The sequence below is a fragment of the Burkholderia cepacia genome (assembly GCF_001039005.1).
Taxonomy (GTDB): Bacteria; Pseudomonadota; Gammaproteobacteria; order Burkholderiales; family Burkholderiaceae; genus Burkholderia; species Burkholderia theae.
Genome location: NZ_LDWR01000011.1, coordinates 1 through 57671, shown reverse-complemented (window position 1 = coordinate 57671; position 57671 = coordinate 1). Strand labels below are relative to the sequence as shown.

At 69.5% G+C, this 57671-nt stretch carries 50 protein-coding genes and 3 riboswitches (1 of these 53 running past the window's edge); of the genes, 33 read left to right on the top strand and 17 right to left on the bottom strand.

Annotated elements, in window-relative coordinates; genetic code table 11:
* The 9 genes from VL15_RS05340 to VL15_RS05300 all read left to right on the top strand — a co-directional run.
* Positions 1-2216 carry the 3' portion of a non-ribosomal peptide synthetase gene (locus tag VL15_RS05340; RefSeq protein WP_048243749.1) on the top strand. Its footprint begins 7471 nt before the window's first position, so the window shows 2216 of its 9687 coding nt (coding positions 7472-9687); its start codon lies beyond the left edge, outside the window; the stop codon is at positions 2214-2216.
* 9 nt (positions 2217-2225) lie between these two features.
* Entirely contained in the window at positions 2226-7205 is a 4980-nt protein-coding gene (locus VL15_RS05335; RefSeq protein ID WP_048243747.1) for a non-ribosomal peptide synthetase, read from the top strand.
* Positions 7195-8208 (top strand): GNAT family N-acetyltransferase, encoded by a 1014-nt coding sequence (locus VL15_RS05330; RefSeq protein WP_048243745.1) that lies wholly within the window; start codon positions 7195-7197, stop codon positions 8206-8208. Before VL15_RS05335 ends, VL15_RS05330 begins: the two co-directional genes overlap by 11 nt.
* A 32-nt stretch (positions 8209-8240) precedes the next feature.
* Entirely contained in the window at positions 8241-9605 is a 1365-nt protein-coding gene (locus VL15_RS05325) for a lysine N(6)-hydroxylase/L-ornithine N(5)-oxygenase family protein (RefSeq protein WP_048243743.1), read from the top strand.
* A gap of 22 nt (positions 9606-9627) precedes the next feature.
* The gene (locus VL15_RS05320; RefSeq protein WP_048243741.1) at positions 9628-11901 is read left to right on the top strand and encodes a TonB-dependent siderophore receptor; all 2274 of its coding nucleotides are present in this window, start codon (positions 9628-9630) and stop codon (positions 11899-11901) included.
* Between the two features lie 88 nt (positions 11902-11989).
* Positions 11990-12829 carry a formyltransferase family protein gene (locus tag VL15_RS05315; RefSeq protein ID WP_048243739.1) on the top strand — a complete coding sequence of 280 codons (840 nt, stop codon included), beginning with the start codon at positions 11990-11992 and terminating at the stop codon, positions 12827-12829.
* On the top strand, positions 12829-13845 hold the full coding sequence (locus tag VL15_RS05310; protein ID WP_048243737.1) for a GNAT family N-acetyltransferase: 1017 nt from the start codon (positions 12829-12831) through the stop codon (positions 13843-13845). The genes VL15_RS05315 and VL15_RS05310 overlap by 1 nt, the downstream gene beginning before the upstream one ends.
* Before the next feature lie 240 nt (positions 13846-14085).
* On the top strand, positions 14086-14349 hold the full coding sequence (vapB, locus tag VL15_RS05305) for a type II toxin-antitoxin system VapB family antitoxin (RefSeq protein WP_048243734.1): 264 nt from the start codon (positions 14086-14088) through the stop codon (positions 14347-14349).
* Complete coding sequence (locus VL15_RS05300; protein ID WP_027787436.1) at positions 14346-14762, top strand: PIN domain-containing protein; 417 nt, start codon at positions 14346-14348, stop codon at positions 14760-14762. Before vapB ends, VL15_RS05300 begins: the two co-directional genes overlap by 4 nt.
* 48 nt (positions 14763-14810) lie before the next feature.
* On the opposite strand, the gene VL15_RS05295 is transcribed toward VL15_RS05300, so the two are convergent.
* A complete protein-coding gene (locus VL15_RS05295) occupies positions 14811-15716 on the bottom strand; it encodes a nucleotidyl transferase AbiEii/AbiGii toxin family protein (RefSeq protein ID WP_048243732.1) in 906 nt (301 codons plus the stop codon).
* Positions 15685-16758, bottom strand: coding sequence for a type IV toxin-antitoxin system AbiEi family antitoxin (locus VL15_RS05290; protein ID WP_048243730.1), 1074 nt, complete (start codon positions 16756-16758; stop codon positions 15685-15687). Before VL15_RS05290 ends, VL15_RS05295 begins: the two co-directional genes overlap by 32 nt.
* Positions 16759-17089: 331 nt before the next feature.
* Between VL15_RS05290 and VL15_RS05285 the strand changes: the two genes are divergently transcribed.
* The 4 genes from VL15_RS05285 to VL15_RS05270 all read left to right on the top strand — a co-directional run bounded on the left by VL15_RS05285 (position 17090) and on the right by VL15_RS05270 (position 19622).
* Positions 17090-18253, top strand: a complete 1164-nt coding sequence (locus tag VL15_RS05285; RefSeq protein WP_048243728.1) for a M20 aminoacylase family protein — start codon at positions 17090-17092, stop codon at positions 18251-18253.
* Positions 18254-18427: 174 nt separating this feature from the next.
* Positions 18428-18967 carry an outer membrane protein assembly factor BamE domain-containing protein gene (gene bamE, locus VL15_RS05280; RefSeq protein ID WP_048244354.1) on the top strand — a complete coding sequence of 180 codons (540 nt, stop codon included), beginning with the start codon at positions 18428-18430 and terminating at the stop codon, positions 18965-18967.
* A 120-nt stretch (positions 18968-19087) separates the two neighbouring features.
* The gene (locus VL15_RS05275) at positions 19088-19333 is read left to right on the top strand and encodes a type II toxin-antitoxin system ParD family antitoxin (RefSeq protein WP_048243726.1); all 246 of its coding nucleotides are present in this window, start codon (positions 19088-19090) and stop codon (positions 19331-19333) included.
* Positions 19323-19622, top strand: a complete 300-nt coding sequence (locus VL15_RS05270; RefSeq protein ID WP_048243725.1) for a type II toxin-antitoxin system RelE/ParE family toxin — start codon at positions 19323-19325, stop codon at positions 19620-19622. Before VL15_RS05275 ends, VL15_RS05270 begins: the two co-directional genes overlap by 11 nt.
* A 91-nt stretch (positions 19623-19713) precedes the next feature.
* Here VL15_RS05270 and VL15_RS05265 read toward each other — a convergent pair whose 3' ends face one another.
* Genes VL15_RS05265 through cobA form a run of 4 tightly spaced genes read right to left on the bottom strand, consistent with a single transcriptional unit; the run spans position 19714 to position 22841 of the window.
* Entirely contained in the window at positions 19714-21018 is a 1305-nt protein-coding gene (locus VL15_RS05265; RefSeq protein ID WP_048244352.1) for a cobyrinate a,c-diamide synthase, read from the bottom strand.
* 2 nt (positions 21019-21020) lie between these two features.
* Positions 21021-21623, bottom strand: coding sequence for a cob(I)yrinic acid a,c-diamide adenosyltransferase (gene cobO, locus VL15_RS05260; protein WP_048243723.1), 603 nt, complete (start codon positions 21621-21623; stop codon positions 21021-21023).
* 34 nt (positions 21624-21657) lie between these two features.
* Positions 21658-22035, bottom strand: a complete 378-nt coding sequence (locus VL15_RS05255; RefSeq protein WP_048243721.1) for a cobalamin biosynthesis protein — start codon at positions 22033-22035, stop codon at positions 21658-21660.
* The gene (gene cobA / locus VL15_RS05250) at positions 22032-22841 is read right to left on the bottom strand and encodes a uroporphyrinogen-III C-methyltransferase (RefSeq protein ID WP_196319543.1); all 810 of its coding nucleotides are present in this window, start codon (positions 22839-22841) and stop codon (positions 22032-22034) included. Before cobA ends, VL15_RS05255 begins: the two co-directional genes overlap by 4 nt.
* Positions 22842-22950: 109 nt before the next feature.
* Positions 22951-23187, bottom strand: a riboswitch (cobalamin riboswitch).
* Between the two features lie 114 nt (positions 23188-23301).
* Positions 23302-23567: riboswitch (cobalamin riboswitch) on the top strand.
* A 187-nt stretch (positions 23568-23754) separates the two neighbouring features.
* Between cobA and VL15_RS05245 the strand changes: the two genes are divergently transcribed.
* From VL15_RS05245 to VL15_RS05210, 8 genes are all read left to right on the top strand, one after another.
* Complete coding sequence (locus VL15_RS05245; RefSeq protein ID WP_048243717.1) at positions 23755-24813, top strand: HoxN/HupN/NixA family nickel/cobalt transporter; 1059 nt, start codon at positions 23755-23757, stop codon at positions 24811-24813.
* Positions 24814-24838: 25 nt separating this feature from the next.
* Positions 24839-25918: a cobalamin biosynthesis protein CobW gene (cobW, locus tag VL15_RS05240; protein ID WP_048243715.1), complete on the top strand. Its 1080-nt coding sequence runs from the start codon at positions 24839-24841 to the stop codon at positions 25916-25918.
* Between the two features lie 6 nt (positions 25919-25924).
* Positions 25925-29734 (top strand): cobaltochelatase subunit CobN, encoded by a 3810-nt coding sequence (cobN, locus tag VL15_RS05235; protein ID WP_048243713.1) that lies wholly within the window; start codon positions 25925-25927, stop codon positions 29732-29734.
* Positions 29731-30807: an ATP-binding protein gene (locus VL15_RS05230; RefSeq protein WP_048243711.1), complete on the top strand. Its 1077-nt coding sequence runs from the start codon at positions 29731-29733 to the stop codon at positions 30805-30807. Before cobN ends, VL15_RS05230 begins: the two co-directional genes overlap by 4 nt.
* A 68-nt stretch (positions 30808-30875) precedes the next feature.
* Positions 30876-31484, top strand: a complete 609-nt coding sequence (locus VL15_RS05225) for a vWA domain-containing protein (protein WP_048243709.1) — start codon at positions 30876-30878, stop codon at positions 31482-31484.
* 58 nt (positions 31485-31542) lie between these two features.
* Entirely contained in the window at positions 31543-31995 is a 453-nt protein-coding gene (locus VL15_RS05220) for a YaiI/YqxD family protein (RefSeq protein WP_048243707.1), read from the top strand.
* Between the two features lie 172 nt (positions 31996-32167).
* Positions 32168-32740, top strand: coding sequence for a DUF1993 domain-containing protein (locus tag VL15_RS05215; RefSeq protein WP_048243705.1), 573 nt, complete (start codon positions 32168-32170; stop codon positions 32738-32740).
* Positions 32741-32765: 25 nt separating this feature from the next.
* A complete protein-coding gene (locus VL15_RS05210) occupies positions 32766-33092 on the top strand; it encodes a low molecular weight protein tyrosine phosphatase family protein (RefSeq protein WP_048243703.1) in 327 nt (108 codons plus the stop codon).
* Between the two features lie 21 nt (positions 33093-33113).
* Here the strand turns inward: VL15_RS05210 and VL15_RS05205 are convergent, their stop codons facing one another.
* Both VL15_RS05205 and VL15_RS05200 read right to left on the bottom strand, forming a co-directional pair.
* A complete protein-coding gene (locus VL15_RS05205) occupies positions 33114-33536 on the bottom strand; it encodes an NUDIX hydrolase (RefSeq protein ID WP_048243702.1) in 423 nt (140 codons plus the stop codon).
* Positions 33537-33686: 150 nt separating this feature from the next.
* Positions 33687-33923, bottom strand: a complete 237-nt coding sequence (locus VL15_RS05200; RefSeq protein ID WP_048243700.1) for a hypothetical protein — start codon at positions 33921-33923, stop codon at positions 33687-33689.
* A 276-nt stretch (positions 33924-34199) separates the two neighbouring features.
* Here VL15_RS05200 and VL15_RS05195 point away from each other — a divergent pair, with 276 nt between their 5' ends.
* The 4 genes from VL15_RS05195 to VL15_RS05180 all read left to right on the top strand — a co-directional run bounded on the left by VL15_RS05195 (position 34200) and on the right by VL15_RS05180 (position 38778).
* The gene (locus VL15_RS05195; protein ID WP_048243698.1) at positions 34200-35360 is read left to right on the top strand and encodes a CaiB/BaiF CoA transferase family protein; all 1161 of its coding nucleotides are present in this window, start codon (positions 34200-34202) and stop codon (positions 35358-35360) included.
* A gap of 116 nt (positions 35361-35476) precedes the next feature.
* Positions 35477-36778 (top strand): CitMHS family transporter, encoded by a 1302-nt coding sequence (locus VL15_RS05190; protein ID WP_048243696.1) that lies wholly within the window; start codon positions 35477-35479, stop codon positions 36776-36778.
* Between the two features lie 37 nt (positions 36779-36815).
* On the top strand, positions 36816-37982 hold the full coding sequence (locus VL15_RS05185) for an acyl-CoA dehydrogenase family protein (RefSeq protein ID WP_048243694.1): 1167 nt from the start codon (positions 36816-36818) through the stop codon (positions 37980-37982).
* 52 nt (positions 37983-38034) lie between these two features.
* Positions 38035-38778 carry an IclR family transcriptional regulator gene (locus VL15_RS05180; RefSeq protein ID WP_048243692.1) on the top strand — a complete coding sequence of 248 codons (744 nt, stop codon included), beginning with the start codon at positions 38035-38037 and terminating at the stop codon, positions 38776-38778.
* Between the two features lie 83 nt (positions 38779-38861).
* Here the strand turns inward: VL15_RS05180 and VL15_RS05175 are convergent, their stop codons facing one another.
* A complete protein-coding gene (locus VL15_RS05175; protein ID WP_048243690.1) occupies positions 38862-40217 on the bottom strand; it encodes a chitinase in 1356 nt (451 codons plus the stop codon).
* A gap of 390 nt (positions 40218-40607) precedes the next feature.
* On the opposite strand from VL15_RS05175, the gene VL15_RS05170 reads away from it, so the two are divergent.
* Positions 40608-40931 (top strand): H-type lectin domain-containing protein, encoded by a 324-nt coding sequence (locus VL15_RS05170; RefSeq protein WP_048243688.1) that lies wholly within the window; start codon positions 40608-40610, stop codon positions 40929-40931.
* A 51-nt stretch (positions 40932-40982) separates the two neighbouring features.
* Here the strand turns inward: VL15_RS05170 and VL15_RS41740 are convergent, their stop codons facing one another.
* Positions 40983-41279 (bottom strand): hypothetical protein, encoded by a 297-nt coding sequence (locus VL15_RS41740; RefSeq protein WP_155420127.1) that lies wholly within the window; start codon positions 41277-41279, stop codon positions 40983-40985.
* 153 nt (positions 41280-41432) lie between these two features.
* Between VL15_RS41740 and VL15_RS05165 the strand changes: the two genes are divergently transcribed.
* Positions 41433-43688, top strand: a complete 2256-nt coding sequence (locus VL15_RS05165; protein WP_080970730.1) for an Ig domain-containing protein — start codon at positions 41433-41435, stop codon at positions 43686-43688.
* 194 nt (positions 43689-43882) lie between these two features.
* Here VL15_RS05165 and VL15_RS05160 read toward each other — a convergent pair whose 3' ends face one another.
* Complete coding sequence (locus VL15_RS05160) at positions 43883-44785, bottom strand: LysR substrate-binding domain-containing protein (protein WP_048243686.1); 903 nt, start codon at positions 44783-44785, stop codon at positions 43883-43885.
* A gap of 94 nt (positions 44786-44879) precedes the next feature.
* Between VL15_RS05160 and VL15_RS05155 the strand changes: the two genes are divergently transcribed.
* A complete protein-coding gene (locus tag VL15_RS05155) occupies positions 44880-46082 on the top strand; it encodes an MFS transporter (protein ID WP_048243684.1) in 1203 nt (400 codons plus the stop codon).
* Between the two features lie 6 nt (positions 46083-46088).
* On the opposite strand, the gene cobJ is transcribed toward VL15_RS05155, so the two are convergent.
* The 4 genes from cobJ to cobG are packed head-to-tail and all read right to left on the bottom strand — an operon-like array spanning position 46089 to position 50506.
* The gene (gene cobJ / locus VL15_RS05150; RefSeq protein WP_048243683.1) at positions 46089-47804 is read right to left on the bottom strand and encodes a precorrin-3B C(17)-methyltransferase; all 1716 of its coding nucleotides are present in this window, start codon (positions 47802-47804) and stop codon (positions 46089-46091) included.
* Positions 47801-48535: a precorrin-2 C(20)-methyltransferase gene (locus VL15_RS05145; protein WP_048243680.1), complete on the bottom strand. Its 735-nt coding sequence runs from the start codon at positions 48533-48535 to the stop codon at positions 47801-47803. The genes cobJ and VL15_RS05145 overlap by 4 nt, the downstream gene beginning before the upstream one ends.
* Positions 48532-49158, bottom strand: a complete 627-nt coding sequence (locus VL15_RS05140) for a precorrin-8X methylmutase (protein WP_048243678.1) — start codon at positions 49156-49158, stop codon at positions 48532-48534. The genes VL15_RS05145 and VL15_RS05140 overlap by 4 nt, the downstream gene beginning before the upstream one ends.
* The gene (gene cobG / locus VL15_RS05135; RefSeq protein ID WP_329955931.1) at positions 49151-50506 is read right to left on the bottom strand and encodes a precorrin-3B synthase; all 1356 of its coding nucleotides are present in this window, start codon (positions 50504-50506) and stop codon (positions 49151-49153) included. The genes VL15_RS05140 and cobG overlap by 8 nt, the downstream gene beginning before the upstream one ends.
* Before the next feature lie 133 nt (positions 50507-50639).
* A riboswitch (cobalamin riboswitch) is annotated at positions 50640-50831 on the bottom strand.
* 202 nt (positions 50832-51033) lie between these two features.
* Here cobG and VL15_RS05130 point away from each other — a divergent pair.
* From VL15_RS05130 to cobM, 4 genes are read left to right on the top strand one after another with little or no spacing between them, the layout of a single operon-like run.
* Entirely contained in the window at positions 51034-52296 is a 1263-nt protein-coding gene (locus VL15_RS05130; RefSeq protein WP_048243674.1) for a bifunctional cobalt-precorrin-7 (C(5))-methyltransferase/cobalt-precorrin-6B (C(15))-methyltransferase, read from the top strand.
* On the top strand, positions 52296-53384 hold the full coding sequence (locus VL15_RS05125; RefSeq protein WP_048243672.1) for a cobalt-precorrin-5B (C(1))-methyltransferase: 1089 nt from the start codon (positions 52296-52298) through the stop codon (positions 53382-53384). Before VL15_RS05130 ends, VL15_RS05125 begins: the two co-directional genes overlap by 1 nt.
* Complete coding sequence (locus VL15_RS05120) at positions 53381-54112, top strand: cobalt-precorrin-6A reductase (RefSeq protein WP_048243670.1); 732 nt, start codon at positions 53381-53383, stop codon at positions 54110-54112. Before VL15_RS05125 ends, VL15_RS05120 begins: the two co-directional genes overlap by 4 nt.
* 43 nt (positions 54113-54155) lie before the next feature.
* On the top strand, positions 54156-54884 hold the full coding sequence (gene cobM / locus VL15_RS05115; protein WP_048243668.1) for a precorrin-4 C(11)-methyltransferase: 729 nt from the start codon (positions 54156-54158) through the stop codon (positions 54882-54884).
* On the opposite strand, the gene VL15_RS39625 is transcribed toward cobM, so the two are convergent.
* Positions 54885-55790 (bottom strand): DMT family transporter, encoded by a 906-nt coding sequence (locus VL15_RS39625; protein ID WP_048243665.1) that lies wholly within the window; start codon positions 55788-55790, stop codon positions 54885-54887.
* Between the two features lie 141 nt (positions 55791-55931).
* Between VL15_RS39625 and VL15_RS41735 the strand changes: the two genes are divergently transcribed.
* A complete protein-coding gene (locus VL15_RS41735) occupies positions 55932-56468 on the top strand; it encodes a MarR family winged helix-turn-helix transcriptional regulator (RefSeq protein WP_048243663.1) in 537 nt (178 codons plus the stop codon).
* A 33-nt stretch (positions 56469-56501) separates the two neighbouring features.
* On the opposite strand, the gene VL15_RS05100 is transcribed toward VL15_RS41735, so the two are convergent.
* On the bottom strand, positions 56502-57671 hold a 1170-nt coding region (locus tag VL15_RS05100; protein WP_048244348.1), incomplete at its 5' end, for an MFS transporter.

The following is a 57671-nucleotide window of genomic DNA, read 5'->3' as shown; positions in this document are numbered from 1 at the left end:
CCGGCGGTGCGCTGTTCGACACGCTGGTCGTGTTCGAGAACTACCCGGTCGACGACACGGTGCGCGACGCCGATCCGCGCGCACTCGCGTTGAGCGGCGTGCGCAGCATCGAAGCCACCGATTTCGCGCTGACGCTCGTGATCGAAAGCGGCGCCGAGCTGACGATCGACTACGGCTACGACACCGCACGCGTCGATGCGCGGCAGGTCGAGACCTGGCACCGCGCGTTCGCCTGCGCGCTCGACGCACTGGCCCGCACGCCGGACGCGCTGCTCGGCACGCTGTCGATCGCCGACGACGCGACACGCGCCGCACTGGCGCTGGCACAGGACACCGCGCGTGCATGGCCGGATTCGCAACGGCAGCCGCTGCACCTGCAATTCGCCGCTGCGGCACAGGCGATGCCGGACGCGATCGCGCTCGAATACGCGGATGTTCACGGCGGCGTGCATCGCGCGACCTATCGCGAACTCGACGCCGGCACGTCGCGCATCGCGGCCGCGCTGCGCCGGCGCGGCGTGCGGCCCGACACGCCGGTCGCACTGTGCGTCGAGCGTTCGTTCGACATGGTCATGGCGCTCGTCGGCGTGCTGAAGGCCGGCGCGGCGTACCTGCCGGTCGATCCCGACTATCCGGCCGAGCGCATTGCGTACCTGCTGCGCGACGCGCGACCGGCCGTCGCGATCACGCAGGCCCACCTGCGCGAGCAGGTCGAGGCCGCGCTGGGCGACGGCGCCGCGACGCAGTTGCTGACGGTGGCGGACCTGCTTGCCGATGAAGCGGCGGACGCATCCGCCGACACGACCGCCGACACGACCGCCGAGGTCGACGACGCGCAGCTCGCCTACCTGATCTACACGTCGGGTTCGACCGGCAAGCCGAAGGGCGCCGGCAACACGCACGGCGCGCTCGCGAACCGGATCGCGTGGATGCAGCACGCATATCGGCTGACGCGCGACGACGTCGTGCTGCACAAGACGCCGTTCGGCTTCGACGTATCGGTATGGGAATTCGTATGGCCGCTGGCGATCGGCGCGAAGCTCGCGATCGCCGCGCCCGGCGATCATCGCGATCCGGCACGCCTGGCGGCCGCGATCCATGCGCACGGCGTGACGGTGCTGCATTTCGTGCCGTCGATGCTCGCCGCGTTCGCCGCCTATCTCGACGATTTCTCGGCCGCCGCGCAATGCGACAGCGTGCGCCTGATCGTCGCGAGTGGCGAGGCGCTCGCGCCCGAACTCGTCGCGAAGATGGCACGGCTGCTGCCGAACGCGACGCTCGTGAACCTGTACGGGCCGACCGAGGCCGCGATCGACGTGTCGCACTGGACTTGCGGCCCCGACGACGCGAACGCGGTCGCGGTGCCGATCGGCCATCCGATCGCGAACCTGCAGCTGCACGTGCTCGATGCCGCATGGCAGCCGGTGCCGGCCGGCGCGACCGGCGAGTTGTACCTCGCGGGCGCGGGCCTGGCGCGCGGTTATCTCGGCCGTCCGGCGCTGACCGCCGATCGCTTCGTGCCCGATCCGTTCGTGCCGGGCGCGCGCATGTACCGGACCGGCGACCTCGCGCGGCGCCGCGCCGACGGCGCGCTCGACTACCTCGGCCGCGTCGACACGCAGGTGAAGCTGCGCGGCCAGCGGATCGAGCCGGGCGAGATCGAGGCGTTGCTGCGCGCGGCGCCCGGCGTGAACGATGCGGTCGTGATCGTGCGCGACGAGCAGCTGGTCGGTTATGTCGCACGCGGCGACGCGGGTCCGCTCGACCGCGCGGCGCTGCTCGACGCGTTGCGCGCGCAACTGCCGGCCTACATGGTGCCGTCGCAACTGATCGAACTCGATGCGCTGCCTGTCACGCCGAACGGCAAGTGCGACCGCCATGCGCTGCCAGCGCCGGTGCGCGAAGCGGCCGAAACCGTCGAGCTCGCGACCGACACCGAACGCGCGCTCGCGGACATCTGGCAACGCGTGCTGCACGTGGACGCGATCGGTCGCGACGGCGATTTCTTCCTGCTCGGCGGCCATTCGCTGCTCGCGACGCAGGCTCACGCGCAGGCGAACCTGCACTGGGGGCTCGCGCTGCCGCTGCGCACGCTGTTCGACACGCGCACGCTCGCGCGCTGCGCGGAAGCGATCGACGCGGCCTGCGCGGCGCGCGGCGCGACCGATGCGGCGAGCGCGATCGACGCGCTGCTCGGCGAACTGGAAACCCAATAAGGACGACGGATGACGAAGGTGCAACCCGACTGGCTGGCGCTCGCGACGCGTTTCGCGCAACTGCCCGACGCGCAGCGCGCGGTCTTCATCGACAAGCTCGGCGCGGCCGGCATCGACTTTCGCGTGCTGCCGATCCCGCCGCGCACGCCGCGCAGCGACCGCGTGCCGGCATCGTTCGCGCAGACGCGGCTGTGGCTGCATGCACGGTTGATCGACGCGCCCGACGCGTATCACATCACCGAGCGCCTGGCGCTGACGGGCCCGCTCGACGTGCATGCGCTGCGTCTGGCGTGCGACGCGCTGATCGCACGCCACGAGGCGCTGCGTACCACGTTCGACGAGGCGCCGGACGGCGTCGCGCAGACGATCCACGCGCCGCTGCGCTGCCCGTGGCGCGAAACCGATCTCGAAGCGCTGCCGGACGCGCAGCGTGACGCGCGCGCGGAGGCCGTCGCAACGGCCGACGAAGCCGAACCGTTCGATCTCGGCGCGGCGCCGCTCGTGCGCGCGCACCTGGTGCGCTTCGACGCGACGCATCACTGGCTCGCGCTGACGGTGCATCACATCGTGTCGGACGGCTGGTCGTCGGGCGTGATGCTGGAAGAACTCGCGGCGTTCTATCGCGCGTATGCGTCCGACCGGCCGGTGCCGCTCGCGCCGCTGCCGATCCAGTATGCCGACTACGCGCTGTGGCAGCGTCGCTGGCTCGATGCCGGCGAACGCGATCGCCAGCTTGCGTTCTGGCGCGAACGGCTCGATCCGCAGCGCGGCGTGCTGACGCTGCCGGGCGCGACCGCGCGGCCGGCGCGCCGCAGTGCGCGCGGCGCACGCCAGGTGTTTTCGCTCGACGCACGCGTCGGCGCGCAACTGCGCGCGTTCGCGGCCGCATCGGGCGCGACGCCGTTCGCGGTGCTGCTCGCCGCGCTCGATGCGCTGCTGGCGCGCGCGACCGGCGATGCGCGGATCTGCGTCGGCGTGCCGGCCGCGAACCGCGAACGCGCGGAGGTCGCCGGCCTGATCGGCTTCTTCGTCAATACGCTCGCGATCGACGTCGACGTGCCCGCGCACGGCGACTTCTCGTCGCTGGTCGCGCGCACGCAGCGCGCGCTTGTCGACGCGCAGATGCACCAGGACGTGCCGTTCGAGCAGGTGGTCGACGCGCTCGGCGTGCCGCGCAGCGCGAGCCACCATCCGCTGTTCCAGGTGATGGCCGCGTATGGCGAACGCCGCGCGCTGCCTGCGCTCGGCGCGGCCGCGGCCGCGTTGCTGCCGTCCGGCACGCCGTCCGCGAAGTTCGACCTGACGCTGTCGGTCGAGGCGACGCCCGACGGGACGTTCGACGCCGCGTTCATCTACGCGCTCGACCTGTTCGACGCCGACGCGATCGCGCGGCTGGCCGCGCGCTTCGTCACGCTGCTCGGCGATGCGCTCGCGCGCCCCGACATGCCGGTCGGCGATCTCGACTGGCTGCCGGCCGACGAGCGGGCACAGCTGTTTGCGTGGAATGCGCCGGCGGGCGCGACGGATACCGAACCGTTCGTGCCCGTGCATGCGCGCATCGCCGCGCATGCACACGCGCGGCCCGATGCCCGCGGCGTCGCCGATGTCGATCGCGCGCTGACGCGCGGCGAGGTCGATGCACGCGCGGCGTGCCTGGCACGCCATCTGGTGGCGGCCGGCGTGCGGCCGGAGATGCGCGTCGGCGTGGCGCTGCAGCGCTCGGTCGACCTGCTGGTCGCGCTGATCGCCGTGCTGAAGTCGGGCGCCGCGTTCGTGCCGCTCGATCCGGCTCATCCGCGCGAACGGCTTGCGCAGATCGTCGGCGATGCCAACATTGCACACGTGCTGACCGATGGCGCGAGCGCCGCGTCGTTGCCCGAGCTGCCGGACCTGCGCGTATGGCGCGCCGATGAAATCGACTGCCTCGACGAAGCCGCGCACGTCGCGCTGCCGGATGTACTGCCGGGCCATGCGGCCTACGCGATTTACACGTCGGGCTCGACCGGCAAGCCGAAGGGCGTGATCGTCGACCATGCGTCGTTCGCGCTGCATTGCGCGGCGATCGCCGAGCGCTACGGCGCGGGTGAGCAGGACGTGTTCCTGCTGTTCCAGTCGGTCAACTTCGACGGCGCGCACGAAGGCTGGTTTTCGCAATACATGTCGGGCGCCGCCGTGTCGGTGACGGCCGACGTGCTGTGGCCGCCCGCGCAGACCTGCGCGATGATGGTCCGCGACGGCGTGACGATGACCTACGTGCCGCCGGGCTGCGCCGCGCAGCTCGCCGAATGGGCGCTCGCGCACGGCGCGCCGCCGACGCTGCGTTCGCTGACCGTCGGTGGCGAGGCGACGTCGCGCGAGGCGTTCGCGATGCTGCGCCGCGCGCTGCCGAACGTGCGCGTGGTCAACGGTTACGGGCCGACCGAGACGGTCATCACGCCGACGCTGTGGATGTTCCGGCCCGGCGACGATCTCGCGAAGCTCGGCGACGCCGCGTATCTGCCGATCGGCACGCTGGTCGGCGCACGCACCGCGCACGTGCTCGACGAGCGGCTGCATCCGCTGCCGGTGGGCGTGATCGGCGAACTGTATCTGGGCGGCGAGGGGATCGGCGTCGCGCGCGGTTATCTCGATCGCCCGGCGCTGACGGCCGAACGTTTCGTGCCCGATCCGTACGGCGCGCCGGGCGCGCGGCTGTATCGCACGGGCGACCTCGTGCGACGCCGCGCGGACGGTGTGTTCGACTTCATCGGCCGCGTCGATCACCAGGTGAAGCTGCGCGGCTTGCGTATCGAGCTCGGCGAGATCGAGGCGCAGCTTGCCGCGCACGATGCGGTGCGCGAAGCGTGCGCGGTCGTGCACGGGCAGGGCGCGCTCGCGCAACTCGTTGCGTACGTCGAGCTGACCGCCGACGCGCAGGCGGCCGCACAACCCGTCGAAGCCGCGACGCTCGACGCGCACCTGCGCCGCACGCTGCCCGACTACATGGTGCCCGCGCAACTGATCGTGCTCGACGCGCTGCCGCGCAACGCGAACAGCAAGGTCGACCGCGCACGGCTGCCGGCGCCCGTACGGGTCGAACGCACGTATGAAGCGCCGCACGACGGCGACGAAGCCGCGCTCGCGGCGATCTGGTGCGACGTGCTGAATCTCGAGCGGGTCGGCCGCGGCGATCATTTCTTCGATCTCGGCGGCCATTCGCTCGCCGCCGTGCGCGTCGCGACGCGCGTGGCCGAACGGCTCGGTCGCGACGTGCCGGTGCGCGCGCTGTTCGAGGCGCCGGTGCTCGCGCAGTACGCGCTGCAGGTGGCCGACGCGCCGCGCGCCGCGCATGCCGGTGCGGCAGCGCCAGGTGTCGCGATCGCGAAACCCGACGCACACGGCGTGTGGCCGCTGTCGCCCGCGCAGCTCGGCCTGTGGTTCCTGTGGCGCGCGCAGCCGGACAGCGCCGCGTACAACATTCCGGTCGCGCTGCGCGTGCGTGGCCCACTCGACGTCGATGCGCTGCGCGCCGCGTTCGCGGCGACGGCGGCCGTGCATCCGGCGCTGCGCGCGCGGCTCGTCGTTCGCGACGGCGCGTTGCCGGGCCAACGGATCGACGCGGTGGCGACGGTTGCGCTGCCGCTGGTCGACCTGTCGGCGCAGCCCGATGCGCTCGCCCGCGCGGCGGCGCTGACCGACGAGGATGCGCTCGCGCCATTCGACCTCGCGGCCGATGCGTTGCTGTGGCGCGCCCGCGTGCTGCGGCTCGGCACGGACGACCACGTGTTGTCGGTGACGATCCATCACATCGTGTCGGATGGCGAATCGATCGAGCTGTGGCTCGATGCGGTTCGCGCTTGCTATGTCGCTCGTGTGCAGGGCGACGCCGTGCCGGCCGAAGCGGTTGCGCAACTCGTGCTGCCCGCGCCGTGCCATCCGGCCCGCGTCGCGTACTGGCGCGACGCGCTGGCCAATCTGCCGTCGCGCGTGCTGCCACTGCGTGCGGATGCGCCGGCCGTACCGCAATGGCGCGCGGCCCGCATCGCATTCGAATTCGACGCGCCGCTGATCCGCGCCGCGCGCGACGCCGCGTCGGCGGCGCACGCGACGCTGCCGATGTTGCTGCACGCGGCGCTCAATACCGCGCTGTTCCGCGCGACGGGCGCGGCCGACCAGCCGGTCGGCGTACTCGCGTCGACGCGCGAGCTGACCGGCGATGCGGCACGCGATGCGCTCGGCCTGTTCATCAATTCGGTCGTCGTGCGCACGCGAATCGACCCGGCCGTGCGCCGCGCGGACGTGCTCGCACAGGTGCGCGATACGGCGCTCGCCGCGTATGCGCATGCGGACGTGCCGTTCGCCGACGTCGTCGCGGCGCTGCGCGCGCCGCGTGCCGCACAGGCCAATCCGCTGTTCCAGGTGATGTTCAACTACCTGCGCCCGACGGGCGCGGCCGCTCGCGACTGGGCCGGCCTGTCGCTCGCTGTGTTCGACGACGTGCGCCATCGCGTCGTGTTCACGCTCGAGCTGGACGTCGTCGAGCATCCGGACGGCCGCGTGAGCGCCGCGTTCTCGTATGCGGACGAACTGCTCGACCGCGGTTTCGTCGATGCGCTCGTCGATGTCTATCACGACGAAGTCGCGCGCTTCGCCGGTGCGTCGGAAGCGGCGCTCGGCGCGCCCGATACGCGTGCCGTCGCGCAGGCGGCCGGCGTCGCCCATGCAAGCGGCGGCGCACTCGCCGACACGCCGTCCCACACGCCGCACGCGGCTGCCGTGCTCGCGGCGCTGTGGTCGGACACGTTCGCGACGGCCGCGCCCGAGCCCGGCGCGGACCTGTTCGAAGCCGGCGCGACGTCGTTCGACGTCGTGCGTTTCGTCGACGCGGCCGGCCGCGCCGGTCATGCGCTGACGGTCGCCGACGTGTTCGCGTCGCCGACGCTCGCGGCACTCGGCGCGCGGCTCGATGCGCAAGCGGAAACAGGACAGGAGGAACGCCATGCTGGCTGAAGTGCGTCCGGACGGATTCACGATGCCCGATACGTGCCGCCTCGCGTTCGCGGACGGCCTGTTCGCCGCGCGCGACGGCTCGGAGATCCGGGTCGCGCAGGGCGACGGCATCGGCGCGCAGTTGCTGCGCGCGCAACTCGCGGACGACGGCACGTTGCGCCTCGTCGCGTACAACCATCGCGCGGCGCCGGCCGACCAGCGGCGTGGGCTGCTGGCCGCGCTGTCCGCGGCGTTTTCGGACGGTGCGCACCACGCGACGATCCGGCTCGATCCGGCCGCATGGCCGGCGGTGGCGCTCGATGCGCTGCGCGCGAGCGGCGTGCTCGCCGACGGCGGCCGCTGCGTGCGCGACGGCTGGGCACAGCAGGCCGATCTGTGGCTCGTCGGCCCACATCTGCCGTGCGCGACGCTGCCGATGCTGACCGGCGGCCGGCGTCACCCGCGCCGGCCGCCCGCGTCGCGCGGCGAGGTCTACGCGCGTGACCTGCCGGCACTCGGCGTGCGCTTCACGCTGCGCGGCTGGCAGCCGGCCGAGGATGCCGAGCGGGTCGCGCGCTGGTTCGCCGAGCCGCGCGTGCGCGACGGCTGGCCGGGCGCGCAGCCCGACACGGCCGACACCGATCCGCATGTCACGCCGCTCGTCGGTTGTTTCAACGGCGAACCGTTCGCGTATTTCGAGGCGTTCTGGCTGAAGGAGGACGCGCTCGCACCGCACGTCGCGGCGCGCGACTACGACCGCGGGCTGCGGATGCTGGTCGGCGAGTCGCGCTGGCGCGGCCCGCATTGCGTGGCGGGCTGGCTGCCGTCCGTCGTTCATTACCTGTTTCTCGACGACCTGCGTACCGAAGCGGTCGGCTGTGCCGTTCCGGCCGGCCACGCGCGGGTTGCCGACCATCTCGCGCGGCATGGCTTCGCGCGGCAGCGCCGTCTCGCGCTGGCCGACGCGCAGCCGCTGTGGATGCGCACGCTGCGCGAGACGTTCTTCTCCGGCCGTCACGTCTGACGGGCCGGATTCACCGACAAGGGAGCTGAAACATGCAGAGAGAAACCGTATTCGACCTGATCGGCGTTGGCTTCGGGCCGTCGAATCTGGCGCTGGCCGTGCGCCTCGCGGAGCGCAGCGGCGCGCGCACGTTCGCCCATTGCTTCGTCGAGCGCCAGCCGGAATTCGGCTGGCATCGCGGGATGCTGCTCGACGACTGCCGGATGCAGATCTCGTTTCTGAAGGATCTCGTCACGATGCGCGATCCGAAAAGCCGCTACACGTTCATCAACTACCTGTTCGAACGCGGCCGGCTGAACGAATTCGTCAACCTGAAGAACTTCTATCCGACTCGCGTCGAATTCCACGACTACCTGAGCTGGGTCGCCGACGCGTTCGACGATCGCGTCCATTACAGCGAGACCGTCCTCGCGATCGAACCCGTGCACGGCGACGGCGCGCGGATCGACGCGCTGCGGGTGCTGTCGCGTGACGCCGCCGGCCACGAACGCCAGCGCGTCACGCGCGCGTTGTCGGTCGGCGTCGGCGGCACGCCCGCGGTTCCGGACGCGTTTGCCGCGCTCGGCCGCGACCGCGTGATCCATTCGTCGTCCTATCTCACCGACATCGACCGGCTCGTCGCGTCGCCGGACGGCGAACGCCGCCGCGTCGCGGTGATCGGCGCGGGGCAGAGCGCGGCCGAGGTGTTCATCGATCTCGCGCGCCGCTTCCCGCACGTCGACGCGAGCCTCGTGATGCGCGCCGGCGCGTTGAAGCCGGCCGACGACAGTCCGTTCGTCAACGAGATCTTCAGTCCCGAGTTCACCGACGTCGTTTATTCACAGCCGCATGACGCGCGCCGCGCGCTGCTCGATCGCTATCGCGACACCAACTACGCGGTGGTCGACCGGCCGCTGATCGAACAGATCTACGAAATGCTGTACCTGCAGCGCATCGACGGCACGCCGCGTCATGCACTGCTCGCGAACAGCGCGATCGAGGCCGCGGTGCGCAGTGCCGACGGCCGCATCGAACTGACGCTGCGCGACCGGATGAGCGGCGCCACGCGCGTCGAACGCTTCGACGCGCTCGTGCTCGCGACGGGCTACCGCCGCGACACGCATTCGGCACTGCTCGAAGGGCTCGCGCCGCACCTGGGCGATGCGCTCACGCGCGGCGACGTCACGCGCGACTACCTGCTCGCGACGCCCGAGCATTTCGCGCCGCGCATCTACCTGCAAGGCTGCTGCGAAGACAGCCACGGATTGTCCGACACGCTGCTGTCGGTACTGGCGCGCCGCGCGGACGAAATCTGCGCGTCGCTCGAAGACGGGATCGCGCCCGCCCAAAACGAAGGCGCGGCCCGGGCAAGACAAGAAAACGGGGCGAGCGCGGGCCGCATGGCTTTCGCTCTTTGACAAAGGCGCGGTCGGAGACCGCATGAAAAAAGTGGAGCAGAGAAAGATGGAGTGGGCAACAGGCACGCGTTTGCGTGCGATCGCAGCCGCGGCAAGCGTGGCGTTCGGTGTGGCGGCGGGGCAGGCATACGCCCAGACGGCGCCGGCCGGGAACGCAGGCGCCACGGCGTCGGCCAGCAGTGCGCAGAACGGTGCGGCGGGCAGTACGTCGACCAGCGCGCAGAACGGCTCGCCGAATGGCACGCTGCCGGCGATCAACGTCAACGCGGCCTCGGAAGGAGACGGCACGGTCGGGCTCGTCGCGAAGCGCAGCCGCGCCGGCACGAAGACCGACACGCCGATCAACGAGATTCCGCAGACGATCAACGTCGTCACCGCGCAGCAGATCGAGATGACCGGCGCAACCGACGTGAACGCTGCGCTGCGCTACGTGCCGGGCTTCTCGTCGTACGGTTCGGACAACCGTTCGGACTGGTATGCGGCACTGCGCGGCTTCACGCCGACCGCCTACGTGAACGGGCTGCAGGTGCCGAACACGATCAACCTCGCGAGCTGGCGCGTCGATCCATACATGATCGACAGCATCACCGTGCTGCGCGGGCCGACCTCGGTGCTGTACGGCGCGGGCGACCCCGGCGCGATCATCGACGTGCAGACCAAGCTCGCCGACGGCGAGCGCGTGCGTGAGGCCGGCGTGCAGATCGGCAACTATGCGCGCAAGCAGTTCATGATCGACGTCGGCGACAAGCTCGACGCGGACGGCAAGTACGCGTACCGGTTCGTCGGCGTCGCGCGCGACGGCAATGCGCTGACCGGCCCGAACAACGACCAGCGCGTCGCGCTCGCGCCGTCGTTCCGCTGGCGCCCGAACGCGGATACGTCGCTGACGCTGTCCGCGACGTACCTGCAGGACTGGGGCGATATCTCGTCGAACTTCCTGCCGGCGGTGGGCACGGTGCTGCCGAACCCGAACGGGCAGATCAACAAGGATGTGTACGAAGGCGACGGGAACTTCAACTACTACCGCAAGAAGCAGTGGTCGGTCGGTTACCAGTTCGAGCAGAACCTGACCCCGGCGTGGAAGTTCCGGCAGAACGTGCGCCTGATGCACCTGTCGCTCGACAACGGCTCGGTGTTCGGCAACGGCTTCGTCGACGGCAGCACGACCGACGTGTCGCGCTGGGCCGGCGTGTTCCAGATGAACTACAGCCGCTTCGACATCGACAACAACGTGGAAGGCCGTTTCGCGACGGGCCCGCTCCAGCACACGCTGCTGCTCGGCTTCCAGTACAACCGGCAGACCGCGACCGACAGCGAATGGCTCGCCGCCGCGCCGCCGCTGAACATCTACAACCCGGTTTACCTGCCGGTCACGACGGCGGTGTTCGATCCGGCGTCGACGTCCCGCACCAACACGTACACGGCGATGAACACGTTCGGCCTGTACGCGCAGGACCAGATCAAGTGGAACCGCTGGACGCTGACGCTCGGCGGCCGCGAGGACTGGGTCAACATGCGGATGGACGACCGCGCGGGCGGCACGTCGACGAAGGCGGACGTGACGGCGTTCACCGGCCGCGTCGGCCTGACGTACCAGGGCGACTACGGGCTGTCGCCGTACATCAGCTATGCGACGTCGTTCAATCCGCTGATCGGCGTGAACCTGCTCGGCGGCGGGCTGCCGCAGCCGACGCGCGGCAAGCAGATCGAGGCCGGCCTGCGCTGGCAGCCGCCCGGCAAGAACCTGATGCTGAACGCGGCGATCTACCAGATCAACCAGACCAATGTGCTCACGTCGGCGCTGCCGAGTGAGGACCCTGGCGGCACGAAGTCGGTGCAGACGGGCGAGGTGCGTTCGCGCGGGATCGAGCTGAGCGCGACCGGCAAGCTCACGCGGAACCTGTCGCTGATCGCGTCGTACGTGTACCAGGACGTGAAGAACGTGAAGGCCAACGACGTGTCGCTGAACAACTGGCCGGTCGACATCCCGCGTCCGCGCCAGATGGCGTCGCTGTGGACCGACTGGACGTGGCACACGGGGCCGCTCGCCGGCTTCGGCCTCGGCGGCGGCATTCGCTACCAGAGCGCGTCGGCCGGTGCGGCCGACAACTCGCTGACGGTATCGAGCGTCACGCTGTTCGACGCGGGTGTGCATTACGACACGCGTAACTGGCGCTTCGCCGTGAACGGGACGAACCTGTTCAACCGCCATTACATCAGCGGTTGCCAGTCGATGAACGTCTGCGTGTTCGGCACCGACCGCACGGTGATCGCAACCGCGAAATACAACTGGTGACGTTGCGCGCCGCAGCCTGCCGGCCGGCCCTTGTGGCCGGCGCGGGCTGGCCGCGGTGCCTTCGTCCGCTTTTTTCCACGACGCCTCCATGCCGAAGAAAAATCTCGTCTACATCCAGTCGCTGCGCAACGGCGCGGCCGATCGCGCCGGCCAGCCGGTCGCTTATCAGGGCGGCACGCGCTACATGAAGGCGCCGCTCGAATTCCTCGTCGAGCGCCTGAACGACTCGCCGCTCGGCGAGCGCTACACGCTCAAGGGCGTGATCGTCGACGACGACGACGGTTCGCCGGCCGATCGCGCGAAAGTGGCCGATTACGGGTTCGCGCGCACGCCGGGCCGCCCGTGGATCCTGCCGGAAGGGTTGACGGTGCAGGGCCGGCCGGTCGACGAACTGTTCTGTTCGATTCCGTCGACGTACCGGCGCCTGCCGCGCGACGCGCGCGAGCGCGTGGCCGGTAAACAGGCGTTCGAGCGCCGCCTGCTCGAGCGCCTGCTCGAACTCGACGCGGACGTCGTCGTGCTCGACGGGCTGCTCGTGATCCTCGACGAACTCGTGCGGCCCGGCGCGCGCTTTCACCGGCGCATCGCGAACATCCACCCGGGCATCACGGCCGACGATTCGCCGTATCAGCGGCGCGGCGCGTGGGCGACGCTCGACGCGCTGCACGGCGCGCGCGGCGAACGGGTCGACTGGGCGAGCGGCGCGACGTCGTCCGTCGAGCCGGTGACGATGACGGGTGCGTCGTTCCACTACGTCGACAACGGCATCGATTCCGGCGAGGTGATCAGCGACGTGCTCGACACGCCGATCGCGCCGGACGACACGATTCTCGAACTGCGCTGGAACAACTTCCAGCGCAGTCTGTTTCCGGCGCTCGAGCGGGGGCTTCACGTCCTCGCCGACCGCCACGATGCGGGAGCACTGTGATGGAAGACACGCTGACGAAACCGGCCGGTGCCGCGGACGCCGTCGAAGGTGAGGTGGCTGCGGCGCTCGACGGCGCCACGCACGGCCAGGCGACGCAGGTCGCCGAGCACACGCTCGACGCATGGCATCCCGACGACTCGCCGGACTGGCTGCTCGCGGCGTTCGTCGCGTTGTTCAACACCGACACGCGGCACGATGCGGCAACGATCTCGGTGCCGCTCGGCGGCGCCGGTGCGGCGGCCGTCGCGTCGTACGTCGCACGCGCGGTGCGCGAGGGCGTGATCGACAGCGCGCAGGTCGCCGGCGACATGCTGCGCCTGAGCGTGTCGCGCACGACGTTCTGGCAGAACCCGCGGCCGTGGCTGACGGCACCCGCGTCGGGCGGGATGCCGCTGCGCTACGCGATCACGAACGGCCACCGGCATCCGGTGCGGCCGCCGTCGCCGGCGGGCGAGATCTATGCGCGCTATATGCCGCAGGTCGGGATGACGTTCAGCCTGCGCACCGTCGACATCGACGCGCACGCGGACCTGTTCAGCGGCTGGATGAACCTCGATCGCGTCGCGCAGTTCTGGGACCAGCGCGGCACGCGCGACGAGCATGCGGCGTATCTCGTCGAGCGGCTCGCCGATCCGCACATGCATCCGATGATCGGCTATTTCGACGACACGCCGTTCGGCTATTTCGAGTTCTACTGGGCGAAGGAGGATCGCCTCGCGCCGTTCTACGACGCGCACGACTACGATCGCGGGCTGCACCTGCTGATCGGCGACTCGCGTTTCCAGAGCGCCGGCAAGCTGCATGCGTGGTGGAGCGGGGTGCTGCACTACATGTTCGTCGACGAGCCGCGCACGCAGCGGCTCGTCGGCGAGCCGCGCGTCGATCACGTGCGGCACATTGCGTACATGCACCGGCTCGGGTTCCACACGCTGAAGGAATTCGATTTCCCGCACAAGCGTGCGGCGCTCACCATGATCGAGCGCGACACATTCTTCGACACTTTCCGGTTGCCGTGACGAGGCGGGCGGGCGACGATGCGCGCGGCCCTGCGTCGCGCCTGCATCGGCCGTCCGGGATATGGACCGCGCGGCCTGCGTCGTGAAGAATGGATCGCTCTCCTCATCGACGACAGGCACGACGACATGGCAAAAACACCCGCTACAGCATGGGACGCGACGCCCGATTCGCGCCCCTCAATATTGACATATGCCGGCATATGCCTAGAATGGGCGCATCGTACTCCCGTGGAGTGGCTCATGCGCACCGTTTCCATTTTCAAGAACGCCCGTAACCAGGCAATCCGCATCCCGAAGGACATGGAGTTCGAGGGCGTGACGGAACTCGAGATCCGCCGCGAGGGCGACACGCTGCTGCTGCGGCCGGTGCGCCCCACGTGGATCTCGTTCGCGAACGAACCGCTGGCCGACACCGACTTTCTCGCCGAACGCCCGGCCGTCATCGAGTCCGGTCGCTTCGACCTGTCCGGCGATGCCGCCGAGTCGACGGAGTCCGGCCGGTGACGACACTCTATATGCTCGATACGAACATCTGTTCGTTCATCATGCGCGAGCGGCCACCCGTGGTGCTGTCGCGGTTGCAGTCGTGCGTCAATGCGCAGCACCGGATCGTCGTATCGGCGATTACCTATGCCGAAATGCGGTTCGGCGCGGTCGGCAGGAAAGCGTCGCCGAAGCATGCGGAACTCGTGACGGCCTTTGTGTCGCGGCTGGATGGCGTGCTGTCGTGGGATACGGCGGCCGTCGATGCAACGGCCGCGATTCGTGCCGATCTCGCCGCGCGCGGCACGCCGATCGGCGCGAACGATGCGTCGATCGCCGGACATGCGATCGCGGCCGGCGCGGTGCTCGTCACGAACAACGGTCGCGAATTCGGCCGGGTCGCCGGGTTGTCGCTCGAAGACTGGGCGGCCTGAGCGCAGCGGGGCGAAAGCTTGGTGGCGTGGCTGTTTTGCAGCGGCGCGTCACGCGGGCGGGGCCGGCGGATCAACGAGAAAGGCGTGGCGGAACGCGTCGAGGTACCGGTCGGCGTCATCGCTGAATTCGCCCGGCAACTGTGCGAATGCGCGTGCCAGCAGATCCTGGCCGAGTGCCGTGTAAGTCGCTTCGTCGGACAGCAACGCGCGGATGGCGTCGCGCGTTTGCGGCAACGCGATCCGTGTCGCATCGCGTGCGAGCAGCGCGGCGGCGGCAAGACCCGGCTGGAACGCGTGCATCTCGAGCAGGTCCGGCGCGGCATCCCAGATACGTTCGCGATTGCCGGCGTCGTGAAAATTCCGCAGCAGGAACAGCAGGTCGTACGCGTCGCTGTTCTGGCGCGCGCGCCGGTCCTTCCATGCGAGCAGCTTCAGCAGCGCGAGCGCCGGCAGGCTGGCCACCGGCACCACGGTGCGCGCGTCGATCGACACCGGCTGTGCGGTGTCGACCGCTTCCTGGAACCCGAGCACGTTCAGCACGAATTCGCCGCCCGGCGGCCACACGATCTCGCCCGGCGGCGTTTCGAGCGGCCCGAACGGCACGAGATCGAGCTCGGTGCGAAAACCGTGCGTTCCGCTCTCGAACAGCAGTTTCTGCTGCTGTTTCGGTGCGCGCGTGAATTGCCCGGTCGCGACGAGTTCATCGACGAGATGCGCGTGGAATGGCCAGCTCACCGCGCACACCGCGATGTCGACGTCCCGTGTCGCGCGCACCGGCCGGATGCCGTGCACGTGCCACATCAGGATGTCGCGCGCGGTTGCGCCAGCGACGACGAAAGCCGCGTCGAGGCGCGCGCAGGCCGTGCCGACCGCTTGCAGCAGCGCGACCGCCACCGGCTCGAGCGGCCGGCGTGGATCGACTTCAAGCGGGCGGGTGGGCGAGGTATCGGTCATGGATCCGTTCGGCGGCGGCAAGGTTGCGGCTGTCCCCGGACGAGACGAGATCCGCGTAGATCAGGAGCGGCGGCACGAGCGGCACATCCTGCTCGTGCCAGTCGAGCGCAGGCGAGTGCGGCCAGAACGCTTCGAGGAATTCGACGTCGCCGTGTTCGTCCGGGCGCAGGCGAGCCTTGAGCAGCAGGCGGTTGGGCACCGCGCCGTGCGTATAGACGGTAATCGCGGCCGGCTTCAGATCGTGCGTCAGCAGGTCGGCCGCCGGCTCGCCGCCAAGCCGCGCATCGAATGCCGCGAAATCGAAACCGCGCCACCAGTCGGGCGCGAGGCCGGTAAACCGGCGGCTCGGCAGTTTCGCGCGCAAGCGGCTCGGGTACAGCGCGACCCACTCCTGCACGAAGCGCGGCCAGTCGGGAATCAGGCGCTCGCCGTTGCGACGCTGCCCGACGAGGCCGCGCGCGATCAGATCGTCCATCGCGAGATTGACCGTGCCGAGCGCGACGCCCGACGCGGCGGCGATCCCCCGATACGGCTGCGCGATGAGTCCCGGCTGCGTCGCGAGCGCGAACATCACGGCCAGTCCCTTCGGCGTCGTCGCGCGCGATGCCTGCCGCCGTGGCGCGCGTGCGGGTTTCGGCCGGCCCGCGATCATCACGGTTGCCTCCGGCTGAATCAGGCATGCGTTGCCGGCGGTGTCGAGAAACGGAATGCCCTGGTCGGTCAGGCCGGCAGCCTGCTCGGCCGAAAGATACGGCGCGACCAGCATCAGCGGCCGCTCGCCAGGCATCGGGGCAGCGCCGCCGCGGCGGCGCAATTCCGCGAGCGCGCCCGGCAGCGATTCGACACGCAGGCTCACGGCGACCGGCATCTCGAATGCCTGCCCGGCGACGTCGAAGCGGATCATCGCGTCGGCACGCGCGTTGTACGCGGCCGGCACGCGCACGGGCCGCGCCTTGAAGCGCCGCGTCGCGCGTTCGAATGCGGCGCACGCTTCGTCGAGCACGTGCTGTTCCGACATCGGGAGGGTGGCGTTCTTGGGCATCGGAGCGGGTCGTCTGTTCACTTTTTTGTCAGCGTACACAAAAAATGTACAAACGTCAAAAAATGAACAACCCTTCGCAAGTCTTTGATGAACAGGCGATATTCTCGATATCTCAGTGGCCATCGCCGGATCCTTATACGCGGAAAATCGAAGTTTCACATGCCCGCGTAGCGAGCGGCAGTCGTCCGGATGGCCGGACTGTGCTTACCGCGTGTCACGCCTCGAAACGGCAACTGTCAGTTGCTACCGTGACGACTTTCCGTCTGCCCGGTTGCCGTCTAACCGACTATCCTTGGCTGCGTATTCCCCACCGGACACAGGAGACGACCCCATGACGCACAGCGTGATTCCCGCAGGCCTTGCCGACGAAATGATCGAGATCCGGCACCGCATCCATGCCCATCCCGAACTGGGCTTCGAGGAATTCGCGACGAGCGACCTCGTCGCGGAGCAACTGCAGTCGTGGGGCTACACGGTGCATCGCGGGTTAGGCGGCACGGGCGTCGTCGCGCAGCTGAAGGCAGGCGACGGCACGCAGCGCCTCGGCCTGCGCGCCGACATGGACGCGCTGCCGATCCACGAGTCGACGGGCCTGCCGTACCAGAGCACGATCGCCGGCAAGATGCATGCGTGCGGTCACGACGGCCACACGGCGATGCTGCTCGCGGCCGCGAAGCATCTCGCCCGCGAGCGCCGCTTCTCGGGCACGCTGAACCTGATTTTCCAGCCGGCCGAGGAAGGGCTCGGCGGTGCGAAGAAGATGCTCGACGACGGGCTGTTCGAGCTGTTCCCGTGCGATGCGATCTTCGCGATGCACAACATGCCGGGCTTCCCGACCGGAAAATTCGGCTTCCTGTCGGGGCCGTTCATGGCGTCGTCGGATACCGTGACCATCGATGTGCAGGGCCGCGGCGGCCACGGCGCGGTGCCGCACAAGGCGATCGATCCCGTCGTCGTGTGCGCGCAGATCGTGCTGGCGTTGCAGACGATCGTGTCGCGCAACGTGTCGCCGCTCGACATGGCGATCGTCACGGTCGGCGCGATCCACGCGGGCGAGGCGCCGAACGTGATTCCCGATCGCGCGCAGATGCGCCTGTCCGTGCGCGCGCTGAAGCCCGAGGTGCGGGACCTGCTCGAGACACGCATCAAGGAAGTCGTGCATGCGCAGGCGGCCGTGTTCGGCGCCACCGCGACGATCGACTATCAGCGCCGCTACCCGGTGCTCGTCAACGATGAGGAGATGACCGCGTTTGCGCGCGGCGTCGCACGCGAGTGGGTGGGCGACGCGAACCTGATCGACGGGATGGTGCCGCTGACCGGCAGCGAGGATTTCGCGTTCCTGCTCGAGAAACGGCCGGGCAGCTATCTGATCATCGGCAATGGCGACGGGGAGGGCGGCTGCATGGTTCACAACCCGGGCTACGACTTCAACGATGCCGCGCTGCCGACCGGCGCTTCTTACTGGGTCAAGCTGGCCGAGGCGTTTCTGGTTTGACGCAGAGGCGCGGCGGCATGGCGACCGCCGCCCGGTGTGTGCGTGCGCGCCCACGAAATCGGACGCGCGCGGACCGCACACGCTGATTTGACGCTCCTTGACATCGGCTGAACAGGTCGCGTGCTACGCTGCGCGCGACGCCGGATCGGCTCGATGAATACAGGTGTGGACGAAATGCGAAAACAGCTTCTGACCGTGCTGACGGCCTGTGCGGTCGGCGTTCTGGCAGCCGGGTGTGACGACCAGAAAGTGGCTGACGCGGTGAATGCGATCAAGCCCGATCCGATGGCGTTCGGCAACCTGCAGCCGGGCGTCTCGACGACCGAGGACGTGCTTCGCCAGGCAGGCAAGCCCGAGATGGTCAGGCAGGGCGACGACGGCTCGCAGCGGTTCGAGTATCCGCGTGGACCGTACGGCACGAGTACCTACATGCTCGATTTCGGGCCCGACGGCCGGCTCGTGTCGATCACGCAGGCGCTGACGGCGGCGAACATCGCGAAGGTCGTGCCGGGGATGTCGAAGGACGACGTGCGGCAACTGCTCGGCAAGCCGACCGAGATCGCGCAATACGCGTTGAGCCATGAAGAGGTGTGGAGCTGGCACTGGGCCGAGGGCGGCGTATCGGGCGACGCAATGTTCAACGCGCATTTCTCGCCTGACGGCACCGTGATTCGGACTTCGCGTTCGGAAGCGCCGGGCCGCGAAAAACCCTGACCTGACGAAGGTGGTAACGCATGCGGTGCGGGCCGGACATCGGCAAGGGCGCCACGGCGTCCGAATGCAAAATGTACCAAATTTTGGTATATGATGATTGCATTGAAAAGGAGGTGACTCATGTCGCGAAACACATCCGTTTCCCTGGGCGACCACTTTGCCGAATTTGTCGACGCTCAAGTGCAATCGGGGCGATACGGTTCCGCAAGCGACGTCGTGCGAGCCGGTTTGCGGCTCCTCGAGTCGCACGAAACGCAAATGCGTGCGTTGCAAGAAGCGTTGAAGGCCGGTGAGGCATCAGGGGCGCCCAAGCCATTCGACAGCGAGGCCTTCCTGGTCCGCATGCGGGCCACGCATGGCGGTTAAAGGCAAGCAGCTCCGGCTGACACCACTGGCCGAACTCGATCTCGAAGACATTTGGCGTTATACCGCCGAGCATTGGTCGCTCGCGCAGGCAGACCACTACCACCGCGATCTGATCGGGACGATGGAAGCGCTGGCGCACGGCAAGAAGGCCGGTCGAACTTGCATTGTTCGGGATGGATATTTCAGGTACGCGGTTGGCTCTCACGTCGTGTTCTATCGCGAAACGGACGACGCGATCGATGTGATTCGGGTCTTGCATCAACGGATGGATATCGAACGACATCTATAGCCGCGCACGTCGAGTGGCACAATCGTTGCAAAGCGGTTCGGAATCCCGGCTTGACCTGTGCCGCCTCGATCCGCGCGCGGCATCGATCGATCTAGAACGCTTCCCCGCTGAACAAAGCCACGACCACATCCGGATTCGACGGCCAGTACATGTGCATGTACGTCGCGACCACCGCGCCGCTGCGATAGACGGCTTCGCCGCTGCCCGGCGCGCCGTCGGGGCGCACGGCGTTCGCGACCGGCTCCAGCGGCGTCGCGAGCCGCGAATAGTGGAACGTATGGCCGCGCATCGGCCCCGTGCGCGTATCGAGCCGCTGCATGCCGAGCGCCGCGAACCGGCGCTGCATCGTCGCGTGGCCCGGCAGCAGGCCGAGCATCGGCGTCGTAGCGCCGTCCACATCGGTCAGCGATTCACACAGATACACCATTCCCCCGCATTCCGCGACGATCGGCCGGCCGGCCGCCGCGTGCGCGCGGATCGTGCTGGCGGTCGCGGCATTCGCCGCGAGCGTCGCCGCATGCAGTTCCGGATAACCGCCCGGCAGGAACAGCGCGTCGCAATCGTCCGGCACGCTCTCGTCCGCGAGCGGCGAGAAGAATCGCAACTGCGCGCCGAGCGCGTCGAGCAACGCAAGATTCGCCGGATAAATGAACGAGAACGCCGCATCGCGCGCGACCGCGATCCGCTTGCCGGCGAGCGCACGCGGCAGCGGCGCCGCGACACCCGGTTCCGCGAACGCGACGGCCGGCGGCAATTCGGCGAGCGCCGTTTGCGCAAGCACGTCGGCCGCGCGCTCGAGCCGCGCATCGAGATCGCCGATGTCGGCCGGCTGGTGCAGGCCGAGATGCCGTTCAGGCAGCGCGATGCCCGCATCGGCCGGCACGTGCCCGAGCCAGCGCAGGTCGGCGGGCAGCGCCTGTTGCAGCAGTTCCGCATGCCGTGCCGAGCCGACTCGGTTCGCCAGCACGCCGTGAAACGGCAGCCCCGGCCGGAACCGCGCGAGCCCGAACGCGATCGCCGCGAACGTCTGTGCCATCGATTTCGCGGAAATCACCGCGACGACCGGCACACCGAACGCGGCCGCGAGGTCGGCGCTGCTCGGCGTGCCGTCGAACAACCCCATCACGCCCTCGATCAGGATCAGGTCCGCCTCGCGCGCGGCATCGGCCAGCAGCGCGCGGCAGCCGGCCTCGCCGACCATCCCGAGGTCGAGCGCATGCACGGGCGCGCCGCTCGCGCGTTCGAGCAGCATCGGATCGAGAAAATCGGGGCCGGTCTTGAACACGCGCACGCGGCGGCCGAGCCGGCGGTGCAGCCGCGCGAGGCCGGCCGTCACCGACGTCTTGCCCTGGCCGGACGCGGGCGCGCTGACGAACAGCGCGGGGCAGGCCGGCACGCTCAAAACTCCACGCCGCGCTGCGCCTTCACGCCTTGCTCCTTGTACGGATGCTTGACGAGCCGCATTTCTGTGACGAGATCGGCCGCGTCGATCAGCGCATCGGGCGCGTGGCGCCCGGTGACGACGACGTGCACCGAGTCCGGGCGCGCGACGAACGTCGCGAGCACTTCGTCGAGCGGCAGGTATTCGTACTTCAGCACGGTGTTCAGCTCGTCGAGAATCACCATCCGGTAGTCGCCGCTTTCGATCATCCGGCGCGCCTCGTCCCAGCCCTTGCGCGCGGTCGCGATGTCGGCGTCGCGGTTCTGCGTGTTCCACGTGTAGCCGTCGCCCATCGTCACGAAGTCGCATTCCGCGACGGCGCCGAGGAAGTCGCGCTCGGACGTATGCAGCGCCCCCTTGATGAACTGCACGACACCGAGCCGCATGCCGTGGCCGAGCACGCGCACGGCCATGCCGAACGCGGCCGTGCTCTTGCCCTTGCCGTTGCCGGTGTGGACCATCAGCAGGCCCTTTTCGTGGGTGGCGGCGGCCTGCTTCTTCTCGTGGCCGGCGCGGCGGCGTTCGGCCATCCGCTGATGGGATTCTGTATCGGTCTTCATCGGGAATCGTCCTGTCGAAAGCGAAACAACGGGTTCAGAGCGGGCCGGCGAGCGCGACCGTCACGCCGTCCCGGATGGATTTGGGGCCCAGCAGCCGGCCGTGCGGCGCCGCGAGTTGCGCGCACGGCTCGGCCACGCCCGCGACGCCGAAGCGCGCGAGCGCGGCATCCGACGGGCCGCTCGCGGCCAGTTCGGGATGGCTCGCGAGCCGCGCTGCGTCGAACGCGACGAGCGGCCAGCCGCGGCGGGCACACAGCGTGCGCAGCGCACGGGCGCGCGCCTTGTCGGCGAGCGTCGCGACGACCGCCGGTTCGGCGTCCGGGTAAAGCGCCAGCGTCGCGCGGATCGCGGCGTCGAGTTGCGCGGCCGTCGTGCCCGCGCGGAAACCGACGCCGAGCGCAACGCGCATCATGCGCCGCCGCCGAGCGCCGCGCGCACCGCAGGATCGTCGGCGAGCGCCGCGACGCGGCCGATCACGACGATCGCCGGCGAACCGATGCCGGTCGCGCCGACCTGTTCGACGAGGGTGTCGAGCGTCGCGAGCACGTGCCGCTGCCCGGGACGCGTCGCGTTCTCGATCGCCGCGCACGGCGTATCGCCGGGCAGGCCGCCGTCGCGCAGCGCCGCCGCAATCGTATCGAGCCGGCGGATGCCCATGTAGATCACGATCGTCATGCGGGTCGCCGCGAGCGCGCGCCAGTCGGGTTCGTCGGCGCCCGCGCCATGGCCCGTGACGAAGATCACGCCCTGCGCGTCGCCGCGCTGCGTGACCGGAATGCCCAGTGCGGCCGGTGCGGCAATGCCCGCGGTGATGCCGTTCACGACCTCGACCGGAAAACCCGCCGCGCCGAGCGCGGCCAGTTCCTCGCCGCCGCGGCCGAACACGAACGGATCGCCGCCCTTGAGCCGCGCGACGCTGCGGCCCGCGCGCAGGTGCGCGAGCATCGCGGCGACGATCGTCTCCTGCGGCGTGGACGCATGGCCACCGCGCTTGCCGACGTGCTCGATGTGTGCATCGACGCGAGCATGACGCAACACGTCGGGGTTCACGAGATCGTCGACGAGCAGCACGTCCGCCGCGCCGATCGCACGCACGGCCTTGAGCGTCAGCAGGTCGGCGTCGCCGGGGCCGGCGCCGATGAGCCACGCGCGGCTCATCGCGCGCGGCACGGCGCGCACCGTGTCGAAACAGTGGAAAGGGGAAGGCGGGCGGCACATCGGCGGCCGGCAAACAGGCAACGCATAACGGATCGGGCGAAGCCCGCGCGAACGCGGGTGGAATGCGCACCCCATCCGTCCCCCGCGGATCGGGCGTTCGGCGAGCGTCGGGCTCGCCCCTTGCGTCGGCCGGTATCCGGGCTGGCCGCTTGCCAGGCCGCGGCCTTCCCGCCCGGTGAAGGGCAGTGGCATCGTGGGCGGCATGGGCGCGTGCGCGGGGAAGCGCGTCGCGCGGGCGGCGTACCGTTGCGGGGACAGCACAGGCCGGGCGGTCGTCCGCCTCCTGTTTCCCGTTTAACTGCATGCGCGGAATGCGCGTGCGAGCACCGAACGCGGCGCTACGATAGCACAGCGGTCCGCCCGCGCGAACCCGCCGCGCACGGCCTCCGGCGTGGCGCGCCGGCCGTGCGAAACCCGGCCCGGCGGCCCGCGTCGCCTTGACGCTCCCGCCCCCGGCGCCTACACTCGCACGCGTTTTGGTGCTCGCGCGCGCCGCTCCGGCGCGCGCAGTTAAACGGGAAACAGGGAGCCTGCCTGCGTCGCAGTCGAGCCAACCTGTGCTGCCCCCGCAACGGTAAGCGAACGCATCGTGCCCGCCGCGATGCAACGCCGCTTCGCCGCATGCCGCGCGCATGCGGACGACCGCCACTGGATGCCCCGCGCATCCGGGAAGGCGAAGCAGCGTGTTCGTCAGCCCGGATACCGGCCTAAACGTTGGGGTTCAGCGCCGCGGGGAGGCGGCGCATCGTCCACGGCCGCAGCGTGCCCGACACCCGAGCGTTTCCCGATTCCCGTCGTCCGGCCGCCCGCGCAAGCGCGCATGATCCGGCCCGATGGAGGGCGGGGCCGCACGGGGCCGCGCAGCGACGGCCGTGTTGGCATGCTTCATGTCGACCGTTCGCAAAGGAGCGTCATGCTCGATTCGCTGTTTCGCCTGTTCAACGACAGTTCATCCGGGCTGCGCGGCAAGATCGTCGCGATCTATGCGCTGCTGATCGCCTTCAACGCAGGCGCGTGGGTCTGGGCGTTCGCCGCCTTCCACGGCCAGCCCGTGCTGCTCGGCACCGCGCTACTCGCGTACGTGTTCGGGCTGCGCCATGCAGTCGACGCCGACCACATCGCGGCGATCGACAACGTCACGCGCAAGCTGATGCAGGAGGGCCGCAGCCCGCTCGGCGCGGGCCTGTTCTTTTCGCTCGGCCACTCGACGGTCGTGATCGTGATGTCGGTCGTGGTCGCGCTGACGGCCGCGTCGATCGCACGCTTCGACGGCATGCGCGCGATCGGCGGGACGATCAGCACCTGCGTGTCGGCGTTTTTCCTGCTACTGCTCGCGGCCGCGAACCTGATGATCCTGATCTCCGTGTACCGGACGTTTCGCGCGGTAAAGCGCGGCGAGCCGCTCGTCGAGGAGGATCTCGACCTGCTGATGAACAAGCGCGGCGTGCTCGCGCGCATCTTCCGGCCGCTGTTCCGGCTCGTGTCGCGCAGCTGGCACCTGTATCCGATCGGGTTCCTGTTCGGGATCGGCTTCGACACCGCGACCGAGATCGCGCTGTTCGGTATCTCGGCCACGCAGGTGCAGGGCGGCCTGTCGTTCTGGTCGGTGATGGTGCTGCCCGCGCTGTTTACGGCCGGCATGACGCTCGTCGACACGACCGACGGCATCCTGATGATGGGCGCATACCGCTGGGCGTACGTGCGGCCGATCCGCAAGCTCTACTACAACATGACGATCACTTTCGTCTCCGTGCTGGTCGCCGCGCTGATCGGCGGCATCGAGGTGCTCGCGCTCATCGCCGACAAGCTGTCGCTGCAAGGCCCCGTGTGGGACTTCGCATCGATGGCGGCCGCGCATTTCGGCATGCTCGGCTACCTCGTGATCGGGCTGTTCGTCGCGAGCTGGCTCGTGTCGGCCGTGATTTACCGCGTGAAGCGCTACGACGAGATCGACGTGACGATCTCCGCCTGACCTCTTTCCCGATACTGGACCCACCATGACCCTACGCAAGCTTCCCGTCACGATCGTCACGGGCTTTCTCGGCAGCGGCAAGACGACGCTGATGCGCCACATCCTGCAGCATGCCGAAGGCCGCCGCATCGCGGTGATCGTCAACGAATTCGGCGAACTCGGCATCGACGGCGAAATCCTCAAGGGTTGCGGCATCGGCTGCGACGACACGCAGGACGAAGCGTCCGGCCAGCTTTACGAGCTCGCGAACGGCTGCCTGTGCTGCACCGTGCAGGAAGAGTTCTATCCGGTGATGGAAGCGCTCGTCGAGCGGCGTGCGGACATCGACCACGTGCTGATCGAGACGTCGGGCCTCGCGCTGCCGAAGCCGCTCGTGCAGGCGTTCAACTGGCCGACGATCCGCAACAGCTTCACGGTCGACGCGGTCGTGACCGTCGTCGACGGGCCGGCCGCCGCGAGCGGCCAGTTCGCGGAAAACCCGCAGGCCGTCGACGCGCAACGCCGCGCCGATCCGAACCTCGACCACGAATCGCCGCTGCACGAGCTGTTCGCCGATCAGCTGTCGTCCGCCGATCTCGTGATCGTGAACAAGGCCGATCTCGTCGGCGACGCACAGTTCGCGCAGATCGAAACCGCGATCCGCGACGAGATCCCGCCGCAGGTGAAGATCGTGCGCGCGACGCGCGGCGAGCTCGACCTCGCGATGCTGCTCGGGCTCGAATCGGCATCGGAAGACACGATCCACCTGCGTCACGACCATCACGGCTCGGCCGACGACGGCGATCACGATCACCACCACGACGATTTCGACTCGGTGGTCGTATCGGGCGACGCGGGCACGCGCGAAGCGACGATCGCCGCGCTGCAGCGCGTGGTCGAGGCGCACACGATCTACCGCGCGAAGGGCTTCGCCGCGCTGCCCGGCGCGCCGATGCGGCTCGTGATCCAGGGCGTCGGCCGCCGCTTCGACAGCTATTTCGACCGTCGCTGGCAGGACGGCGAAACGCGCGCGAGCCGCTTCGTGCTGATCGGCGAGGATCTCGACGCGGCCGCACTGCAGCGCGCGTTCGACGCCGCGTGCGCGGCCGAACCGCAACAGGCGTAACGCACGATGCATCTGCTGCGCACCACGCCGGGCGGCTTCGTCGACGATACGCAAGGCGTCGTCCGGATCGACCAGCAACCGGCCGACATCGTGATCCTGAGCTCGGCCGACACGACGCTGTCGCTGCTCGCGAGCGTCGTGCCACAGCTGCCGGCCGGCTTTCCGAGCGTGCGGCTCGCGAACGTCACGTTCCTGCGGCAGCCGGCGTCCGTCGATTTCTATGTCGACGACGTGCTGCGCCACGCGAAGACGGTCGTGATCGATCATCTCGGCGGCGAAGCGTACTGGCCGTACGGGATCGAGCAGGCCGTGTCGCTCGCATCGAAGCGCGGGCAGCAGCTCGCGATGTTCTCGGGCGACCTGCAGGAAGACCCGAACCTCGTCGCGAAGAGCACGGTCGCGCCTGACCTGTGCCGGCTGTGGTGGCGCTACCTGCGCGAAGGCGGCGTGCACAACGCCGACGCGCTGCTGCGCAGCATCGCGTTCCACACGCTCGGCTTCGGCGACGAACCCGAGCTGCCGCGCCCGCTGCCGGCCGCCGCGCTGTATCACCCGGCGCGCGACCGCGCGAGCGTCGACGACTGGCGGCCGCGCTGGACGCCCGGCGCGCCGGTCGTCGCGATCCTGTTCTATCGCGCGCACTGGCAGGCCGCGAACACGGCCGTGTTCGACGCGCTGGCCGACGCGCTCGTGCGGGAAGGGCTGAATCCGCTGCCGATCGCGGTGACGTCGCTCAAGGATGCGGTGAGCCGCGAGGTCATCACGCAGCTGTGCGACACGCACGACGTCGCGCTCGTGCTGAACACGACCGCGTTCGCGGCCGGCGCGATCGATGCCGCCGAGCCGGAGGTGCTCGCCGGCGACGCGCCGGTGCTGCAGGTGATCCTGTCCGGCGGTAATCGCGACGCATGGGTCGCCGACAACCAGGGCCTGCACGCGCGCGACATCGCGATGCACATCGCGCTGCCCGAGGTCGACGGGCGCATCGTCACGCGCGCGGTGAGCTTCAAGGGGCTCGCGTATCGCTGCCCGCACACCGAGGTCGACGTCGTGCGCTACCAGCCGGACGCCGAACGGATCGAGTTCGTCGCGGCGCTGGCGCGCGGCTGGTGCCGGCTGCGCACGCTCGACAACGCGAGCAAGCGCGTCGCGCTGATTCTCGCGAACTATCCGCAAAGCGAAGGGCGGATCGGCAACGGCGTCGGGCTCGACACACCGGCGTCCGCGCTGCGCGTGCTCGCGGCGCTGCGCGACGCGGGCTATGCGGTGGCCGACCTGCCGCCCGACGGCGACGCGCTGATCGCGCGGCTCACCGAAGGCGTGACCAATGACGCGGCCGTGCATGCGTTCCGCCCGGCGTTCCAGAGTTTTCCGCTGGCCGATTACGTCGCGCATTTCGCGCGGCTGCCGGCGGCCGTGCGCGACGCGCTGAACGAACGCTGGGGCCCACCCGAAGCCGACCCGACGCTGCGGCAAGGGCGTTTCACGATCGCCGGCTGGCGCGCGGGCAACGTGTTCGTCGGCATCCAGCCGTCGCGCTCGCGCGGCGAGAACGACTACGCGAGCTACCACGACGCGGATCTGGTGCCGCCGCACGCGTATCTCGCGTTCTATTTCTGGCTGCGCGATGCGTATCGCATCGACGCGGTCATCCATCTCGGCAAGCACGGCAACCTCGAATGGCTGCCGGGCAAGAGCGTCGCGCTGTCCGACGCGTGCTGGCCCGACCTGACGCTCGGGCCGCTGCCGCACCTGTATCCGTTCATCGTCAACGATCCGGGCGAGGGCAGCCAGGCGAAGCGCCGCGCACAGGCCGTGATCATCGATCACCTGATGCCGCCGCTCACGCGCGCGGAAAACTACGGGCCGCTGCAGGATCTCGAACGGCAGGTCGACGAATACTACGAGGCGCTGATGGTCGATGCGCGGCGCGCGAAGCTGCTGCGCAAGACGATCCTCGCGACGATCGCCGAGCACCGGCTGCACGACGAGCTGAGCGTATCGCCGCCGCGCGACACTGGCGACGAGGATGCGCTGCTGACGCGCGTCGACGCATGGCTGTGCGAGTTGAAGGAAGCGCAGATTCGCGACGGGCTGCACGTGTTCGGCGTATCGCCGGCCGACCGTCAGCGGCGCGACACGCTGCTCGCGCTCGCGCGTTTTCCGATCGGCGACGGCAAGGGCGTGCGTGCGGGGCTGATCGGCGCGCTCGCGCGCGATCTCGCGCTCGGCGACGACTTCGATCCGCTGTCGGCCGACTGGGCCGCGCCGTGGGCCGGCCCGCGCCCGGCAGTCCTGCAGGCGCTCGACGCGTCGCCGTGGCGCCATGCGGGCGATACGCGCGAGCGGCTCGAACGGCTCGCGCAGCAGTGGCTGGACGGGCTGTGCGCAGCCGCAGGCGGCAACGCCGGCACCGACGCGACACCGCCCGGCGCATGGCCGCATACACTCGCCGTGATCGAGCGCGTGCGCTCGACGCTGATCCCCGCGCTCGACGCATGCGGCGGCGAGGAAATGCGCCAGCTGCTGCGCGGGCTCGACGGCCGCTTCGTGCCGCCGGGGCCGAGCGGCTCGCCGTCGCGCGGCCGCCCCGACGTGCTGCCGACCGGCCGCAACTTCTACTCGGTCGACACGCGCGCGGTGCCGACGCAAGCCGCCTGGTCGCTCGGTCTGAAATCCGCGCAGCAACTGATCGAGCGTCATCTGCAGGATCACGGCGACTATCCGCGCGCGATCGGCCTGTCCGTGTGGGGCACGGCGACGATGCGCACGGGCGGCGACGACATCGCGCAGGCGTTTGCGCTGCTCGGCGTGCGGCCGAAATGGGCGCACGGCAGCCATCGCGTGACCGACTTCGAGATCCTGCCGATCGAGATCTTCGACCGGCCACGCATCGACGTGACGCTGCGCGTATCCGGATTCTTCCGCGATGCGTTCCCGAACCTGATGCACCTGTTCGACGCAGCGGTGCAGGCCGTCGCCGCGCTCGACGAGCCGGAGGAACTGAACCCGATCCGCGCGCGCATCGAGCGCGAACGCGCGAAGTGGGTCGCGCAAGGCGTGCCGCCCGACGAAGCGCGGCGCCGCGCCGGCTGGCGCGTGTTCGGCGCGCGGCCGGGCAGCTACGGCGCGGGCCTGCAGGACCTGATCGACCAGCGCCGCTGGCAGACCGACGCCGATCTCGCCGACGCCTACCGTCAGTGGGGCGGCCATGCGTATGCGCAGAACAGCGCGGGCGATGCCGCGCCCGACGTGTTCGGCGAGCGGCTGGCGACGATCGACGTCGTCGTGCAGAACCAGGACAGCCGCGAGCACGACATCCTCGATTCGAACGACTACTACCAGTTCCAGGGCGGGATGACGGCGGCCGTGCGGCACCTGTCCGGGCAGCAGCCGAGCATCTACCACGGCGACCATGCGAACCCGGTCGCGCCGAAGATGCGCACGCTGCGCGAGGAAATCGCACGCGTGATCCGCTCGCGCGTCGTCAACCCGAAATGGCTCGACGGCGTGAAGCGCCACGGCTACAAGGGCGCGGCCGAGCTGGCCGCGACCGTCGACTACCTGTACGGCTATGACGCGACCGCGCGCGTGCTGTCCGACCACCAGTACGCGCTCGTCGCCGACGCGTACCTGTTCGACGACGACACGCGCGGGTTCCTCGAACGGCACAATCCGAAGGCGCTGCACGGCATCTGCGAACGCTTCGTCGAGGCGATGCAGCGCGGCTTGTGGCAGCAGCCGGGCGACTATCGCGAGCGGATCGAAGCGGTCTGGCTCGAAAGCGAACAACTCCAGGAAGGGGGACGGCGATGACCGATCCGACACTGCACCGCGCCCGCGCGGTCTTTCCGTTTGCGGCGCTCGTCGCGCAGGATGCATTGCAGCAGGCGCTGCTGCTCGCCGCGATCGACCCGTCGCTCGGCGGCGTGCTGGTGAGCGGGCCGCGCGGCACCGCGAAATCGACCGCCGCGCGCGGCCTCGCGGAGCTGCTGCCTGAAGGGCAGTTCGTCACGCTGCCGCTGTCGGCGAGCGACGAACAGGTCACCGGCACGCTCGATCTCGCGCATGCGCTGGCCGAAAACGGCGTGCGCTTCCGGCCGGGCTTGCTTGCGCGCGCGCATCTCGGCGTGCTGTATGTCGACGAAGTCAACCTGCTCGCCGACGGGCTCGTCGATACGCTGCTCGACGTCGCCGCGAGCGGCGTCAACCTCGTCGAGCGCGATGGCGTGTCGCACGCGCACGACGCGCGCTTCGTGCTGATCGGCACGATGAATCCCGAAGAAGGCGAACTGCGTCCGCAGTTGCTCGACCGTTTCGGGCTGATGGTCGAGCTGGAGAACTGTTTCGATGCCGCGCAGCGCGAGCGGATAGTGAAAGCGCGGCTGGCATTCGATCTCGATCCGGATGCGTTCCGCGCACGCCATGCAGCCGCGCAGCGCGAACTCGGCGACCGGATTCACGCGGCGCGTGCGCGGCTGGGGATGCTCGATTTCGGCGATGCGGTGCATGCGCATGTCAGCGCGCTGTGCATCGACGCGGCCGTCGACGGGTTGCGCGCCGATCTCGTGATGCTGCGCGCCGCGCGCGCACTCGCCGCGCTGGAGCAGGCCGATGCGGTGACGATGTCGCACGTGGCGCGCGTGGCCGAAGCCGTGCTGCGGCACCGGCGCCATGCCGGTACGCCGCCGTCGTCCGGCGCGTCGCAGCCGGACCGCGCACGCGACGATCGTTCACCGCCGGAGGCACGCCAGCAGCCGGAAGATCAACCGGGCACAACCGGGAACGACACCGCCGTCGCGCAGGGCGACTGGGGCTATCTGCGGCCCGAGCCGGCCGGGCTGCGCGACGTGAAAAGCGTGGTGCCGCTGCCGTTAAAAAAACACTGAGCCATCGAGCCGGCGCCGCCGCGAACGCCGTTCGCGGTCCTCGATGGCAGCAAGGCGCAGCCGCACGCGTGCCGGGTACGGCGCGCACCGGCACGGCCGTCGCGTGGCCGGCGACGTTCGCCGCGAAGCGCGGCGATCCGTTGCATCACGGCCATCTGCGCTACCGGAAGCGTGCCGGCGCACCGGATGCGCTGCATTGCTTCGTGCTCGACTGTTCGGCGTCGATGCTGTCGCACGACCGGCTCGCGCTGGCGAAGGGGCTGATCGTCGCGTATTTCGATCGCGCCGCGCGCGACCGCGTCGAAACCGCGCTGATCTGCTTCGGTGGCAATGGCGCCGCGCGACGCTTCGGTCCGGCCGTGCCGCGCTGGTGGAACGCGCGCTGGCTCGAACCGGTCGACGGCGGCGGCGGCACGCCGCTCGCGGACGGCATCGCGGCCGCCGCGCACCTGCTCGCGCACGATGCGCGGCGCGAGCCCGACAAGCAGCGCTGGCTGTGGGTGTTGTCCGACGGGCGCACGCGCGAGACGCCGGCGAAACCCTCGGCGGCCGATCACGTCGTGTTCGTCGACTTCGACGATGCGGCCGTGCGGATCGGGCAGGGCGCGCGGCTCGCCGCTGCATGGGGCGCGCAGTGGGTGACGGCCGATGCGCTTTGCATGGACCCGATCGGCTGATTGCCGGCCGGCGGTGCGCTATGATCGCCGCTTCTGCTGCTCACTGGAAAAAACCGCCATGCAAGTATGGGTCGATGCCGACGCGTGTCCCGCCGTCATCAAGGACATGCTGTTTCGCGCCGCGCGTCGTGCCGAAATCTGCGTGACGCTGGTCGCGAACCAGTTTCTGCGCACGCCGCCGTCGCCGTTCATCAAGGCGGTGCAGGTGCCGGCCGGCTTCGATGTGGCTGACGCGCGCATCGTCGAGATGGCCGAGGCCGGCGACCTCGTGATCACCGCCGACATCCCGCTGGCCGCCGCCGTGCTCGACAAGGGCGCGCATGCGCTCGACCCGCGCGGCAACTGGTTCAGCCGCGAGAACATCGAGGAGCGCCTGTCGACGCGCGCGATGATGGACCAGTTGCGCAGCGCGGGCATCGACACGGGCGGGCCGGCGCCGTTCAGCGCGCGCGACGGCAAGACGTTTGCCTCGCAACTCGACCGGTTCCTGGCCCGCCACGGCAAGCCGTGACGCTGCGTGTCGGCGGCCAGGCGTCGTCGATCGTCCGGCAAGCGGAAACATTCGCACGCGCCACGCGACAACGCGCCGAATCCATATCGGATCGTGTGCGTCACCGCGGTCGGGATGCAGTTTTGCGCCGACGCTGATATCGTGGCGCGAACCACTACACAGGAGCGCACACGTGTCACCGACCCAACTTCTCGTTCCCACATTTACCCAGATGCTGCGCGCGCAGTCCGCGTGGCTCGACAAGGCTGTCGCACACCGGCAGGCCGCGGGCGGCGAGCTCGACGCGGTGATGACGCTGAAGCTGGCGGCCGACATGTATCCGCTCGCCGCACAGGTGCGCTTCTCGTGCTTCCAGTCGATGGAGCCGGTCTACCGGCTGCGCGGCGAACCGTTGCCGGCGGCGCTGCTGGCTTTGCGCGAAGCCGGATGGAACGCGGATGCGCAGCCCGGCTCGCCGAGCGACGCGCAGGGCATCCTCGCCGGCACGCTCGCGTTTCTCGGCGAACTCGCGCCGGATGCGCTCGACGGCGGCGCCGCACTGCCGATCGCGCTCGAACTGCCGAACGGGATCGCGTTCGACATGACGGGCGAGCAGTACGCGCGCGACTGGGCGCTGCCGCAGTTCTACTTCCACGCGATCGCCGCGTACGCGATCCTGCGCCATCACGGCGTCGAGCTCGGCAAGGCCGACTACGTGCCGCACATGCTCGCGTACGTGCGGCCGGGCACGATTCCTCAGGGGTAAGCGGACCAGCGGGCGGAGAAGCGACATGACGCGGGCGCTGTTCATCTGCAGCCGCAACCGGCTGCGCAGCCCGACGGCCGAAGCGGTGTTCGCCGCGTGGCCGGGCGTCGAAACCGACTCCGCGGGCCTCGCGCCCGATGCAGACATGCGCCTGTCGGCCGACCAGCTCGACTGGGCCGACATCGTCTTCGTGATGGAGCGTGCGCACCGCACCAGGCTGTCGGCGCTATTCGGTGCTCACCTGAAGCACAAGCAGATCGTCTGCCTCGACATCCCCGACCGGTACGCGTTCATGCAGCCCGAACTCGTCACGCTGCTCGAACGCAAGGCCGGCCCTTTCCTGCGCACGTGAGCGGCGCGGGCGACATCGGCGTCAGCGCCGCGGGCCGTTCAGGATCGCCGAAAAACAGTCGAGGCGCAGCAGTTCGATGATCTTGCGCGTCGGCACGCTCGCGCGCAGCGTTTCAAGCCGGTCGACGGTGAACCACTTGCAGCGGGCGATCTCGTTGCTCGCGTGCGGGGTCAGGTGCGCCGGCACGTCGGCCACGAACACGTGATGCAGCTTCGTCAGCCCGCCGAATTGAACCGCGTAGTCGAGCACGAGCCCCTCCAGCCGCGTTTCCTCGGCAAGCTCCCGCTGCGCGGCCTCGAGCGGCGTCTCGCCGCGCCGGATCGTACCGCCCGGCAGCGACCAGCGCGACGCGGTGCGGGCGACCAGCAGCACGCTGCTGCGCTGGCGGCACACGATCGTGGCGCGCTCCTTGATGACGGCGAGGGTATCCGGCCCGGTACTCATGTTCGGCAAAACAGGTGCTGAATCGTGGAGAAAATGCGCGTCGGCGGTTCGTGATCCGGCAGCGGGCCGCGACGGCATGCAAGCAGCCGCGCCGATCTTACCGGCCGTTCGTGACAGTTCCGTGCACGGCGTCGCGCGATATACGCCGCGTCACGCGTGCGTGTAGATCCCGTTGCGCGTCGGCTTCGCGTGGCGCGGATGGCGGCTCTTGTGAACGGCGCGCCGGTGATGGGGCGCCGGCGCGTGCCGTGTGGTCGACGCGGCGGCCCGGGGCGCCGCGCCGGGCATCTGCGTCTGTCCTTCGCCGAATTGGAAAGTCTGGGTCTGCGCGTGTGCGACGCCCAGCGTCGACGCCAGCACGAAGGCCGTCAGCAGCAACCGTTTCATGAATATTCCGCCTTATTTTTTCGAGATGAACGTATTTCGTCAGCTTAACGAAGGGCGGGGCGGCACCGCAACCGGCCCGGGTTCGGTGTCGTCCCCACTTGCGCGCGGCGACGTTCTCCGCGCGGCAGCCGGGTGCATCCGGGCTTGACAACATAATTCCCGAGTGTGAATATTAATTCACATACGAGAATTATTCGATGAATCCGGAAGGGTGCGCCGCGGGCGCCGAACCACCGGAACCGGCAGTCCGATCAACCGGAAGCAGGAGCGAGACGCATGGCGGAACACGAGCAGCAGGGCGCGCTGGCGGGATTGCGCATCATCGATCTGTCGCGGGTGCTGGGCGGCCCGTACGCGACGCAGATCCTCGCCGACCACGGCGCGGAGGTGATCAAGGTCGAACCGCCGTCCGGCGACGAGACGCGCACGTGGGGCCCGCCGTTCGACGGCGACACCGCGTCGTATTTCCTCGGCGTGAACCGCAACAAGCTCGGCATCGCGCTCGACCTGACGAAACCGGACGACCGCGAGCGGCTGCTCGGCCTGCTCGAACATGCGGACGCCGTCGTCGAGAACTTCAAGATCGGCACGATGGAGCGCTGGGGGCTCGGTTTCGACGCGCTGCATGCGCGGTTTCCGCGCCTCGTTTATTGCCGCGTGTCGGGCTTCGGCGCGGACGGCCCGCTCGGCGGGCTGCCCGGCTACGACGCGGCCGTGCAGGCGCTCGCGGGGCTGATGAGCGTGAACGGCGAAGCAGGCGGCGCGCCGCTGCGCGTCGGCGTGCCGATCGTCGACCTCGTCACGGGGCTGAACGCGGCGCTCGGCGTGCTGATGGCGCTGCGCGAGCGCGACGCGAGCGGCCGCGGCCAGTTCGTCGAATCGACGCTGTTCGACTGCGCGCTGTCGATCCTGCATCCGCATACGCCGAACTTCTTCCATTCGGGCAACGCGCCCGTGCGCACCGGCAACGCGCACCCGAACATCACGCCGTACGACAGCTTTCCGACGGCCACCGTCGACATCTTCCTGGCGGTCGGCAACAACGGGCAGTTCGCGGCGCTGTGCGACGTGCTCGGCACGCGCGACTGGCCCGGCGATCCGCGGTTCGCGGACAACCGCGCGCGCAGCGCGAACCGCGCCGCGCTGCGCGCGCTGCTCGAAACGGCGCTGGCCGGGCACGACGGCGCGGCGCTCGCGGAGCAGCTGATGCGTCGCGGCGTGCCGTGCGCGCCCGTGCTCGGGCTCGATGCGGCGCTCGACCATCCGCACGTCGCGCACCGGGAGATGAAGGTCGAGCTGGGACGGCATCGCGGCATCGCGTCGCCGATCAAGCTCGGCCGCACGCCGGCCACGTACCGGCGGCCGCCGCCCGCGCTGAACGAACACGCGGCGCAGGTGTTTGCCGACGACGACCACGGCGCCCCCCGCCGGGACTGACCGGCAACGCGGCATCCCGGCATCGCGGCCACCCGACGCGCGAGCCGGACGACCCCATTCGGATATCACGCCGGCTCGCGCACCGAGGCGCTCGCCGGCAGAAGAGGAGACGCATCATGCTCGCATGGATCGGCGCGATCGCCATCGTCGCGCTGTTCGGCCTGATCATCACGAAGCGGCTGTCGCCGCTGGTCGCGCTGATCGTCGTGCCGGTGGCCGCGTCGCTCGCGGCCGGGTTCGGGCTCGCGACCGGCAAGTTCATCGTGCACGGCGTACAGAACATCGGCCCGATTGCCGGGATGTTTGTTTTTGCGATTCTATTTTTCGGAATCCTCACCGATGCGGGGATGCTTGACCCGATCATCGCGGGCGTGCTGCGCGTGATCGGCTGCCATCCGCCGCGCATCGTGATGGGTTCGGCGCTGCTTGCGCTGCTGATCCATCTCGACGGCTCGGGCGCCGTCACGTTTCTCGTCACGCTGCCCGCGATGATGCCGCTCTATACGCGGCTCGGGATGGATCGCCGCATCCTCGCATGTGTCGCGTCGATGGCGGCCGGCGTCAACTTCCTGCCGTGGGTCGGGCCGATGCTGCGCGCGTCGGCGGCTTTGCACATTCCCGGTTCGGCGATCTTCATGCCGATGATTCCGGTGCAGATCGTCGGGCTCGTGTTCGTGTTCGGTACCGCATACGTACTCGGCGCGCGCGAGGCGAAACGGCTCGGGCTCGATCGCGCCGGCGCGGCATCGCTCGCGGTCGCGCCGCGCGAGCTGACCGACGCCGAACGCGCGTTGCGCCGGCCGGACCGCTTCCGGATCAACCTCGCGCTGACGCTCGTCGTGCTCGTCACGCTGGTGTCGGGCATCGTCGACCCGATGGTGATGTTCATGCTCGGCACGGTCGCCGCGCTGGTGATCAACTACCCGGACGTGCAGGCCCAGCGCGAACGGATCGACGCGCATGCGAAGGCCGCGCTGATGATGGCCAGCGTGCTGCTCGCGGCCGGCGCGTTCACCGGCATCATGTCCGGCACCGGAATGCTGAAGGCGATGGCGGAAGTCGTCGTCGCGCACGTGCCGGTCGAGCATGCGCGCCACATGCCGTTCGTGCTCGGGCTGTTGTCGATGCCGCTCAGCCTGCTGTTCGATCCCGATTCGTTCTACTTCGGCGTGCTGCCGGTACTCGCGGAGAGCGGCAAGCTGCTCGGCGTGCCGCCGATCCAGATGGCGCAGGCCGCGCTGCTCGGCCAGATGACGACGGGTTTCCCGGTGAGCCCGCTCACGCCCGCGACGTTCCTGATCGTCGGCCTGACCGGCGTCGAGCTGGCCGAGCACCAGAAATTCACGATTCCGTTCCTGTTCGCCGCCACCGTGCTGATGGTCTTCGCAGCGGTCGCGACGAGCGTGTTTCCGCTATGAGCGGCGCATCCGTTCACCTTTTCCGGGAGAGCAGTCCATGCAGTTCGACCTGACCGACGACCAGCGCGCGATCGAAAGCGCGATCGAGAAAATCTGCGCGCGCTTCGGCGACGACTACTGGCTCGAACGCGATCGCGCGGGCGGGTTTCCGGCCGATTTCCACGCGGCGCTCGCCGAGGCCGGCTGGCTCGGCATCGCGATGGACCCGGCCCACGGCGGCGCCGGGCTCGGGATGACCGAGGCCGCGCTGATGATGCGCACGATCAGCGCATCGGGCGCCGGCCTGTCCGGCGCGTCGGCCGTCCACATGAACATCTTCGGGCTGAACCCGGTGCAGGTGTTCGGCAACGACGCGCAGAAGGCGCGCTTCCTGCCGCCGCTGATCGCCGGGCGCGACAAGGCGTGCTTCGCGGTGACGGAACCCGACGCGGGCCTCGACACCACGCACCTGACCACGCAGGCGCGCCGCGACGGCGATCACTATGTGCTGAGCGGGCGCAAGATCTGGATCTCGACCGCGCAGGTCGCGAACAAGATGCTGATCATCGCGCGCACGACGCCGCTCGACCAGGTCGCGAAGCCGACCGACGGGCTGAGCCTGTTCTATACCGACCTCGACCGCTCGCGCGTCGAGGTGCGCGAGATCGAGAAGATGGGCCGCAAGGCCGTCGATTCGAACATGCTGTTCATCGACAACCTGCGCGTATCGCGCGACGACCTGATCGGCAACGAAGGCGACGGCTTCCGGTACCTGCTGCACGGGCTGAATCCCGAACGGATCCTGATCGCCGCCGAGGCGATCGGCCTCGGGCAGGCCGCGCTGCGCCGCGCGACGCAGTATGCGTGCGAGCGTGTCGTGTTCGGCCGGCCAATCGGGCAGAACCAGTCGATCCAGCATCCGCTCGCGCTGGCGTGGATGCAGCTCGAGGCCGCGTGGCTGATGGTGATGAAGGCCGCGACGCGCTACGACACGGGGCAGCCGTGCGGCGCGGAGGCGAACGCGGCGAAATACCTCGGCGCGGAAGCCGCGTTCCACGCGTGCCAGACGGCGATCGCGACGCACGGCGGGATGGGCTACGCGAAGGAATACCATGTCGAGCGCTACCTGCGCGAGTGTATGATTCCGAGGCTCGCGCCCGTGAGCCCGCAACTGATCCTGTGCTACATCGCGGAGAAGGTGCTCGGGCTGCCGAAGTCGTACTGACGCGCGGCAGCCCGCCGGCGCGCGGTTTCCCGTTTCGAATCAAGCGCTCGTCATGGACGTCAAACTCGTTGCCCGCACGCTCGACCTGTTCGAGCTGTTCGCCGCCGAACGGCGGCCGCTGCCGCTCACCGAACTCGCGCGCCTGCTCAATGTGCCGGCGTCGAGCTGCCTCGCGATGGCGCGCACGCTCGTGAGCCGCGGCTACCTGTACGAAGTGCGCAAGCGCGGCGGCTACTACCCGACGCGCCGACTGCAGACGATCGCCGCCGCGATCGACGCGACCGATCCCGTCGTCGACATCGTCCATCCGCATCTCGTCGCGCTGCGCGACGCGAGCCGCGAGACGGCCGTGCTCGGCAAGATCCAGGGCCTGTCGGTCACGTACCTCGACGTCGTCGAATCGGAGCAGGCGATCCGCTATACGCGCCAGCCGGGCGAACTGCGCCCGCTGCACGCGAACTCGATCGGCAAGGCGATCTTCGCGGAACTCGCCGGCGATGCGCAGCAGGCGCTCGGCGCGCAGCTGCCGTTCGAACGCTTCACCGACGCGACGGTGGCCGACCTGCCGGCGCTCGTCGCGCAAACCGCGCGGTTTCGCGAACTCGGCTGGGCCGAGAACTTCGGCGAGAGCGCGCCCGAGCTGTCGGCGATCGCGGTCGCGCTGACGCTCGACGGCGACTGGTACGGGCTATCGGTCGTCGGGCCGACCGAGCGGATCCGCCAGCATCGCGACACGCATGCGGCGCTGCTCGTCGACGCGAAGGCGCGGCTGCTGGCCGAGCACGCACGCGGGTAGGGCAGTACGCCATCACCGGCGGCGGGCCGTTCGCCGGCGCGCGATCCCGCCGCGCCGGAAACGGCCCGCCGCGCGTCACACCATCACGACTTCACCCACACGCCGCCCGCACTCGGGTTGTCGCCCTGCGTCCACCATTTCGCGCAGTACTTCGCGCCCTGGTACATCACGCACGTGCCGCCCTGGTAGGCGGTCGTGGCCGACCACACGGGCGAGCCGCCGCCGACCGGCTTCCACACGGCGGCCTGGCCGGGCACGTCGCCCTGCGTCCACCATTGCGCCTGATACGTCGTGCCCTGGTAGGTAACCGTCGCGCCGGCCGTATAGACCTGGCCGGCCGCCCAGGGCGCACCCGGCTGCGGCGTGCCGCCGTTCGAGCCGCCGCCGTAGTTCGGGTCCTGCGTGACGCCCGCGCCCCACTTGCCGTCGAGTGCCTTGAAGATCGTCGCGAACGCGTACGGCTGCTGCGCGACGCCCGAGCAGGTCGGCGACGCATACGCGCCGTTGCTCGGGCACGGCTGGTCGCGGCCGACCGACCAGTTGCCGAAGAATCCGTAGCCGTTGTTGACCGCCGCGTTCAGCACGCTTTGCGCGTTCGCGAGCGTGAAGGTCTCGCCCTGCACGTCGTTCACGCCGATCATCGGCGTGACGCCGACCATCTGCCAGAGCTGCGCGCTGGTCTTCGTCTGGCCGACCGACTTGAACGCGGTGTCGAGTTGCGCGTACAGCGCCTGCGCGGCGCTGATCGCGGCCGCGCCCATGTCGATGTTCGCGGGGCCGTAGTCCATCGTCATCAGGTTCACCGCGTCGAACGACGTGTTGTTCGCGATCGCCGCGTTGACGACGTTCACGCCGTCCTGCGTGAGCCCGGTCGGCATCGTCGGCAGCGTCAGCGTGACGTGCAGCGGCTTGCCCTTGGCCGCATAGTCGGACTGCAGTTGCGCGACGGCCTGGAAGTTGCGTGCGACCGACGCAGTGTCCTGCTGCGACGCGCCCTCGATGTCGAAGTCGATATGCGTGAGGCCGTACGTGTCGATCACGGTCTGGTACGCCGTCTTCAGCGCGGGGACCGTCGTGCACGCCTGCATCAGCGGCGTGCCGTTCGCGCCGCCGAACGATACGGCGACTTCGCCGCCTTTCGCGCGATAGCTCGCGATCGACGTCGACAGCGCGGTGAGCAGGCCACCGCTCGCGCCGTTGCCGATCGGCTGCACGCCGCCCCACGACGGCGCGCAGCCGTTGCCCGCGACCACGAACGCGAGCGTGAACTGCTGGATGCCTTGCCGGACGCCGATCTGGTCGACGAGCGGCGTCGGATAGAGCGTGACGTCGACGAAAGGCGCATAGACGCCGGCGCCCTGGGACACGCTCGCGGCTGCGAGCAGACAACCCGCGGCAAGCGCGCGCGGGATGAAACGCGGCAACACATTGTTGTTCATTGGGTTCTCCAAGTGGAAGAGGGATACGCTGGCCCGCGTATCGCCGCCGGACGGGCGACCGGGCATGTCCGGCCGGCGGCGTGCCCATCTTGGAGGATTCGCGCCGAATAGTGAATGGTTAGGTGTTCTTTTTGTTATTTGATTCTCGATACGTAACGATCTTGCCGATTCGACACTGTTCCGTAATGCGCCGGGCATCGATCAAGAAAAACTTACCACCGGTTTCGAAATAAAAACGTCACGCTCGGCACGCCCTGACAGCTGCTTCAATCGTGTAATCACGTGTAATCGCTTTCGCCTTACGCACGGCATAACTTTGTCTTCGAGCGGAGTGCTTTCGCGCGCGGCTCATTCACGATGCAACGTCGTCTTATCCATAAGGAGCTCAAAATGCTGGAAAGAATCGTAGCAAAGCAGGCAGTCGGAAGCGTTCCAGGCGGCGACCAGAATTCCTGGATCAACCCGCCTTTCAATGCGCAAATCACGTTCCCGGGCACGTTTTCGACCGCTCCCATTGTTGTCGTGACGGCCCTCCAGGACCCCAACGACGCAACCAATTATCCGGACACGTTCTCGGTGACGGTGACCCAAGTCACGACGACCGGATTCAACGTCAACATCACCCGCGAAGATAAGGTATTCCCCAATTATTCGGGCAGCGATTGGGGGCAAAACCTCTACGTTTCGTATATCGCCGAAGTTCCGAGCCAATAAAAATCGAACCGGAATAATGCGGTCGCTGCCTCTTTTCTAACTGCGCCGGCTTCACCGCCGGAAGTTTGACCAGGCAGTTCGGCGGCTGGCCAGCCGCAGCCATTCACTGCGGCTGGCGCCATCGGTGTCACGTGTTGCGCCGCATGCTCCGCGCAGGTTGCTTGCGTCGGCGAGGGCTGTTGAGGCGGTCATGGTGCGTTGTCGGACGCAAGGCTCACGACGCAGAGCCCGCGATCCCGATGCCGTAAAGGATCGCGCTTCGAAAGCCGGCACGGTCGCCTTTCGATGAAAGATGGCCGCCGTCGACGGCAGGCGGGAGCGCTCGAATCCGTCGGCCAGATCAGCCATGTCCAATGTCCGGGGTATCCGCCGACCACCGCTGCATGTACGTCATGAGCATCGATTCGGTGTTCTGAATATTGGCTCACGGCACGCGAGGGAAGGGTGCACTGGTGCATCTGCGCCGCTCGCGCCCCCCATTCTCGTCAGGAAGGTCGAAAAATGACAAGCACTCTACACATTCCGGCTGGCTACTTGACGCTCGGCCTGGACTCCACCGGCGCCATCGTCGAACTCATCGATTCCCGCAGCGGCCGCAACTACATCTCGCCCGGGAAGTTCGTCCTGCTCGTCAGACTCGTGATCAACGGAATACTGGTGTTGCCCGCCAGCGTCCGGTGGTCCGCCGCCGACAACACGCTGTCCTTCGTGAATGACACCGGCATCGCATTCGAGGTCGATGTCCGCGTCCTGCAGAAGAACGGCTATGCCACCTTTGAAGTCACCCGCGTGAAGACCGACCGCGATTACGACGTTCAGGCGCTGCTGTGGGGGCCATTGCCTGTCGCGATCAACCAGACCGTCGGCGAAGCCGCGGGCGTGGTACGAGACAACGAATTCGCCATCGGCCTCAAGCCGCTCAACGACCGCACCGAAGGCGCGTGGCCCAAGGAATATCCGCAATACGGCTGGGGAAACGACATTATCTCCAATCCGTACAATCTGTACGTGGCGTCGATGGAACCGTGGAGCGTGGCGGCAAAGACGTCATGGGGGGCCGTGCTGCGAGCCTTTACGTACGACTACACGCGCCGGCGCGATCGGCTCAACCCCGATGGCTATCCGATCCCGCTCGGCCCACTCGACCGCGCAGGCTCGGTAATCGGATCGAAGATTGCGCTATACGGCAGCGCACCGGAGCTCGTGACGACCCTGTTGTCGTTCATTGCTTCGGGTGAAAACCTCCCGTATCCGACCCAGAATGGCCAGTGGCAGAAAGTGGCGCAGGCCAGCGGCCAGTCGTCTTTCGTGGTGAACGATCTCGACACCGGCAATGTCGACAAGGCTGCCCGCCTCGCCCACAGCGCGGGAATCAACTACATCTACTCGCCAGAGAACTATCGCGGCCCCTGGAAATCCACCGGGCATTATCAGTTCGACTCCACCTTCGGCGGCAGCGACAACGGGGCTGAAAAGCTGGTGAAAACTGCCAAGGAGCACGGTGTCCGCGTCGGCGTTCATACCATGTCGGACTTCATCAGCGTCGGCCCGCCCACCTCCATCGATCCCTACGTTTCACCGCCCGCGGACCCTCGTTTGGCCTTGGGTTGCCAAGCCACCTTGTCCCGGTCGTTGAACATGACGACCGCGATGCTCTACTTGAGTGGATTCGTGCCGATGCCGGACGGGATCAAAGAGAAGATGCTACGTATCGGCGACGAGTTCATCTCGTACAAAGATGCCCAAAGGAGCGGCAGTGAATGGAAAGTCAGTGGGCTGACCCGAGGCCAGTGGGACTCCATCCCCGCCCCGGCCGCGCGCGGCACGCCCGTTGCGAGTGTGATCGTGAATTCGTATAACGGGGCCATCGGCGGCCTCGGCATCATCGACGAGATCGCCACCCGGCTGGGGACCATCAGGAACAACGTCGGCATCCGGTACCACTCCTTCGACGGGGTGGAATCCGCCAGTGATACCGGCTGGGGCAGCTTCGGCATTGCCCGGTTGATAAACGGCACCTACGCTGCCCAGACCGGGCACGATGGATACATCAGCGAGACAAGCCGGATGACCTCGAATGCGTGGGATATGCTGACCCGGGCGAACTGGACCAACTTGGATATGGATCAGCTGTACCGCAACAACGTCTTCTACCAGGCCAACTACCTGCCGGGCATGCTTGGATGGTTCGATATCACAGACCTCTCGTTGACCCAGATCGAAACCAGGCTCGCACGCGGCGCGGCGCTCAACGCCGGCATAGGCTTCAGGGGCTGGGTGGCAACCTTGCCCTCGGCGCCGAAGATTCTCGACAAGATCAAGCAGTGGGAAACAGCCAGGAATCTCGGCGCGTTCACCGAAAAGCAAAGGGCCGCGCTTCGCGACCAGACTACCTGCTGGACCCTGGAGACCATTACCCCCGGCCAAAGTTGGTCGTTGCGGCCGGTAAGTTCCGGAGGCATCCCGATCGGCAATCCGCAGACCGTATCGGTGCCGACACCGCAACTGGGCCCCGCAGTCTTGCCAGCCGCCGCTCGAGGCACGCTCTACGCAGCGAAAATCACGTCGAATACGCCTGCGACCGTCCGTTTCACGGTGACCAGCGGGGGATTGCCCCCAGGCCTCCAGTTCAATCAGGATACTGGCGGGATCGTTGGTACGCCCGGGAGGACCGGGAGTTACACGTTTGGCGTCACGGCCACGAACGACGGGGGACTGGCTGACGCGCGTGCGGTTTACACCATCGTGGTGAACTGAAGTATCGAGCAGCCCTCATCGAATTCGCGGGCGACTGCGCCGGCATTCGGGACGCGCGTCAATCCGGCGATACCTGCGGCATTCGGTGAGGGCGATCCCCCGTTTTGGCTAACGTGATCGGTGTGGAAGAGGGGGTTGCGCGGCCAGGACACCGGAACCACGGGGAAAGAGCGATCCGGGTCGTTTGACCCGCATCATGCCGATGCGGGTTGCACAAGCGAGCGCGCGAGCGCGACGAAGCGTTCGACGCACGCCGACGAAAACGGCTCGCTCCACGACACGATCTGCTCGACCGCACGCGTGCCGGCGAGCGGCACGTACACGACGCCCGGACGCTGCAGCGTCGCCGTGAAGCCCGGCACGATCGCGATACCGCGTTCGGCGGCCACGAGCGACACGAGCGTCGTGATCTGCGCAGCGGTCGCGCCGATGCGCGGTGCGAATCCGGCCTGCGCGCACAGGTCGTCCAGCGCCGCGGTCAACGCCGAACCGTAACCGGGCGGAAAGGTCACGAAGGTTTCGTTTGCAAGCGCCGCGACGTCGACGCTCGCGCGGCCCGCGAGCGGATTCCCGGCCGGCACGGCCGCGACGAGCGGTTCGCGCGACACGACGAGCGACGCAACCGGCACACCGGGCGCGCCGTCCCACGCCCAGCCGAAACCGATGTCCATCGTGCCGTCCGCGATCTGCTGGCGCTGGCTGGCGGTCGCCGCTTCGCGGAACGCGAGCTCGACGTCGGGCATCGTCCGGCTCGCGACGCGGATGACGTCCGGGAACGTGTCGGACATCGGAATCGAGCTCGCATAACCGATCACGAGGCGCCCGGCGATGCCTTGCGCCATCTTGCGCGCGCTCGCCTCGGCCTCGGCGGCCGCGCTGACGACGTTACGCGCATGCTCGAGGAACAGCGCGCCTTCGGGCGTCAGCCGCACCGCGCGCGTCGAACGCTCGAACAGCCGAACGCCGAGCTCGCTTTCCAGCGCGGCGATATGGCGCGTCAGCGGCGGCTGCGCGACGCGCAGGCGCAATGCCGCGCGGCCGAAGTGCAGTTCGTCGGCGACGACCACGAAGTAGCGGAGGCGGCGCAGGTCGAGCATTGTTGTCGTTCCGGTATCAATGGCGGTGAAAACGGTATTGGCGTGCATGCGGCGCGCTCGTCAGACTGTCGGCATCGACGACCAGGCATCCCCGATGAACGACCGGACCACGCGCATCGCGTTCTTTCTTTGCGGCTTCGCCGCGTTTCTCAATCTCTATTCGACGCAGGGCATCCTGCACGAACTCGCGGCGACCTTCGGCATCAGCGCGGAGCGCGCGGGGCAGGGCGTGAGCGCGACCACGACGGCCGTCGCCATTATCGCGCCGTTCGTCGGCGTGCTGGCCGCACGCATCGAACGGCGCGTCGCGATCGCGTGCGCGGCGGTGGCCGTCGCGCTGCCGGTCTTGTGGTCCGCGCATGCGGCGAGTTTCACGTCGTTTCTCGGCGCGCGCTTTGCCACCGGACTGATCATGCCGTTCGTCTTTGCGCTGTCGATCGCAACTATCGGCGAACGTTTCGATCGCGGCACGTCGGCTGAAATTAGCGCGCTGTTCGTCGCCGGCACGACGCTCGGCGGTTTCGCGGGCCGCTTCGCGACCAACCTGCTGACGTCGATGTGGGGCTGGCGGCACGCGCTCGACGTCGTCGCCGCGCTGTGTCTCGTCACGGGCGTGGCAATTTACGCGAGCCTGCCGGCGTCCCGCCCGATCGCGCCGCGTTCCGGCCACGATGCGGATGCGGGGCCGTCATGGCGAGTCGTCACGCGCGGCCCGCTGCTCGCGTCGTTCGCGATTGGCGCGTGCGTGCTCGCGTCGCAGGTCGCGACGTTCACGTTCGTCGGCCTGCGGCTCGCGCGCGCACCGTTCGGCTTCGGCACGGTCGAGATCGGCGCGATCTATGCGGTGTTTCTGGTGGCGGTGGTGGTGACGCCGCTCGCGGGGCGCCTCGCGCGGCATCGCGGCCCGCGCGCGCCGGGGCTCGCCGCGGCCGCGCTTGCGATCGGCGGGGCGCTGCTGACGCTGTCCGACAGCGTGCCGGTGATCCTGGCCGGCCTCGCGCTCAGCTCGACCGCCGTGTTCGTCGAACAGGCGTCGGCCAACACGTTCATCTCCCAGGCGGCAGCGTCGGCGCGCTCGACGGCGATCGGGATCTACCTGTCCTGTTATTACTTCGGCGGCAGTCTCGGCTCGATCCTGCCGGTGCCCGGCTGGCATCGGTGGGGATGGGCCGGCTGCGTCGCGTTCGTGGTCGTGGCGCAGGCCATCGTCGGCGTGCTCGTGTACCGCTTCTGGCGAACCAGCAGCGCGGCCGGCACCGAGCATGCCGACGCGCGTGGTGCCGGGTTCACGCGCTAGCCCGCTTCAGCGATACCAGCGCGGCGTATAGACCCATTCGCGCCCGTCGCCGATCGCGAAACGCCGGGTGGTCGACGAACCGACGATCACCATCGTGCGCATGTCGACCTGATCGCTGCGCAGCGCGCCGAGCGTCGTCGTCGCGAGCGTCGCGCCCGGCCGGCCGATGTCGCGCCCGAGCACGATCACCGTATCGGCCGCGCGGTGTGCGCGCACGACGTCGAGCGCACGATCGAGCTGCCACGGCCGCGCACGCGAGATCGGGTTGTAGAACGCCATCACGAGGTCGGCTTGCGCCGCATGCCGCAGACGTGTCTCGATCACGTCCCACGGCTTCAGGTTGTCCGACAGCGAGATCGCGCAGAAATCATGACCGAGCGGCGCGCCGGCCTGCGCGGCCGTCGCGAGCGACGCCGATACGCCGGGCTCCACGCGCAGGTCGACCGCGGCCCATTGCGGGTCGCGCGCTTCGTCGAGCGCTTCGAGCACGGCCGCGGCCATCGCGAACACGCCGGGGTCGCCCGACGATACGACCACAACACGCCGGCCTTCGGCCGCGAGCTCGAACGCATGGCGCGCGCGCTGCATCTCCTCGCGATTGTCGGTGCCGTGCACGCGCTGGTCGTCGCGAAACGGGCCGGCCATGGTCACGTAGGTCGTGTAGCCGAGGATGTCGGTCGCCTGGTCGAGCGCGGCGCGCGCGGCCGGCGTGAGCCATGCGGCGGCGCCCGGGCCGAGGCCGAGCACCGTCAGGCGGCCGCGCGCGCGGCCGAGCGTGGCGGGATCGACTGGCTGCGACGCGACCGCGCATGCGAGGCCTTCCGATGCAGCACGCAGCGTGTGCGTGACGCGCAACGCATGGCCGAGCAGCGTCGCCGCATCGGCTTGCGCGTGATGATCGACATCGACATCGACGAAACGCAGCGGGACATCGAGCGTTTGCGCGGCGTCCTCCAGCGCGGCATCGCCGATCGCCGATGCCGGCGCGACGATGGCCGCGAGCGCCAGCCGCGCGAGGCCTTGTGCGTCGAGCGCCGCTTCGATGCGCGCGGCGAGCGTTTCGTGCGCGTGCACGGTATCCGCAGCGACGCCGACCACCACGCTGCGCGGATGGATCACGAGCTCGTCGCGCGTGCCGCGCCACGCATCGGGCGTCACGCGGATCGCATGCGCGGCCGCGTCGTCGCGCGGCAGCGCGACATCGTCGAGCCACGGCGCCGCGCCGTCGATGCGCGTCGATGCGCCCGCAAGCAGGTCGGACACGAAGCGCTTGCCCTGCGAGAGATCGGCGAGTGCATACCCTTCGGGCGGATTGAGCACGCATGCGCCGAAGCGCAGTTCGCCGCTCGTCGTGATCGCCGGCGCGACGCCGAGCCATTCGGCCAGTTCGCGCGCGATCGCGTTCACGCCCGTCAACCCGCCGAGCAGCGGCACGACGGCCGAACCGTCCTCCGCAACCGCGAGCACGGGCGGCTCGACGCCCTTGTCGGCGAGCGCGGGCGCGATGCAACGGATCACGATGCCGGCCGCGCACAGCGCGACGATCGGCAGGCCGCGCGCATAGAGTTCGCGCAGGTGCGCGCCGAGTTCGTCGAATGGCACGTCGGCATCGACGCGCGACGCGAGCCCGTGGATGCGCGCACCCGGATAGCGCGCCTGGATACGCTGCGCGGTGTCGAGCGCGCCCGCGCCGAGAATCACGATCGCGGGCGGAGTCGTCATCCTTGCCATTTTTCCCCCGGCACGACGAGCAGCGAGAAATACGGCGACGCCATCGGGTCGACTTCGTCGAGCGGCACGATGCGCTGGCTCGCCATCGTCGCGCGCTCGACATACAGCGCGCGCTTCGCGAGCCCGAGTTCGTCGAGCACGCGCCGCACCTTGTCGAAATTGCGGCCGAGCTTCATCACGACGGCCGCGTCGGCCTGTGCGAGCCGCGCGCGCAGTTCGTGCTCGGGCAGCACGCCCGACAGCACCGACAGGCTCTGGTTGCGATAGACGAGCGGCTGGCCGAGCACGGCCGTGCCGCCGAGCATCGCGCACACACCCGGGATGACCTCCGTGTCGTAGCGCGGCGCGAGGCGGTCGTGCAGGTACATGTACGAGCCGTAGAAGAACGGGTCGCCCTCGCAGATCACCGCGACGTCGCGGCCCGCGTCGAGGTGCGCGGCGACGATCTCGGCGGCCGTATCGTAGAAGTCGGCAATCACCGTCTCGTAGCAAAGCGGCGGCGGCAGTGCCTCGGTCGTCACCGGATAGACGAGCGGCAGTTGCGTCTGCGCGTCGAGCAGGTGCGCTTCGACGATGCCATAGGCATTGCCTTTCTTGCCCTTCGCGACGAAATACGCGACCACGGGCGCGGCCTGCAGCACGCGCAGCGCCTTGATCGTCATCAGTTCAGGGTCGCCGGGGCCGACGCCGACCCCGAACAGGCGTCCGCGCGCGGTCGTCATTCGACCTCCGTCGCGAGCGCGTTGACCGCGGCGGCCGCCATCGCGCTGCCGCCGCGCCGGCCGAGCAGCGCGACGTACGGCACGCCGCGGCTGTCGGCGTCGAGCATCGCCTTCGATTCGGCCGCGCCGATGAAGCCGACCGGGAACCCGAGGATCAGCGCGGGGCGCGGCGCGCCGGCGTCGATCATGTCGAGCAGATGGAACAGCGCGGTCGGCGCATTGCCGATCACGACGACGCTGCCTGCCAGATGCGGGCGCCACAGTTCGAGCGCCGCGGCCGAGCGCGTGTTGCCGAGATGCCGTGCGAGATCGGGCACCTCCGGCTCGCCGAGCGTGCAGATCACGCGGTTGGCGGCAGGCAGCCGCGCGCGCGTGATGCCTTCGGCGACCATCTTCGCGTCGCACAGGATCGGCGCACCCGCCGCGAGTGCCGCGCGGCCCGCCGTGCCGGCACCGGCCGAGAAGCGCAGGTCGTAGACGACATCGACCATCCCGCTCGCGTGAATCACGCGCACCGCCAGTTTCTCGAGATCGGGCGGGACCTGCGACAGGTCGGCCTCGGCACGGATCGTCGCGAACGACTGGCGGTAGATTTCCTGCCCGTCGCGAATGTAGTCAAGCATCGGTGGTGTCCTGGCTGTGCCGCGCGTCCGTCAGTCGGGCCGCGGCCTGGTCAATCGTCAGATGGCGCGCGAGCCGGGCGCCGAGGCCCGCGGCGGCGTCGCGCCGGTAAAGGTCATAGTGCGCGGGTGCCACTGCGACGAGCGTGTGCGTCGCGGGATGCGGCAGCGCGCAGTGGCGCTCGCAGCCGCTCAGGTGCACGTCGAGCGGATGGCCGATGCGCGCGGCAAGCGCGAGTGCGTCGTGTTTCGTGTCGGCGTGCGCTTTCGCGCAGCCCGCGCTGCCGGTACACGCGACGAGCGTCGCAAGCGGGTCCGACGATGTACACACGAGGCCGAGCGATGCGAGCGCGTCGAGCGTGGCCGCTGCGCGTGCGTGCGACACGCCGTGGATGAACACGCCTTGCCACGGCGTCATCGACAGCGTGCCGTCGCCGTCTGTTTCAGCCAATGCGGCGAGCCGTTCCAGTTGCGTCGCGTCGAGCCGCCCGAGCGCGAATTGCGCACCGACGCTGCAGCGCGCTGCATCGAGCGACGGACGCGCGCCGAAACGCAGTGCGGAATCGGAGCGCATGCGCCGCCAGCCGGCGAGCGCGGGATCGGCCACGAGCGGGAAAGGCAAGTAGTGCTGCGCGTGTTCGAGCAACGCGCGTTCGCCGCACGTCGCGGTCGCGAGCAGCGCACGCATTCGCGTGACGTCGGCCGGCGCGAGATCGAGGAACGCGAGCAGCAGTGCGCGGACGAGCACGACGCTCTGGTCGGGCGACACATCGACCGAAGCAGGCGTATCGTCGAATGCAATCGGCGGACAACCGGCCAGCCCGGCCGCGATGCGCACCGCGCCGTCGGCGCGGCGCCATGCGGCGAGCCAGATGTCGTGCGGATGATCGAGCGCCGCGACCGCTTCGCCGCCGTCGAGCTGGATCGAGAATTTCGGCGACAGCTCGCCGCGGCGCGGCTCGCTTGCCAGCATGTCGAGCAGCGGAACGGCGAGCGCGCGGCTGTCGATGAGCGCGACGGGGTCGTGCCCGGCGAGCGGGCTGAGCATCACGTTGCGGACGTCGTCGCTCGCGGCGAGTGCGGCCGCATCGGCGGTTGAATCCGCGGGCGAGTTTGCGGCGGCAGCGGCGCGCGGGCCGAGCCCCGCGTCGAGCAACGCGCGCGTCAACGCGTCGGCCGCGCCGTCGCGAATGCCGCGTAGCTGGAGATTCGCACGATTGGTCGCGTCGATCGCGCCGGAGCCGTATGCGCGCGCGGCGGCGGCGATCGCGCGTGCCTGGCCCGCGTCGAGCCGGCCGCCCGGCAGCTTGATCCGGCACAGCCCGCCGTCGGCGGCCGCAACGACGCGCATGAGCCCCGGACAGGCCGAAGGGCGCACGACAGGCGACGCAGGAATCGAATCGGGGGCGGAACTCAACGGGGTACCGGGGCAGTGTCGCGCCGCGGCCAACGCATCGGTACACCCCGCCCGACGCCGACTGGCACGCACGCACTTTCTGGCCGGCAGGTCTCCTGGCTGACAGGTCGGCGCCGGCTCCCGGCCTTCCCGGTCGAACCAGTGGCGTGAGGGGGAGATCGGCTCGCTGTCTACAGTTGCGGGGGCAGCCACAGCGGCGCGCGGCGCGCCCTGTGTTCCCTCTTCGGCCCCGAAGGGCACCGGCGAACGAACGGCCGTAGGATACCCGATTTCGACCGCGGTTCGCGACCGGAAAGCCGTTCGCGGCGGACGAAACGGAGGACGACCCGGCGCCGGCGGGCCGGTAGATGAAACGCGGGGTGGAACACGGTACCATGCCGTCTTTCGCAATGCGGACGGCTGCGCCGGCCCTTTTACGGCCGCGCGGCGACACGATGGAATCGAACGATGGGGAAGGGTGCATGACGGCGTGGCTGACGGTAGTGGGTATCGGCGACGACGGGTACGCGGGGCTCGGACGCAGCGCGCGGCGCGCGCTGCTCGATGCGACGCTCGTCGTCGGCGCGCAGCGGCATCTCGACATGCTGCCCGCGCGGCTGCCGGCTGCACGCGAAGCGTGGCCGTCGCCATTCGACATCGCGGGCGTGCTCGGCCGCCGCCCGTCGCCCGTCTGCGTGCTCGCGAGCGGCGACCCGATGCTGTTCGGCGTCGGCGCGACGCTCGCCCGCGCGCTTTCCCCCGACGAATGGCGCGTGCTGCCCGCGCCGTCGTCGCTGTCGCTGGCGGCCGCGCGTCTCGGCTGGGCGCTGCAGGACATCGGCGCGGTATCGCTCGTCGGCCGTCCGCTCGCGACGCTCGCGCGCCACCTGCTGCCGGGCCGGCGCCTGTTCGTGCTGAGCGCCGACGGCCGCACGCCGGCCGCCGTCGCGGCCGAGCTCGTCGCGCGCGGCTTCGGGCCGACGCGCCTCAGTGTCTTCGAACATCTGGGCGGCCCGCTCGAGCGTCGTCTCGACGGCCTCGCGCTCGACTGGAACATCGACGAAACCGCCGCGCTCAATCTGGTCGCGCTCGACTGCCAGGCCGGCCCCGACGCGCCGCGCCGCGCGCTCACGCCCGGCCTGCCCGACGATGCGTACCGCCACGACGGCCAGCTCACCAAGCGCGACCTGCGCGCGATGACGCTCGGCCGCCTCGCGCCCGCGCCCGGCGAGCTGCTGTGGGATGTCGGCGCCGGCAGCGGCTCGATCGGCATCGAATGGATGCGCGCGCATCCGTCGTGCCAGGCGATCGCGATCGAAGCGCATGCGGAGCGGCAGCGCTTCATCGAGCACAACCGCGATGCGCTCGGCGTGCCGGGCCTGCAGCTCGTCGCCGGCCGCGCGCCCGATGCGCTCGCGGGGCTCGCCGCACCCGACGCGATCTTCATCGGCGGCGGGGCGACGGCGCCCGGCGTGCTCGACGCGTGCTGGTCGTCGCTGAAGCCGGGCGGCCGGCTGGTTGCGAACGCGGTCACGCTGCAGGGCGAGATGGCACTCGCCGCATGGCGCGATGCGCACGGCGGCACGCTCACGCGCGTGTCGCTCGCGCATGCGGAGCCGCTCGGCCGCTTCGATACGTGGCGGCAGCCGTTGCCGGTCACGCTGTATGACGTGCGCAAGCCCGATGCGGCCGACACGATCGACATGGCCGGACCGTCGAACGCGACGAACCCGACGAACGTGTGATGCGCGACGAAACCTCCGAACAGCCCGCACCGCTGCGTTTCGGCTATACGACCGGAAGCTGCGCGACCGCGACGTCGCTCGCGGCCGCGCGCCTGCTGCTCGCGGGCCGTGCGGACGACGCGGTCGAGATTGTGCTCCCGAAGGGACAGCACGTGTTGATGCGGCTCGAGTTCTGCCGGACCACGGCCGACGGCGCCGAGGCCGGCACGATCAAGGATGCCGGCGACGATCCGGACGTCACGCATGGCGCGCTGGTCTTCGCGCGCGTCGCGCTCGCGGCGGCGCCTGGCGTGCGCTTTCACGCGGGGCCGGGCGTCGGCACGGTCACCCGCGCGGGGCTGACGCTGCCGGTCGGCGAACCGGCGATCAACCCGGTGCCACGCCAGATGATGACGACGCACCTCGACGCGCTGGCGGCCGAGCATGGCTACGCGGGCGGTTTCGACGTGACGATCGGCGTCGAAGGCGGCGAGGCGCTCGCGCTGAAGACGATGAATCCGCGCCTGGGCATCGTCGGCGGGCTGTCGATCCTCGGCACCACCGGCATCGTGCGGCCGTTCTCGTGCTCGGCCTATATCGCGTCGATCCACCAGGGCATCGACGTCGCGCGCGCGAACGGCATCGCGCATATCGCCGCGTGCACGGGCAATGCGAGCGAGGACGCGATGCGCGCGCACTACCACCTGCCCGACATGGCGCTGATCGAGATGGGCGATTTCGCGGGCGCGGTGCTCAAGCACCTGCGGCGCGCGCCGATCGCGCGCCTGTCGATGTGCGGCGGCTTCGGCAAACTCAGCAAGCTCGCGGCCGGCCACCTCGACCTGCACAGCCGCCATTCGAGCATCGACCTGCCGCTGCTCGCGCAGTGGGCGGCCGAGGCCGGCGCGAGCGATGCGCTGCAGGCCGCGATGCGCGGCGCGAACACGAGCCAGGAAGCGTTGAAGCTCGCGCTGGCCGACGGCGTGCCGCTCGGCGATCTCGTGTGCGCGCAGGCGCTGCGGGTTGCGCGCGACATCGTGCCCCCAACGGTCGCCGTCGAGATGTTCGCGATCGACCGGCAGGGCCGCTTCGTCGGGCAAGCGCGATGAGCGCGCGCATCCTGCTGCTCGGCGGCACCGGCGACGCGCTGACCATCGCGCGCGCGCTCGGCCCGCGGCACGTCTATAGCCTGGCCGGCCTCGGCAAGGTGCCCGGCGACCTGCGCTGCGACGTGCGTGTCGGCGGCTTCGGCGGCGCCGCCGGATTGGCCGCCTATTTGCGCGACGCCGGCATCGGCCTCGTGATTGACGCGACGCATCCGTATGCCGCACGAATCAGCGCGAACGCGGCCGCCGCGACACGCGACGCGGGCGTGCCGCTATGGGCGTTGCGCCGCGCGCCGTGGGTGCCGCAACCCGGCGACGACTGGCGGATGGTCGACGACTGGGCCGGCATCGAGGCCGCGCTCGCGCCGTTCAGGCGGCCGCTGTTCACGCTCGGCCGCGAGCCGCTCGCGCATCTCGACACGATTCCGCCGCAGCAGTTCTGGCTCGTGCGCTGCCTCGACGCCCATCCCGGCAACGCGCAGGCGCAGATCATTGCCGCGCGCGGGCCGTTTACGCTCGACGGCGAGCGTGCGCTGTTCGCGCTGATGGGCGTCGACGTCGTCGTCAGCAAGAACAGCGGCGGCGCGGCCACCGAGGCCAAGCTCGACGTCGCGCGCGAACGCCGGCTGCCGGTCGTGATGCTGCGCCGGCCGCCGCTGCCCCGCGCCGACCGCGCATTCGACTCGGCCGCCGCGCTGCTCGACGCACTCGATCCGGCCGCACGCGCGTGACGCCGCGCGGCCGATCATCCAACGAATTGACGGAGATTTTTCGATGACGGTGTATTTCATCGGCGCGGGCCCCGGCGACCCGGAGCTGATCACGGTGAAGGGCCAGCGCCTCGTGCGCACGTGCCCGGTGATCCTGTATGCGGGCTCGCTGGTCCCGCCGGCCGTGCTCGACGGCCATCGCGCGGAGCAGGTCGTCAATACGGCCGAGCTCGACCTCGACGCGATCGTCGCGCTGCTCGCCGGCGCGCATGCGAAAGGGCAGGACGTTGCGCGCGTGCATTCGGGCGACCCGTCGCTGTACGGCGCGATCGGCGAGCAGATCCGCCGCCTGAAGGCCCTCGGGATTCCGTACGAAATCGTGCCGGGCGTGACGGCCACGGCCGCGTGCGCGGCGACGCTCGGCGTCGAACTGACGCTGCCCGGCGTCGCGCAGACGGTGATCCTCACGCGCTTCGCGGGCAAGACGACGATGCCGGAAGGCGAGGCGCTCGGCTCGCTCGCGGCGCACCGCGCGACACTCGCGATCCATCTCGGCGTGCGCCATCTCGCGCGGATCGTCGACGAAGTGCTGCCGCATTACGGCGCCGATTGCCCGGTCGCAGTGATCTATCGCGCGAGCTGGCCCGACGAGGAACGCGTGACCGGCACGCTCGCCGACATCGTCGCCAAGGTGCAGGGCACTCAGATCGAGCGCACCGCGCTGATCCTGATCGGGCGCGTGCTCGATGCCGAAGGATTCGCGGATTCGACGCTGTACGCGAGCGCAGGCTGATCACGCTCGCGCCGGCCGGAGTTCGGCGCGGCGTTCGCGCAGGTGCGTGTAGATCGCGGCGCCGATCGTGATCGCTCCGCCGACAAAGTAGATCGGCGACGCCGATTCCCCGAGGATCAGGATCGACGCGGCGATGCCGACGACGGGGATCAGGTTGAGCACGACCACGCTCCAGTACGACGCGTTGTCGCGCGCACCGCGAAAATAAAACAGAAACGCGAGCGTGAACTGCAGCACGCCGATCGCCAGCGCGGGCCACACTGCCGACCAGGCCGGCAGCCCGTCGCCGCCGTCAGCCTCGATACCAAGCAGCACGAGCGCCAGGATCAGCGAGCCGGCCTGCTGAATCAGCAGCATCGTCGTCGCGGACGGGAGCGTCACGGCCTGCGTCGACAACGACACATACAGCGCGGCCACCATCACGCCGGCGAACACGAACGCGTCGCCGCGCAGCGATGCGTGCCCGTCCGCCGATGCATCGCCGAGCGCGATGACGACCACGCCCGTCAACGCGACGACGCCCGCGACCAGCAGCCGCGTGTCGACCCTGAACCGGAACAGCGCGATGTTGAACGCGAGAATGCCGAGCGGTTCGAGCGCGAAGATCACCGCCGTGTGCAGCGCGGACGTGGATTGCATGCCGACGAATCCGAGGTAGTACGCGCCGCATGGTTCGAGCATACCGATCAGCGCAACGACGGCGACCTGCACCGGTGCGATGCCGGCGAGGCTGACGCGCTGCACGGCAGCAACGCAGGCGAGCGCTGCGACGCTCGCGGCGATCTGCAGCACGATGAGCCACGCGGGCGAGAGGGCAGGCAACGCCATCTTGCTGAACGGAATGGCGACGCCCCAGCACAGCGTCGCCATGATCAGGCATCCGGTCTTGCGCGCGCTGCCGTTCATGCGGTGACTCCGCTCGAAATATCGACACGTAGAATGCGGGCGTGCGGCCGCCCGGATCGACGGGATCGCGCCGCGGCTGACAGCGGCGACACGATGGTTTAAATTATATGCGTGACGCACACATATACTAGGAGCGCCTACGTGAAAAAGCAACGCCTGAACAATCTGCTGGGTGCGCTCTCGCTTGCGCTGAACGACCGGGTAGAGGACGCGATCGCGCGCGAGACGGGGCTGCATGGGTCGATCGCGGATGCGCTGGTTCTGCTGTCGCAGGCGCCTACGCTGACGATCGACGCGCTCGCGCGGCAACTGATGCTCGTGCATTCGTCGGCCGTGCGGCTCGCCGAGCGGATGGCGCAGGAGGGGCTCGTCGCGCGCGAGCCCGGCGAGGACAGGCGGACGGTCGTGCTGGCGCTGACCGAGGCCGGGCACGACGCGGTGCAGCAGGTGCTGGGCGCGCGCGGCGCGGCGATCGCGGACGTCACGCGTACGTTGACGGCCGAACAGTGTGCGCAGCTCATGCCGATCTGCGAGCAACTGATCGGCGCACTGGCCGACGACATGCAGAACGCGATCCGGGTCTGCCGGCTGTGCGACGAAGATGCGTGCGACTTGCGGCGGTGCCCGTCCGAACGCGCGTATCGGCGGTTTGTCGCGGAGCGCGATGCGACGGGCTGATGGGGTTGACGGGCCCGACGCGGGGCCGAGCGCCTAGGCGCTCGCGACCCGCCGCGCGAGCCTCGGCGCAAAACCCACCGCCAGCACGAACAGCACAACGCACAGGCACGCCATCGCCACCCACGCGGGCATCAGATCCGCGAGATGCTGGCGCACGACGCCGGCCGCGAACGGAAACAATCCGGCGATCAGGTAGCCGATCCCCTGTACGAAGCCCGTCAACGATGCGGCATCGGCCGGCGTCGCCGCATGGTCGACCGTGACGATCAACGACAGCGGAAACAGCGCGCCGATTCCCGCGCCGAGCAGCAGCGCGGCCGGCAGCGCGAGCGCTTCGGGCGCGGCCAGCATCACCAGCAGCCCGATCAACAGCGACGCGATCGCCGCATGCAGCGCGGGCCGGCGATCGGGCAGGCGGTCGATCACCGCCGAGATCGTCAGCCCCGCGACGACTTCCGCGAGCGTCACGCCGCCGAGCAGGCTGCCGGCCGCGGTCGGCGACCAGCCGAGCCGCATGTAGTACGGCGGCAGCCACGCGAGCACGAGCGTGTAGGCGCCCGTCGCGATCCCGAAGAACAGTGCGAGCCGCCATGCGCGCGGCGAGCGCGACGGCTGCGCATGCGACGCCGAAGCCGGCCCGGCCGCGAGCGCATCGCCGCCGCGGCTGGCGAGCGGCCAGGCGAGCGCGGCCACCACGGCCGGCAACGCCCAGCCCGCGAGCGCGACAAGCCAGCCCCAGCGGGCCGCGGCGAACGGCGCGACGACGCTCGCGAGCACCGCACCGCCCATGATCGACGTCGAATACACGCCCATCGCGCCGCCGATCCGCGTCGCGAAATGCGCCTTCACGAAGCCGGGCAACAGCGCCTGCACCATCGCGATCCCGATGCCCGCGCAGCAGGCGCTCGCGAGCAGCAGCCACGCATGCTGCGCGCCGATGCGCGCCACGCAGGCCAGCCCGATCAGCGCGACGCCGATCCATACGCCGCCCGCGATGCCGGTCACGCGCTGCAGGCGCCGCGCGCTCAGCGCGCCGAGCCCCATCAGCAGGACCGGGATCGTCGTCAGCAGGCTCGCCGCGCCGTCGCTCATGCCGGTCGCGCGCTGGATCATGTCGAGCAGCGGGCCGACCGCGGCCAGCGCCGGCCGCAGGTTCAGCCCGACGAGCACGATGGCGGCGAGCCGCCATCCAGGGGAAGTGAA

Bases quoted from the DNA above. Each gene is read 5' to 3' on its own strand.
- VL15_RS05335 (WP_048243747.1), top strand. From the start codon at position 2,226: ATGACGAAGGTGCAACCCGACTGGCTGGCGCTCGCGACGCGTTTCGCG.
- VL15_RS05330 (WP_048243745.1), top strand. From the start codon at position 7,195: ATGCTGGCTGAAGTGCGTCCGGACGGATTCACGATGCCCGATACGTGC.
- VL15_RS05325 (WP_048243743.1), top strand. From the start codon at position 8,241: ATGCAGAGAGAAACCGTATTCGACCTGATCGGCGTTGGCTTCGGGCCG.
- VL15_RS05320 (WP_048243741.1), top strand. From the start codon at position 9,628: ATGAAAAAAGTGGAGCAGAGAAAGATGGAGTGGGCAACAGGCACGCGT.
- VL15_RS05315 (WP_048243739.1), top strand. From the start codon at position 11,990: ATGCCGAAGAAAAATCTCGTCTACATCCAGTCGCTGCGCAACGGCGCG.
- VL15_RS05310 (WP_048243737.1), top strand. From the start codon at position 12,829: ATGGAAGACACGCTGACGAAACCGGCCGGTGCCGCGGACGCCGTCGAA.
- vapB (WP_048243734.1), top strand. From the start codon at position 14,086: ATGCGCACCGTTTCCATTTTCAAGAACGCCCGTAACCAGGCAATCCGC.
- VL15_RS05295 (WP_048243732.1), bottom strand. From the start codon at position 15,716: ATGACCGATACCTCGCCCACCCGCCCGCTTGAAGTCGATCCACGCCGG.
- VL15_RS05290 (WP_048243730.1), bottom strand. From the start codon at position 16,758: ATGCCCAAGAACGCCACCCTCCCGATGTCGGAACAGCACGTGCTCGAC.
- VL15_RS05285 (WP_048243728.1), top strand. From the start codon at position 17,090: ATGACGCACAGCGTGATTCCCGCAGGCCTTGCCGACGAAATGATCGAG.
- bamE (WP_048244354.1), top strand. From the start codon at position 18,428: ATGCGAAAACAGCTTCTGACCGTGCTGACGGCCTGTGCGGTCGGCGTT.
- VL15_RS05275 (WP_048243726.1), top strand. From the start codon at position 19,088: ATGTCGCGAAACACATCCGTTTCCCTGGGCGACCACTTTGCCGAATTT.
- VL15_RS05270 (WP_048243725.1), top strand. From the start codon at position 19,323: ATGGCGGTTAAAGGCAAGCAGCTCCGGCTGACACCACTGGCCGAACTC.
- cobO (WP_048243723.1), bottom strand. From the start codon at position 21,623: ATGAAGACCGATACAGAATCCCATCAGCGGATGGCCGAACGCCGCCGC.
- VL15_RS05255 (WP_048243721.1), bottom strand. From the start codon at position 22,035: ATGATGCGCGTTGCGCTCGGCGTCGGTTTCCGCGCGGGCACGACGGCC.
- cobA (WP_196319543.1), bottom strand. From the start codon at position 22,841: ATGTGCCGCCCGCCTTCCCCTTTCCACTGTTTCGACACGGTGCGCGCC.
- VL15_RS05245 (WP_048243717.1), top strand. From the start codon at position 23,755: ATGCTCGATTCGCTGTTTCGCCTGTTCAACGACAGTTCATCCGGGCTG.
- cobW (WP_048243715.1), top strand. From the start codon at position 24,839: ATGACCCTACGCAAGCTTCCCGTCACGATCGTCACGGGCTTTCTCGGC.
- cobN (WP_048243713.1), top strand. From the start codon at position 25,925: ATGCATCTGCTGCGCACCACGCCGGGCGGCTTCGTCGACGATACGCAA.
- VL15_RS05230 (WP_048243711.1), top strand. From the start codon at position 29,731: ATGACCGATCCGACACTGCACCGCGCCCGCGCGGTCTTTCCGTTTGCG.
- VL15_RS05220 (WP_048243707.1), top strand. From the start codon at position 31,543: ATGCAAGTATGGGTCGATGCCGACGCGTGTCCCGCCGTCATCAAGGAC.
- VL15_RS05210 (WP_048243703.1), top strand. From the start codon at position 32,766: ATGACGCGGGCGCTGTTCATCTGCAGCCGCAACCGGCTGCGCAGCCCG.
- VL15_RS05205 (WP_048243702.1), bottom strand. From the start codon at position 33,536: ATGAGTACCGGGCCGGATACCCTCGCCGTCATCAAGGAGCGCGCCACG.
- VL15_RS05200 (WP_048243700.1), bottom strand. From the start codon at position 33,923: ATGAAACGGTTGCTGCTGACGGCCTTCGTGCTGGCGTCGACGCTGGGC.
- VL15_RS05195 (WP_048243698.1), top strand. From the start codon at position 34,200: ATGGCGGAACACGAGCAGCAGGGCGCGCTGGCGGGATTGCGCATCATC.
- VL15_RS05190 (WP_048243696.1), top strand. From the start codon at position 35,477: ATGCTCGCATGGATCGGCGCGATCGCCATCGTCGCGCTGTTCGGCCTG.
- VL15_RS05185 (WP_048243694.1), top strand. From the start codon at position 36,816: ATGCAGTTCGACCTGACCGACGACCAGCGCGCGATCGAAAGCGCGATC.
- VL15_RS05180 (WP_048243692.1), top strand. From the start codon at position 38,035: ATGGACGTCAAACTCGTTGCCCGCACGCTCGACCTGTTCGAGCTGTTC.
- VL15_RS05175 (WP_048243690.1), bottom strand. From the start codon at position 40,217: ATGAACAACAATGTGTTGCCGCGTTTCATCCCGCGCGCGCTTGCCGCG.
- VL15_RS05170 (WP_048243688.1), top strand. From the start codon at position 40,608: ATGCTGGAAAGAATCGTAGCAAAGCAGGCAGTCGGAAGCGTTCCAGGC.
- VL15_RS41740 (WP_155420127.1), bottom strand. From the start codon at position 41,279: ATGGCTGATCTGGCCGACGGATTCGAGCGCTCCCGCCTGCCGTCGACG.
- VL15_RS05165 (WP_080970730.1), top strand. From the start codon at position 41,433: ATGACAAGCACTCTACACATTCCGGCTGGCTACTTGACGCTCGGCCTG.
- VL15_RS05160 (WP_048243686.1), bottom strand. From the start codon at position 44,785: ATGCTCGACCTGCGCCGCCTCCGCTACTTCGTGGTCGTCGCCGACGAA.
- VL15_RS05155 (WP_048243684.1), top strand. From the start codon at position 44,880: ATGAACGACCGGACCACGCGCATCGCGTTCTTTCTTTGCGGCTTCGCC.
- cobJ (WP_048243683.1), bottom strand. From the start codon at position 47,804: ATGACGACTCCGCCCGCGATCGTGATTCTCGGCGCGGGCGCGCTCGAC.
- VL15_RS05145 (WP_048243680.1), bottom strand. From the start codon at position 48,535: ATGACGACCGCGCGCGGACGCCTGTTCGGGGTCGGCGTCGGCCCCGGC.
- VL15_RS05140 (WP_048243678.1), bottom strand. From the start codon at position 49,158: ATGCTTGACTACATTCGCGACGGGCAGGAAATCTACCGCCAGTCGTTC.
- cobG (WP_329955931.1), bottom strand. From the start codon at position 50,506: ATGCGCGTCGTTGCGGCCGCCGACGGCGGGCTGTGCCGGATCAAGCTG.
- VL15_RS05130 (WP_048243674.1), top strand. From the start codon at position 51,034: ATGACGGCGTGGCTGACGGTAGTGGGTATCGGCGACGACGGGTACGCG.
- VL15_RS05125 (WP_048243672.1), top strand. From the start codon at position 52,296: ATGCGCGACGAAACCTCCGAACAGCCCGCACCGCTGCGTTTCGGCTAT.
- VL15_RS05120 (WP_048243670.1), top strand. From the start codon at position 53,381: ATGAGCGCGCGCATCCTGCTGCTCGGCGGCACCGGCGACGCGCTGACC.
- cobM (WP_048243668.1), top strand. From the start codon at position 54,156: ATGACGGTGTATTTCATCGGCGCGGGCCCCGGCGACCCGGAGCTGATC.
- VL15_RS39625 (WP_048243665.1), bottom strand. From the start codon at position 55,790: ATGAACGGCAGCGCGCGCAAGACCGGATGCCTGATCATGGCGACGCTG.